Genomic DNA, 56,321 nt, shown 5'->3' on the forward strand with positions numbered 1-56,321 from the left:
TCCAGCTCCACGAACGAGTCCTCGTCCAGCAGCAGACCGATCCGCTCACGGGCCGTCAGCTTGCCCTTCGCGTGCTGCTTCCCGACCGCCCGCGCCGAACCGGCGTGGGTCGCCTCGTCGACGCGCCGCCGCAGATCGGCGATCTTCCCCGCCGTGGTGCGGACGTCGATCGCCGGACCGCCCGCGGCGGCCCCGGGCTCGGAGGTAGGGGACTCTTCCGGCTTGGACATCGGCGTGCGGCTCCCTGGATCACGTGGCGGACGGCTGGACGGGGACGGGGGGAACCGGCCGGCGGGGAAGCCGCTACGGGCGGCCTCGGCGCGGTGACCGGGGGCTACGTTTCGTAGCGTATCGGCGGCGATACCGTTCGGCAGTGCGGCGTTTGCCACACCTAGGGTGGCTTGCATGACGTCACCGGATGCTGCTGACAATCGCTGGTCCGACCTCGACCGACCGCCGCTGAACGCGACGGCGCTGCGGCGCGCCCTGGTCCGGCCCGGGTCCCTGTGGACCTCGCTGGACGTCGTCGCCGCGACCGGCTCCACCAATACCGACCTCGCCGCCCGCGCGGACACCCTGCCCGAGGGCGCGGTGCTCGTCGCGGAGGCCCAGGACACCGGCCGGGGCCGTCTCGACCGCCGCTGGAACGCGCCGGCCCGCTCGGGGATCTTCGTCTCCGTCCTCCTGAAGCCCGGCGACCCGGACCGCGGCCCCGTCCCCACCGAACGGTGGGGCTGGCTGCCGCTGCTCGCCGGGGTGGCCGTCGCCACCGCCCTGTCCCGGGCGGCCGGGGTCGACACGGCACTCAAGTGGCCCAACGACCTCCTGGTCACGGTCGACGGCGAGGAGCGCAAGGCGGGCGGCATCCTCGCCGAACGCGCGGGCGCGGACGCCGTCGTCCTCGGCATCGGCCTCAACGTCACCCTGCGCGCCGACGAGCTGCCCGTGCCCGGCGCGGGCTCCCTCGCGCTCGCGGGCGCCGTCACCACCGACCGCGACCCGCTGCTGCGGGCCGTGCTGCGCTCCCTGGAGCAGTGGTACGGCGACTGGCGCGCGAGCGGCGGCGACCCGATGGTCTCCCGGCTCCAGAGCACGTACGCCGCGGGCTGCTCGACCCTCGGCCGCACGGTGCGGGCGCTGCTGCCCGGGGACCGGGAGCTGGTGGGTGAGGCGGTCGCCGTGGACGGGGACGGGCGGCTGGTCATCGCCACCGCCGGCGGCACCCGGCAGGCCGTCGGCGCGGGTGACATCGTCCATCTGCGTCCGGCGGCGGACTGACCCCCCGTCGTTCGAGGTGGTTCCCGTCGCCGGACCGTCCGGTCGGGAGTGAGCCACGGCACACCTGCCGTACTGTGTCTCTTCGGGGGCCTCTTCGGAGGCGTCCCTGACCGCGTGGCAGATCGGAAGGCAGCAGGCGTGACCGTCGACGACACGGGCCCGGGAGCCGAGAGGGGCGGCGTCCCCGACGGCGACCCCGGCGGCACGGACGCGTCCGGCGGCCCGGGTGGTCCCGACGGGCCGGACCTGCCGGGCGGCGCGGGCGGACCGGACGAGGAGGAGGGGGACGACCCCCTCGCGCTCCGGCTCGAACAGCTGATCCTCGGCGCCGAGCGCCGCTACACCCCCTTCCAGGCGGCCCGCAGCGCGGGCGTCTCCATGGAGCTGGCGTCCCGCTTCTGGCGGGCGATGGGCTTCGCCGACATCGGCCAGGCACGCGCCCTCACCGAGGCGGACGTCCTCGCGCTGCGGCGGCTCGCCGGACTCGTCGAGGCCGGGCTGCTCAGCGAGGCCATGGCCGTGCAGGTCGCCCGGTCCACCGGGCAGACCACGGCGCGGCTCGCGGAGTGGCAGATCGACTCGTTCCTGGAAGGCCTCACCGAACCCCCGGAGCCGGGGATGACGCGGACCGAGGTCACCTATCCGCTGATGGAGCTGCTGCTGCCGGAGCTGGAGGAGTTCCTCGTCTACGTCTGGCGCCGCCAGCTCGCCGCGGCCACCGGCCGGGTCGTGCAGGCCGCGGACGACGAGGAGATGGTCGACCGCCGGCTCGCCGTCGGCTTCGCGGACCTCGTGGGCTTCACCCGGCTGACCCGCCGGATGGAGGAGGAGGAGCTGGGCGAGCTGGTGGAGGCGTTCGAGACCACCTCCGCGGACCTCGTCGCCGCGCACGGCGGGCGCCTCGTCAAGACCCTCGGGGACGAGGTGCTGTACGCGGCGGACGACGCGGGGGTCGCGGCGGAGATCGCGCTGCGGCTCATCGAGACGATGGCCGGTGACGAGACCATGCCCGAGCTGCGCGTCGGTATGGCCTTCGGCACGGTCACCACACGTATGGGCGATGTCTTCGGTACGACGGTGAACCTCGCCAGCAGGCTGACGTCGATAGCTCCGCGGGACGCCGTCCTGGTGGACGGGGCGTTCGCCGAGGAGCTGACGCGTACCGGGGACGCGCCGAAGGCCGGGTCGGAGGGCGACCCGAAGGACCCCGGCGACGGGGGTGCCCCGGCCCACCGTTTCGCCCTCCAGCCGATGTGGCAGCGCCCCGTGCGGGGACTGGGCGTGGTCGAGCCCTGGCTGCTGACACGCAACACCTAGACGGGGTCCGTGGGTTTCCCCCGCGGGTCGCCTTCGCTTGCGCTTCCCAGGTCTGTCCGGCGTGGCGTACTTCGTTCCTGTGCCGTCGCTCGGTGGTTTCGCGCAGTTCCCCGCGCCCCTTTGGGGCGCGTTCTGCTTGTTCTTCGGGTCGGTGCCGGTCGGGATTCTCCGTCCTCGATCCGACACGCTCGGTACGACGTCCCCCTTGCCGGACTGAAGAGCATCGGAGTCTGCGGGCAGAGATTCCCGCCCACCCCCTTCCGCAGCAGCGCGACTGCACGAGGAGGGGGGTGCCCCTTCAGGGGCGCGGGGAACTGCGCAAAAGACGAGAACCGGCCCGCACCCGAAGAACAAACCCGAAGGGGCAGCATCCAGGGGCGCGGGGAACTGCGCAACCACCGAGCGACGGCACAGGAACGAGGTGCGCCCCGCCGGACAGACCTGGGACGCGCAAGCGAAGGCGACCCGCGGGGAACTGCGCACCCCACGAACGGCCCGCACAGGGACAAGTGCGATCAGTACTGGGAACCCGGGGGCACTGGCGGGGGCGGACGGTGGAATGATTGGGTAACGGTCGTTAACGAGGAGGCGGGTGTGGACGAACTCCGGTTCGGGGACTTCGTGGTCGTACGGCGGCACGGCAGCGTCACAGAGCTGGTGCTGGACCGCCCGAAAGCGATGAACGCCGTCTCGACGGACATGGCCCGCGCGCTGACAGCGGCCTGCGCCGACCTCACCGCGGACCCCGCGACCCGCGTGGTGGTCCTGACCTCCACCCACCCGAAAGCCTTCTGCGTGGGCGCGGACCTCAAGGAACGCAACAGCTTCACCGACCAGGACCTCCTGCGTCAGCGCCCCGTGACCCGCGCCGCGTACACCGCGGTGCTCGACCTGCCCGTCCCCACCCTCGCCGCGGTCCACGGCTTCGCCCTCGGCGGCGGCTTCGAGATCGCGCTCTCCTGCGACCTGATCGTCGCGGACCCCACCGCGGTGGTGGGGCTGCCCGAGGTCTCCGTCGGGGTGATCCCGGGCGGCGGCGGCACCCAGCTGCTGCCCCGCAGGATCGGCGCCGCCCGCGCGGCCGAGCTGATCTTCACCGCCCGCCGGGTCCCCGCCGTGGAGGCCCACGCGCTGGGCCTCGTGGACGTCCTGGCGGAGGAGGGCGAGGACCGCGAGCAGGCCCTGGCCCTCGCCGCCCGTATCGCCGCGAACTCCCCGGTCGGCCTGCGCGCCGCCAAGCGGGCGCTGCGGCTGGGCCACGGTCTCGACCTGCGCGCCGGCCTGGAGGTCGAGGACGCGGCATGGCGGTCGGTCGCCTTCTCCGGTGACCGCGCCGAGGGTGTGGCCGCGTTCAACGAGAAGCGGACGCCCGACTGGCCCGGGGAGTGACGAGCGGCGGTACGGGCGGGACCCGTCCGTACCGCCTGCCCCATCAATGCGCCAAAACCAGCCAAACATCCCTAACCTGTCATGATGGGTGACGATGTGCGGCTGCGGGGTGTCGTGGAACTGGCGCAGGGCATGGCGGCGGCCCGCACCCCCCGGGAGTCCTGGCGTGCCGCCGCGGAAGGCGCCTGCCGCGCCCTCGCGGGGGACTTCGCCGCGCTGTCGGTGTGGGAGCGGGAACTGGGCCTGCTGAGGGTCCTCGTCAACGCGGGTGAGCGGGTCGCGGGCGAGGAGGAGTTCCCGGAGCGCGAGGTTTACCCCGTGCACGAGTTCCCCGAGATCACCGAGTTCCTGCACGAGCGCTGGGTGGGCGGCGGCGAGCCCGACGCCTGGGTCGAGACCGCCGAGGGCCCCGCCGGGGGCACCCCCGGCTACTGCCATCAGCGGGTCGCCGCGCTGCGCCGCCGCGGCCGGGGCTGCTGTGTCGTCGCGCCGATCGTGCTGCACGGCCGGGCGTGGGGCGAGCTCTACGTGGCGCGCGCCGCGGGGGCCCGGGTCTTCGGCCAGGTGGACGCCGACTTCGCCACCGTGCTCGCGTCCGTCGTCGCCGCCGGGCTGGCGCAGACCGAGCGGCTTGAGGAGGCCCGCAGGCTCGCGTTCACCGATTCGCTCACCGGGCTCGCCAACCGCCGTGCGGTCGACGCGAACCTGGACGACGCGGTCGACCGGCACCGCTCCGAGGGAGTCGTCGTGAGTCTGGTGGTGTGCGACCTCAACGGGCTCAAGCGGGTCAACGACACCCAGGGGCACGCCGTCGGCGATCAACTGCTGGAACGGTTCGGCTCGGTGCTGTCGCTGTGCGGGGCCATGCTGCCGGGCACCCTCGCCGCGCGGCTCGGTGGTGACGAGTTCTGCCTGCTCGCGGTCGGTCCCCCGGCGGACGAGGTGGTGCGGGTCGCGGAGGAGCTGTGCCGCCGGGCCGCCGCGCTGGGGCTCGGGGACGGTGTCGCGTGCGGGGTCGCCTCCACGGGCGACCCGATCGGCGCGGTGCGGTCCGCCCGGCGGCTGTTCCGGCTCGCGGACGCCGCCCAGTACCGGGCCAAGGCCGCGCGGTCGCCGCTGCCGGTGGTCGCGGGCCGGTCCGGGCCCGACGACCCGGTCGTCCGGCTCGCGGACGCCACCGCCCCGCCCGCCGGCGAGCCCGCCCCGCCCGTCGGGGAACGCCGCCGCTTCCGCCGCTGGCGGGACCGTCAGGGGTAGCGGCGGCGGGGGTGTGTGAAGCGTGTCGGATGTGGCGTGGATCACTTGCCGTGGTGGATGAGAACGTCCGTGCTGTGCTGTCTTCCCTGTGAAGAGCCCGTCGGCAGTCGTCGGCGGGTGTGCAGCGAAGGGACGCCATTGCCATGACGGACGCCGTGAAGGGCCCCGCGAGTTACTTCCCCGCGATCGAGAAGAAGCACGGACGCCCGATCGCGGAGTGGCTGGAACTCATCCATGCCTCGCCGCTCACCAAGCACATGGAACTGGTCGCCTGGCTCAAGTCCGCGCACGGACTGGGTCACGGCCACGCCAACGCGCTGGTCGCCCACGTCCGCGCGGGCGGCAAGTGACCCGTGAGAGGCCCCGTACGGGGCCCCTCCGGGTGTGAGGAGTCCCGTCCCGCCGGCGTCGTGACAAGCCGGAATTCACTGCGTACGCTCCTGAATATGGATATGCACACTGTGGTGGTGGGGACCTCCGGGACCACCGCGGCCGATGTCATCGCCGTGGCCCGGGACAACGCGCGGGTCGAGCTGTCCGGGGAAGCGGAGACGGCGCTCGCCGCCGCCCGCGCGGTCGTGGACGACCTCGCGGCCAGACCCGAGCCGGTGTACGGCGTCTCCACCGGGTTCGGCGCCCTCGCCACCCGGCACATCGGTCCCGCCCTGCGCGCACAGTTGCAGCGCAACATCGTCCGCTCGCACGCCGCCGGGATCGGCCCCCGGGTCGAACGCGAGGTCGTGCGCGCGCTGATGTTCCTGCGGCTGAAGACCCTGTGCTCGGGCCGCACCGGCGTCCGTCCCGAGGTCGCCCGCACCATGGCCGATGTGCTCAACGCGGGCATCACGCCTGTCGTCCACGAACACGGTTCGCTCGGCTGTTCCGGCGATCTCGCGCCGCTCAGCCACTGCGCGCTGACCCTGATCGGCGAGGGTGACGCCGAAGGGCCCGACGGGGTGCTGAGGCCCGCCGCCGAACTGCTCGCCGCGCACGGCATCGAGCCCGTCGAACTCCGGGAGAAGGAAGGGCTCGCCCTTCTCAACGGCACCGACGGGATGCTCGGCATGCTCGTCATGGCCCTCGCCGACCTCGACCGGCTGTACACCTCGGCCGACATCACCGCCGCGCTCAGCCTGGAGGCCCTGCTCGGCACCGACAAGGTCCTCGCCCCCGAACTCCACGCCATCCGGCCGCATCCCGGGCAGGCCGCCTCCGCCGCCAACATGCTCGCCGTGCTCCAGGGCTCGGAGCTGACGGGGCACCACCAGGACGACGCGCCGCGCGTCCAGGACGCGTACTCCGTGCGGTGCGCCCCGCAGGTCGCGGGCGCGGGGCGGGACACCCTCGCGCACGCGCGGCTCGTCGCCGAGCGGGAACTCGCCGCCGCCGTGGACAACCCCGTCGTGCTGCCCGACGGACGGGTCGAGTCCAACGGCAACTTCCACGGTGCGCCGGTCGGTTACGTCCTCGACTTCCTCGCGATCGCCGTCGCCGACCTGGCGTCCATCGCGGAACGCCGTACCGACCGGCTCCTCGACAAGAACCGTTCGCACGGGCTGCCGCCGTTCCTCGCGGACGACGCCGGGGTGGACTCCGGGCTGATGATCGCCCAGTACACCCAGGCCGCGCTGGTCAGCGAGCTGAAGCGGCTCGCGGTGCCCGCGTCGGCCGACTCGATCCCGTCCTCCGCGATGCAGGAGGACCATGTGTCGATGGGGTGGTCGGCGGCGCGGAAGCTGAGGACTGCCGTCGGGCATCTGACGCAGGTGCTCGCCATCGAGCTGTACGCGGCGACGCGGGGCGTCGAGCTGCGGGACGGGCTGGTGCCGGCGGGGGCTTCCCGTGCGGTGATCTCGGCGGTGCGGGGGGCGGGGGTCGGGGGGCCCGGTCCTGACCGGTACCTCGCGCCCGACCTCGCGGCGGCGGAGTCCTTCGTCCGGGACGGCCGCCTGGTCGCGGCGGCGGAATCAGTCACGGGCCCCCTGTCCTGAGGCCCGGTCCGCCCTGCGGCCCCTGCGGTTGCTTGTGCTGGGCGTACTCCGTTCCCGTGCCGTCGTTCGGTGGTTTCGCGCAGTTCCCCGCGGGTCGCCTTCGCTTGCGCTTCCCAGGTCCGTCCGGCTGAGCGGACTCCGTCCCCGTGCCGTCGTTCGTGGGGTGCGCAGTTCCCCGCGCCCCTGGATGCTGCCCCTTCGGGTTTGTTCGTCGGGTGAGGGTCGGCCCTCGTTTTCGCGCAGTTCCCCGCGCCCCTATCGGGGCGCATCCGGCTTGTTCTTCGGGTCGGTGCCGGTCGGGATTCTCCGTCCTCGCTCCAACGCGCTCGGTCGGACGTCCCCCGTGTCCGACTGAAGAGCATCGGAGTCTGCGGGCAGAGATTCCCGCCCACCCCCTCCCGCAGCAGCGCGAGTCCGCGCGGAGGGGGGTTCCGCAAGCATAAGGACCCGCACCCGAGGGGCATCCCCAGGTAGGCGCCCCTTCAGGGGCGCGGGGAACTGCGCGAAAACGAGGACCGGCCCGCACCCGAAGAGCGACCGTAAGAGGGCAGCATCCAGGGGCGCGGGGAACTGCGCACCCACCGAGCGACCTGTGCGGGGACAAGTGCGTCCACTCGGACAGACCTGGGAAGCGCAAGCGAAGGCGACCCGCAGGGAACTGCGCACCCCCGGACGACCTGTGCCGGGACAAGTGCGCCCAGCACAGGAAACCCGGGGGCGTGAGCGAAGGCGACCCGCCGGTCAGGTGAGGGTGCGGGCTCGGTGGACCGAGAAGGCGACGAAGCCCGCGCCTACGCAGAGGAACACCGTGCCCCCGAACACATAGGGCCCCGTGTTGAAGCTCCCGGTGTCGGCGAGCCGGGCCGGCGTGCCCCCCTCGGCCCGAACCTCTCCGTAAGAGGCGGAAGCCACCCGGCTCCCGTCATCCGTGCGGAGCTCCGTGACGGCCGGCGGCCGCCGCTCCGCGCCGGGCGGCTCCACGCCCGTCGCATTGGCGGAAGGAACGAACCACAGCGCACCCAGCAGGGTCCCCGCGGCGGTGGCGGTCAACAACGAACGGCGTGCGGCGGACACGGAATATCGATCCCCTTGTGACGCTGACGAATTGGCCGTGTGCACCGATGCTAGTGAAAGCCGCGGGTCGCGGGAAAGTCGCGGTCCCCGGGACCCGTACGCTCCAGCCCATGACCAATCCAGAAACATCCCGCTATGTACGTCTCCGAGTGGATCTCGTACTGGAAGTCCGGGACAGCGGCGCGCTGACCGGCGGCGCTCTGCGTCAGATCGCCGAGGACGCCCGGATCTCCCCCGTCGAAGCGGCGCAAGCGGAAGAAGCTGTGAAACAGGACACAGCGGAGGCGCTCGCGTATCTCGTCGACCCGTTCGACCTGGTCAGGAAGGTTCCGGGGATCGACCTGACCCAGGCGTCCTGGAGCAGCGAGGAAGTCGCGTACGACCCCGATTCGTCGGATTGGGACGACGACGAGGATGATGTGCCCGAGGGCGTCGGCAGCGCTCTCCGGTAGCACCTCGCCGGTACCTGACATCCACGACCGGGCCTCACGGCCGACCGGTCGGCACACGGCGCACCGGGCCCCGGACGGCATCCGCCGCCGGGGCCCCACCGGCTCCGGGGGGAGTGGTCCCGTACCCGGGGGGCACCCGGGGAGGAGCGCACCGTACGGTTCGTACCAGTGGACGTGGTGTGTCCCACACAGGTTCGCGACATGGAACCGAACGGTGTGGTCAGCGCGTTGTAACGGCGGCAGGGCAGCCGTGTGTGCGGGGTATCGGTGCGAGGGAGAGGCGTGTGATGACGGACAGTGTGCGGCGCAGGGGACTCAGGGCCGCGTCCGTACTGCTCGGTGGGGTGCTGGTGCTCTCAGCGTGCAGCGACGGGGGCGGGGCGAAGTCCGACGGCGGTGGCGGGGGGCAGTCGAAGCAGCCGCAGGCCGAGGTCGACGAGGCCGCGGCCGAGAAGGCGTCCGAGGCGCGGATCAGCATCCTCCCCAAGGACGGCTCCGGCAACGCGAGCATCAACAACGCCGCGAAGGTCTCCGTGACCGACGGCACGCTGACCAAGGTCACCATGACGACCGGTGAGGGCACCGCGGTCAGCGGTGCGATATCGGCCGACAAGAAGAGCTGGAAGCCCGCCGCGCAGCTGGAGCGGGCCACCCTCTACAAGGTCGTCGCCGCCGCCACGGACAAGGACGGCCGCAAGGCCCACGAGAACGCCTCGTTCACCACGGTCTCGAAGTCCAACAGCTTCATCGGCAACTTCACCCCGGAGGACGGCTCGACGGTCGGCGTGGGGATGCCGGTCTCGCTGAACTTCGACAAGGACATCGTCAACAAGGCCGAGGTCCAGAAGGCCGTGACGGTGGATACGTCCAGCGGGCAGGAGGTCGTCGGCCACTGGTTCAGCCCGAAGCGCCTCGACTTCCGCCCCGAGCAGTACTGGGCGGAGAACTCGAAGGTCACGCTGAAGCTCGCGCTCGACGGTGTGGAGGGTTCCGAGGGCGTCTTCGGTGTCCAGCAGAAGACGGTCACCTTCACCGTCGGCCGCAACCAGGTCTCCGTCGTCGACGCCAAGACGAAGCAGATGAAGATCACCCGCAACGGCAAGGTCGTCAAGACCATCCCGATCTCGGCGGGGGCTCCCGAGACCAAGACGTACGAGGGCCAGATGGTGATCTCCGAGAAGTTCGAGGAGACCCGGATGAACGGCGCGACGGTCGGGTTCACCGACGACGACGGCAAGGGCGAGTACGACATCTCGGATGTCCCGCACGCCATGCGGCTGTCCACCTCGGGCACGTTCATCCACGGCAACTACTGGGGCGCGAAGTCCATCTTCGGCAGCGCCAACACGAGCCATGGCTGCATCGGGCTGCCCGACACCAAGGGCGCCGCCGACGACGGCACCCCGGGTTCCTGGTTCTTCACCAACTCGCTGATCGGTGACGTGGTCGTCGTCAAGAACACCGGCGACACCACCATCAAGCCGGACAACGGTCTCAACGGCTGGAACATGAACTGGGCCCAGTGGAAGGCCGGTTCGCAGGTCTGACCGGCCCCGGGCCCTCACCCGATCATCGGACGGCCGCCCTCCCCGCCATGGGGAGGGCGGCCGTCCGTCCGTGTGCCGTCCGCGCACAGGTGTTTCCCCGCCACTTTCCTCCCTCCTGTTTCTTCCGGACGGTTGAGCCGCTGACGGCCCCTCGGCATACTGCGTCGACCGGGGGGCACGTCCATGTGTGCGAGACCACCCCCGTCCGGATGAACCGACGTTCGTCCGCTGCTCTTCATCTCCAGGGGGAGACTTGCGCAGAAAATGGAACAGAGCGCGCGTGACCACGCTCGCCACCGCGGTGGCGGTGGTTCTGACGGCGGGGCTGACCACCCCGGCGTCGGCGGGTCCGGGCGACACCGACCGGTCCGCGTCCCCGCGGCCCGCCCCGGACCCGGCCCACTCGCGGGCCGCCGGGTCCGCGCCTGACCAGCGCGTCACCCTCATCACCGGTGACCGGGTGTTCGTCGACGGCGAGGGCCGGGTCGTCCGGTTCGAGGCGGCCGAGGGGCGCGAGGGGATACCCGTGCGGCGCCGGACCATGGCGGGCCGGACCCATGTCATACCGCTCGACGCGGTCCGGCTGGTCGAATCGGGCCGTCTGGACCGCCGGTTGTTCGACATCACCGAACTCACCCGGGTCGCCACCCGCCGGGCCCAAGGACAGGGTCTCAAGGTGATCGTCGGCTACCGGGGCGCCGCCGCGCAGGCCCGCGCCGAGGTCCGTTCGGCCGGTGACACCCGGCTGCGGCGTTCGCTGAAGACGCTGAACGCCGAGGCGCTGACCACGCCGGAGCAGGACACCGCGCGGTTGTGGGAGGCCGTCACCAGCGGCCGGGACGGCAGCCGGGACACGGCCTCCGGGGTGAGCCGGATCTGGCTCGACGGGGTCCGTGAGGCCGTCCTCGACAAGAGCGTGCCGCAGATCGGCGCACCGAAGGCCTGGACCGCGGGCTGGACCGGCAAGGGCGTGCGGATCGCGGTGCTGGACACCGGCGTCGACACCACCCACGACGATCTGCGCACCCAGGTCGTCGCCGAGAAGAACTTCACCCCGTCCCCCGACACCAAGGACCGCTACGGCCACGGCACCCATGTCGCGTCCATCGCGGCCGGTACGGGTGCCAAGTCGGGCGGCAAGCACAAGGGGGTCGCCCCCGACGCGAAGCTGCTGAACGGCAAGGTCCTCGGCGACAACGGATTCGGTGACGACTCGGGGGTCGTCGCCGGTATGGAGTGGGCGGCCGAGCAGGGCGCCGACATCGTCAATCTCAGCCTCGGCGGCCCCGACAGCCCGGGTGTCGACCCGATGGAGGCGCAGATCAACAAGCTGTCGGCGGAGAAGGGCATCCTCTTCGCCGTCGCCGCGGGCAACGCGGGCCCGCGCAACATCGATTCACCGGGCAGCGCCGACCACGCACTCACCGTCGGCGCGGTCGACGGCGGCGACGCGCTCGCCGACTTCTCCGGCACCGGCCCGAGGACCGGCGACGGCGCCGTCAAGCCGGATCTGACCGCCCCGGGCGTGGGCATCACGGCCGCCGCGGCGGACGACAGCCTCCTCGACGGGAGCGTCGGGCAGGACCCGGCGGGCTATCTGACGATCGACGGCACCTCGATGGCCACCCCGCATGTGGCGGGCGCCGCCGCGCTGCTGAAGCAGAAGCACCCGGGCTGGTCGTACGCGGAGCTGAAGGCCGCGCTCACCTCGTCCGCGAAGGGCGGCGCGTACTCGCCGTTCGAGCAGGGCAGCGGGCGGGTGCGGGCCGACAAGGCGCTCGACCAGACGGTGGTCGCGGACCCGGTGTCCCTCGGCTTCGGGACGGCCCGCTGGCCGCACACCGACGACACCCCGCTCACCCGGCAGCTGACGTACCGCAACCTCGGCGGGCAGGACGTCACCCTCGATCTGGCGCTCACCGCCCGCGACCCCGCGGGGCGCCCGGCGCCCGCCGGGTTCTTCACCCTCGCCCAGCCCCAGGTCACCGTCCCGGCGGGCGGTACGGCGTCCGTCGCGCTGACCGCCGACACCCGGCTCGGCGGCACCGCCGACGGTATGTACAGCGCGTACGTGGTCGCCACGGGCGGCGGGCAGAGCGTCCGTACCGGCGCGGCGGTGGAGCGCGAGGTCGAGTCGTACGACCTGACGGTGCGGACCATCGGCCGGGACGGCAGGCCCGCGAAGACCTACGAGAGCGATCTCACGGGGATCTCCGGAGCGGCGAACGGGCTGTCCTACGACGTGTCCGATCCGTCCGGCACCGCGACGGTACGGGTGCCCAAGTCGGGGTACGTGCTCGACAGCACGGTGTCCGCCGACCCGGTCGACCACTCCAAGGGCACCGACTGGATCGTCCAGCCGAAGCTGCGGGTGGACAGGGACACCACGGTCACCGTCGACGCCCGCAAGGCGAAGCCGGTGACCCTCACGGTGCCGGACCGGGCCGCACGGGCCGAACTCTTCCTCGGCAGCTTCACCGTGGCGAACGCGGAGATGGACCTGACGATCGGCACGGGCTTCAGGAGTCTGCGCAACGTCCGCACCGCGCACCTCGGGCCGAAGGTCACCGACGGCTCGCTCAGCCAGCAGTGGGACGGTCACTGGAGCAAGGGCAACAGCCAGTACAGCACCCTCCTGCTCGGGTCGCCGCAGCAGTTCTCGACCGGGCTCACCAAGCACTACAAGGCCGGTGAGCTGTCCACGGTGAAGGTCGCCGTCGGCGCGTCCGCCCGCGGCGTGACCGCGGGACCGGTCGTGCGGGGTTTCGCGGCCGGCACGCAGTGGAGTATGTCGGAGGTCGTCATACCGAAGCCGGTGCCCGGCACCCGGACGCTGCATCTGTCGACCTCCAACCAGGTCCGCTGGACCGTCGACGTCCAGCAGTTCGGGGGGGCCGGCCCGGGCGGCATACCCGTCCTCGACACCGTGACGCTGCTCGGCGAGCCGCAGCTGTTCAAGGCGGGCCGTACGTACACCAAGACGTTCAACGTCGGTGTCTTCGGACCCCGTGTCGGCGGCGAGTACGGGGTCGGCCGGGACGGTGACACCCTGTTCGGCTACATACCGCTGTTCACCGACGGGCAGGGTCACGCGGGCTTCCCGGCCTCCGACCGCACGTCCGCCCGGACGACGCTGTACCGCGAGGGCAGGAAGCTCGCCGGGAACCGTGATCCGCTGACCGGCGAGGAGTTCACGCTTCCGGCGGGGGACGCGGCGTACCGGCTGACGTCGTCCGTCACCCGTGAGGCGGGGGTCGCGAGGATCTCCAGCCGGATCGACACCAGCTTCACGTTCCGGTCCAGGCGGACGGCGCGGCTCACCCACCTTCCCGTGTCCACGGCACGGTTCGGGGCGGTCGTACGGCCCGACGGTACGGTGCCCGCCGGGCGTACGCAGGTGGTGCCCGTGAAGGTGCAGGGTGCCGCGGCGGGCCGGGAGCTCAAGTCGCTGCTGGTGTATGTGTCGTACGACCAGGGACGCGTCTGGAAGAAGCTGACGGTCTCCGGCGGCAAGGTGTCCGTGAAGAACCCGGCGGCGGGGAAGGGGATCTCGCTCCGCGCGAAGATCACCGACCGGGCGGGGAACGGGTCGACGGTGTCGATCCACAACGCGTACTACGGGAAGTAGTTCCGTGAAGTGACCCGGGGTCCGCCGTGCACACCGTACGGCGGGCCCTTCCGCGTGCTCCGGCGCGGGTGCGGGGGCGCTCAGGTGCCGCCCCGGGACCGCGGCGGCGTCATATGCCCGCCAGCACCCGCAGGGCCTCCTCCGACGGGGAGCCCGGCTCCGGGTGGTACGTGATCAGCAGCAGCTGCGGATCGTCCACCGGGCGGAACACCTCGTACGCCAGCGACAGTTCGCCCACCCGCGGATGCCGGAACCTCTTCACCCCGTGCCCCTTCTCCTTCACGTCGTGGGCCGCCCACAGCCGCCGGAAGTCCGCGCTCTTCAGCGCCAGCTCACCCACCAGCGCCGCCATCAGCGGATCGTCCGGATAGCACCCCGAGTCCATCCGCAGCGAGCTCACCACGTCGGTCGCCTTGCCCTCCCACTCCACGAACACCTCGCGCGAACGCGGCTCCAGGAACACCCACCGCGCCCAGTTCCGCTCCCGCGGAGCCAGCGCGCCCCAGTCCGTGAACAGCGCCGCCGCCAGCGCGTTCCAGCCGAGCACATCGGAACGCCGCCCGGCGACATACGCGGGCACACCCTCCATCGAGTCGAGGAACCGTTGCAGCGCGGGCCGCATCTGCGGGTCGGGGCACGTACCACCACGCCGCTTCTTGTGGCTCCTCGGCTTCGCGAGACGCGTCAGATGCGAGTACTCCGCGTCGCTCAGCCGCAGCGCACGCGCGATCGAGTCCAGCACCTCCACCGACACATTGCGCCCGTTGCCCTGTTCGAGGCGGGTGTAGTACGCCACCGACACCCCCGCGAGCTGCGCCAGCTCCTCCCGCCGTAGCCCCGGCACCCGGCGGTGCCGCCCGAAATCCGGCAGCCCCACGTCGTCCGGCTTCAGCCGGGCGCGACGGTTGCGCAGGAACTCGCTCAGCTCGGCCCGCCGGTCCAGCGCGGGCTCGGCGGTGGCGTACGCGGGCGCGCGTTCGGGCAGGTGTTCCATGCTCCCAGTATCACGGACCTGCCGGGCCGGCCGGCCGCTGCCTGTCCCCGCCGGTGGTAGGACCACGGGACGTAGGTACAGCGGTGGTCTGGGTGCGCGGCCGAACACGGGGCAGGCTTGGCCATGACGTCACACACAGCAAGCACCGGAGTGCGCCGCCGACCGGCACCGCGTACCCCCACCACAGCAGGACCGGTGCACCCGAACCACCGAGGAGACCCCCGGCATGCCCACCATCCCCGTCTACGCCGCACCCTCCGCGAAGGCCCCGCTGGAGCGCACCACCGTCGAGCGCCGCGCGATCGGCGAGTCCGACGTCCTGATCGACATCCACTTCGCCGGAATCTGCCACTCCGACATCCATCAGGCCCGTGACGGCTGGGGCGAGGGCATCTACCCGATGGTGCCCGGCCACGAGATAGCCGGGACGGTCGCCGCGACCGGACCGGGCGTCACCCGCTTCGCCGTCGGGGACCGGGTCGGCGTCGGCTGCCTCGTCGACTCCTGCCGTGAGTGCGACAACTGCCGCGCCGGACTGGAGCAGCACTGCTCCGGCGGCGCGGTCCCCACGTACAACGGCCGCCACAAGGACGGCGAGCCCACCTACGGCGGCTACGCCAAGCAGATCGTCGTGGACGAGAACTACACCCTCCGTATCCCCGACGCCCTTCCGCTCGACGTGGCCGCGCCGCTGCTGTGCGCGGGCATCACCACCTACTCCCCGCTGCGCCACTGGAACGCCGGGCCCGGCAAGAAGGTCGCCGTCGTCGGTATGGGCGGTCTCGGGCACATGGCCGTGCGGATCGCGCACGCCCTGGGCGCCGAGGTCACCGTCCTCAGCCAGACCCTCGGCAAGCGCGAGGACGGGCTGCGGCTCGGTGCCACCCACTACCACGCCACCAGCGACCCGGCGACGTTCGAGGAACTGCGCGACCGCTTCGACCTGATCGTCTCCACGGTCTCCGCGCCGCTGGACTTCGACCGGTACCTGTCGCTGCTGCGCACCGACGGCGCGCTGGTGAACGTGGGCGCCCCCGAGGAGCCGGTCAGCCTCAACCTGTTCTCCCTGCTGATGGGCCGCAAGACCCTCGCCGGTTCCAACATCGGCGGTATCCGGGAGACCCAGGAGATGCTGGACTTCTGCGCGGAGCACGGCATCGGCTCGGAGATCGAACTGATCGAGGCGCACCAGATCAACGACGCGTACGAGCGGGTGCTCCGCTCGGACGTCCGCTACCGCTTCGTGATCGACACGGCCACCCTCTGACGGTGTCCGGACGGGCGGCGGCGGTGCATCCCCCGCCGCCCGTCCGTGCGGTGGGTGTTCTGCTGTTGCGCTCAGCGTTCCACCGGTGTCTGGACAAGGACGCTGTGTGTTCCGCCTGCCACCCCGGGCGCCAGCAGGGTGAGTTCGTACGACGCCGGTGGCGCCCCGGCCTCCGGCGCGGTGAGCCGTACGGTGCGGGGCGCGAAGCTGCCCATGGTCCGGCATCCCCACCAGTGCGCCAGATCGGGCCGGACGGTCCGCAGGCGTTCCCCCAGCTCCCGCACCCCGCGTCCGGCGGGTCCCGTGTCGGCGGTGCCCCGGAAGTGCCGGTGCAGATCGATCACCACGGGCTCCCAGTCGGGCAGCACGCGTTGATGCGCCGGGTCCCCGATCAGCAGGAGCAGCAGATTCCGGTCCGCCGCGGGGACCGCCCCCGGATCGGGCCAGACCTCCGTCCACGCGGTGTTCCACGCGGCGATCCCGAGGACGGTGTCCAGCACCAGCGCGGGTGAACGGGGCCAGGCGCCGATCATGCGGCGCAGTGCGCCGGGCACCTGGTCCGGGGCGTCCTCGCCGTCCGGCGGCGGTGCGGTGTATCCGGCGAGCCGCAGGACGTGCCCGCGTTCCTCGGTGCCGAGCCGCAACGTCCGGCTCACCGCCTCCAGTACGGCACGGGACGTCTCCACCCGCCCCTGTTCCAGCCAGGTGTACCAGGCGACCCCGACCCCCGAGAGCGCGGCGACCTCCTCGCGGCGCAGTCCCGGGGTGCGGCGCCGGGGCCCGCTGGGCAGTCCGACCTCTTGGGGTGCGAGCTGTTCGCGGTGGGCCCGCAGGAAGCCGCCCAGTTCGCGGCGGCGCAGGGCGGGGGTGCCGGCGGGACCCCGGTCCGGGGTCGGTGCGGTATCCCGGTCCGGGGTCGGCGCGGGGACTGGCGCGGGGGACGTCATACGCCGAGGGTAGGCCGCGCGGCGCCGTTGCCTATGACCTGTGGTCACCGTACGAGCGGACGACTGGTCGTCCGGCGCGGTGGCCGGGAACCTGGGGTCCATGACACAGCATCCCTCCGCCGGCGGCGTCATGCGGCGCCGCTCGAACGACTCCTCCGGCCTTGTCGAACCCCGGGTGTTCCTGCGGGTGTTCACCCCGCCGGGCACGCTGGAGCAGGTCACCGCGTCCTACGAACGGCTGCTCGGCGTCGCCCGCGACATGTGGTTCACCTACCCGGAGAAGGGGCTCGCGCTTGCGGCCGTCGGCGGCTTCCTGCTCATCGAGGGCGCGGACGATTTGGTGGCGCCGTTCCGGTCCACCTCGGGAACCCTCCTGGTCGATTCGGCGCGGGCGTTTCTGGAGCGGCTCGAAGCGGAGGGGGCGGAGATCGTCAGCCCGTTGCAGTCGGTCCCTACGGGGTCGGGGTTCACCGCGCGCCACCGGGACGGCCTGATAGTGGAGTACGTGGAGCACCGGCCTACGCCGGACGGCCGTTGACCGCGTTCGGCTTGCGCTTTTGAGGTCTGTCCGGCGGAACGCACTTGTCCGGTACGGGTCGCTCGGTGGGTGCGCAGTTCCCCGCGCCCCTGGGTGCTGCCCCTGTCCGTCGTTCTTCGGGTGCGGCCCGGTCCTCGTCCTGCGCAGTTCCCCGCGCCCCTGTGGGGGCGCTGCCTGTCTGGTGTTGTTCTTCGGGTGCGGCTCCGCCCTCGTCTTTTGCGCAGTTCCCCGCGCCCCTTTGGGGCGCGTTCTGTTTGTTCTTCGGGTCGGGGCCGGTCGGGATTCTCCGTCCTCGCTCCAACGCGCTCGGTCGGACGTGAAGTGGCTCTGCTGAAGAGCATCGGAGTCTGCGGGCAGAGATTCCCGCCCACCCCCTTGCGTGAGTCCGGCGACTGCGCGAGGAGAGGGGTTTGAACCCCGGCCCCGGTCGCTGACAGCCCGCAGAGGGAGGACAGCCCCAGTTGGGCGCCCCTTCAGGGGCGCGGGGAACTGCGCGAAAACGAGGGCAGGCCCGCACCCGAAGTACGACCGCAATGGGGCAGCACCTCAGGGGCGCGGGGAACTGCGCGAAAACGAGGGCAGGCCCGCACCTGAAGTACGACCGCAATGGGGCAGCATCCAGGGGCGCGGGGAACTGCGCACCCGACGAGCGACCTGTGCGGGGACAAGTACGCCCAGCCGGACAGACCTCAAAAGCGCAAGCGAAGGCGACCCGCTACTCCGCGGAGGCCACGCCGATCGGGCAGGAGACGCCGGTGCCGCCGATACCGCAGTAGCCGTTCGGGTTCTTCGCGAGGTACTGCTGGTGGGGTGCCTCGGCCGGATAGAAGACCCGGCCCTCCGCGGGCAGGATCTCCGTGGTGATGCCGCCGAGCCCCGAGGCCGTGAGGACCTCCTGGTAGCGGTCGCGGGAGCGGTCGGCCGCGGCGGCCTGCTCGGGCGTGTGGGGGTAGATCGCGGAGCGGTACTGGGTGCCCACGTCATTGCCCTGGCGGAAGCCCTGGGTGGGGTCGTGGGACTCCCAGAAGAGCTTGAGCAGGGACTCGTACGACACCACGGAGGGGTCGTACACCACGCGGACGGCCTCGGTGTGGCCGGTCATGCCCGAGCACACCTCGTCGTACGTCGGGTGCTCGGTGTAGCCGCCCTGGTAGCCGACGAGGGTCGTCCAGACACCCTCCGTCTGCCAGAACTTGCGCTCCGCGCCCCAGAAACAGCCCAGCCCGAAATCGGCGGTCGCCAGGCCGTCGGGGTAGGGGCCGAGCAGCGGGTTGCCGAGGACCGTGTGGCGCGCGGGCACCTGGAACACCGGCTCCGGGCGGCCGTTCAGGGCCTGCTCCGGGGTCGGCAGCTTCGGGTTACGGCTGTGCAGGAACATGGTTCTCCTCCGGAGGGCCACCTGATCTACCCGTCTCAACGTGCGGGCGCGGCGCGTGATTCCCCGGGCGCGGGTCCGGCGGTGCCGGGCCGCCCGGTCACGGCCCGGTGACGACCAGGGGGGTGCCCTTCCCCGGGCCTTGCCCGACCAGGTATCTTGCATCGCATGGAACCAGGTGATCCGACCATGCAGGCCCGTGCGGCCACCCAGCTGCGCAAGGGGGTCCTGGAGTACTGCGTGCTCGCCCTGATGCGGGAACGTCCGCGCTACGGCGTGGAACTCCTCCACGCGCTGGAGGACTCCGGCGCGCTGGCCACCAGCCAGGGCACGGTCTACCCCCTGCTCTCCCGGCTCCGCCGGGACGACCTGGTCACCACCACCTGGCAGGAGTCCGCCTCCGGACCGCCCCGCCGCTACTACGCGCTCACCGACAGCGGCCGGGCCGCGCTCGATGAGTTCACCCGTGTCTGGCCCGGCTTCCGCGACGCCGTCGACACCTTCCTGACCACCCCGCACCCCCCCACCGGAGACCCCGCATGAAGACTTCCGCCGACCCCGTACGCGACTACCTCTCCGCCGTCGGGCGCGAGGCCGGCGCGCTTCCCGCCGACCGCCGCCAGGAGCTCCTCGCCGACCTCGCCGAGCACATCGAGGTGACACGTGCCGAGCGTCCCGACGCCGTGATCGGCCAGATCCTCGCGGAGCTGGGGGACCCCCGTACGATCGCGGCGACGGCGCTGGCCGAGGCGGGGAACGGGGCGCCGGGCCGGGGCGGTGCCGAGCCCGGCGCGCCCGTCCGGCGCGGCAAGGTGCATCCTCTGGTCCCGCTGCTGATGCTCGCCCTCGCGCCGCCCCTCGCCATGCTCCTGTCCGGCACCCCCGGCGTGGTCCCCGTCTTCGCGTTCCGCCTCACCGGCGCGGTGCTGCTCTGCACCTCGGTGCACTGGACCGCCGTCCAGAAGACCACCGGCATACTGCTCACCCTTGTGGTGCCGATCGCCCTCGCCACGACCTGGAACCTGGTCTCGGGCCACGCGGTGGCGGAGATCCCGGCCCTCCTGGCCAACCTGGGCTCGCTCGCCCTGATAGCGGGCACGGCCGTATGGCTCTGGAAGGTCCGCCGCGCCTGAGACAACGCTCAGTGGGAGAGCGTCGCCGGGGTGCCTCCGTTGGCCTCGTAGCCCGCGACGGCCAGCGCGCGGTACACCGCGTACTCCGCCGCCGGTTCCCGGGACAGCGTCCACGGCAGGGCGCCCACATGGCCGTCCACCCGGACGAGCTGGTTCATGGCCTCGCCCCAGCGCTCGGAGCGGACCAGGAAGAACACCAGCAGATGCCGGACGTGCGCCAGCATCGGGTCACCGGGGCGGGCGGAGTGGGCCGCGAACAGGGCGCCCTCGATCGCCTTGCGGACGACCTCGGTGCCGTAGAAGTCGTTGACCAGGGCGATCTCCGGCAGATGCTCGTACACCGCGAAGAGCGGCAGCGACGACAGCAGGGAGCCCTGCGGGGCACGGGCGGCGGCGGCCTCCGCGAAGGAGTACGCCTGCGCGCGTGAACCGTGCCACTTCTCGCACCAGTAGTGCAGCGCGGACAGATGCGCCCCCATGTGCGCGGGCGCGCGGTCGAGGATCTTCAGCCAGACCTGCTCGAAGTCCGCCTGCGGGTAGCCGAGGCCCCGCGCGATGGACAGCTCGATGATGTACGGGACCGGGTCCCCCGGGGCCAGCAGCGCGGCCTGGCCGCACGCCTCGCGGGCCTCCTCCAGGATGATCCGGAACTCGTCCGTCCCGGCCGTCGCGGTGCGGAACGCCTGCTGCACCAGGAACTCGGCCTGCACGGCCGCGCCGCCCGCGTCCTTCGGCGCCTCCGCCCGCCAGGAGCGCAGCCACTGGCCGCCCGCCCCGGCCCCGGCCGTCCCGCCGGGACGCCGGCTCAGCTCCAGCGACGCGGCGCCCGCGAACGCCTGCACACGCTGCCACCGCCGCTCACCCCCGGCCTCCGTACCCGCGAGGAGCTGGGACGCGGCCCGCCACTCCTGGGTGCCCTGCACGACGTCCAGCACATCGATCAGGTCCTCGTCGGGGCCGGGCATCCGGATGTCCAGCAGCTCCTCGCGCATGAATCCGTAGTCCGCCGGGTCCGCGGCGTCGGGCGCGTCCGGGCTCACCAGTTGTATTCCCGAGCGTCGGCGCCGCAGGAACGGGGTGAGCACCGCCGCGAGCATGAGCGACGCCATCAGGAACCAGAGAATCTCCATGAGTACAAGCGAACCAGACGGGTCCGACAATTGGCGAACCTGTCACATGGCGGGGCACGGCCCGGTGCCCGTCCGCATTACGCTCGGTGTCCATGAGCGACTCGCACACCACGCATTCCTTCGAGACCGTCGCGATCCACGCGGGGAACACCGCCGATCCCCTCACCGGCGCGGTGGTCCCCCCGATCCACCAGGTCTCCACGTTCAAGCAGGACGGCGTCGGGGGGCTGCGCGGCGGCTACGAGTACAGCCGCAGCGCGAACCCGACCCGGACCGCCCTGGAGGAGAACCTCGCCGCGCTGGAGGGCGGGGTACGGGGGCTGGCGTTCGCCTCCGGGCTCGCCGCCGAGGACTGTCTGCTGCGGACGCTGCTCGCGCCCGGCGACCATGTCGTGATCCCCGACGACGCGTACGGCGGCACCTTCCGGCTCTTCGCGAAGGTCGCCGCGCGCTGGGGCGTGGAGTTCTCCGTCGCGCACACCTCCGAGCCCGACGCGGTCCGCGCGGCCGTCACCCCGCGCACCAAGGCGATCTGGGTGGAGACGCCCTCCAACCCGCTGCTCGGCATCACCGACATCCCCGTGCTGGCGCAGATCGCCCGGGAGACCGGGGTACGGCTCGTCGTCGACAACACGTTCGCGACGCCGTACCTCCAGCAGCCGCTCGCCCTCGGCGCCGATGTCGTCGTCCACTCGCTGACCAAGTACATGGGCGGCCACTCGGACGTCGTCGGCGGCGCGCTGATCGCCTCCGATCCCGCGCTCGCGGAGGAGCTGGCGTACCACCAGAACGCGATGGGCGCGGTCGCCGGGCCCTTCGACTCCTGGCTCGTGCTGCGCGGCATCAAGACGCTGGCCGTGCGGATGGACCGGCACAGCGAGAACGCGACCCGGGTCGCGGACATGCTGACGCGGCATCCGCGGGTGACGAAGGTGCTGTACCCGGGGCTGCCCGAGCACCCGGGGCACGAGATCGCCGCGAAGCAGATGAAGCGGTTCGGGGGGATGGTGTCCTTCCAGGTCGCCGGGGGCGAGGAGGCGGCGGTCGCGGTGTGCGACCGGGCCGAGCTGTTCACCCTCGGGGAGTCGCTGGGCGGGGTCGAGTCGCTGATCGAGCACCCGGGGCGGATGACGCACGCGTCGGTCGCGGGGTCCGCGCTGGAGGTGCCCGGGGATCTCGTCCGGCTCTCGGTCGGCATCGAGAACGCGGACGATCTTCTCGCCGACCTCCAGCGCGCACTGGGCTGACGGCGTCCCCGTCTTCGCCGGCGCCCCCGGAGTACCCGCAGCCGGACGTACCTGTCCCCGTACGGGTACGTCCGGGGGTGCGCAGTTCCCCACGGGTCGCCTTCGCTCGCGCTTCTGGGTTTCCTGTGCTGGGCGCACTTGTCCCGGTGCGGGTCGTTCGTGGGTGCGCAGTTCCCCGCGCCCCTGGATGCTGCCCTCTTGCGGTCGCTTTTCGGGTGCGGGCCGGTCCTCGTTTTTGCGCAGTTCCCCGCGCCCCTGGGGTTCCCCACCTGGGCGTACCTGTTCCCGTGCGGGTACGTTCGTGGGTGCGCAGTTCCCCGCGCCCCTGGATGCTGCCCTTTTGCGGTCGTTCGCCGGGTGAGGGTCGGCCCTCGTCTTTTGCGCAGTTCCCCGCGCCCCTTTGGGGGCGCCTCTTCAGGCTGTCGGTCAGGTGCGGGCCTTTGCTTGCGGAACCACCCTCCTCGCGGACTCGCCGGACTACGGGAGGGGGTGGGCGGGAATCTCTGCTCGCAGACTCCGATGCTCTTTAGTCGGGCAAGGTCACGTCGTACCGAGCGTGTCGGATCGAGGACGGAGAATCCCGACCGGCCCCGACCCGAAGAACAAGCAGATGGCGCCCCAAAGGGGCGCGGGGAACTGCGCAAACCCACCGAGCGACGGCACAGGAACGAAGTACGCCACGCCGGACAGACCTGGGGAGCGCAAGCGAAGGCGACCCGCGGGGAACTGCGCGAAACCCACGAACGACAGCACAGGAACGAAGTACGCCCAGCCGGACAGACCTCGGGGCCGCAGGCGAAGGCGACCCCCGAACCGGGTCACCAACCGGTGAGGGGCGGGGTCGTCACCGAGGGCGGGACCGACCAGGGGCGGACCAACGACGCCCACACCACGAACGCCACCGCGAAGCCGAGCACCAACAGCCACAGCACCCGCCGAACGACCCGCCGCCGCCCCCGCACCCGCCCCCCGCGCCGCACCGCGTCCCCGCACAGCCCGGTCGGCACCACCGGCGCCCCACCCGCCAGGAGCCGCCGCACGGCGTCCTCCTTGCGGTCGCCGCTCACCGAGGGCCGCCCGCACCGGCACCCGCACCGGCACCCGCACCCGCACCGGCCCCGGAACCCGCACCCGCCGTCCTGACGGCACCCCCCGGCACGCCCCGCCCGGCCCGAGGGCCCAGCACCGTGGCCACCGCCCGCGCGCAGAGCACCCGGACCCGCTCCGCGGACAGCCCGAGCAGCGCCGCGATCTGCTCCTCGGCGACCCCTTCGTGCAGCCGCAGCACGAGCACGAGCCGCTCGCGCGGGCCGAGCGCGGCGAGGACGCCGCCCGGGGCGGGCGGCGGGTGGTGGCGGGGTGCGCGGGGATGCCAGCTGTCACGGTCGTAGCGGGTGACGAGACGGCCGCGGGCGTGGTCGTACGGGTCGTCGCCGCGCAGCCCGTCCCAGTCGGCGTAGGTGTGGGCGAGGGCGTGCGTGAGCAGGGCCCGCGCGCGGGGGACCGGGGCGTCGGGGGGTTCGGCGGTGAGCAGGGCCGCGGTGTGCAGCAGCCGGGGGGCGGCGCCCGCGACGAACGCCGCGAACTCCCGTTCCCGGCGGGCGTCACGGCTCGTGTGCCGTGTGCGCATCGCGCCTCCCGACCCCGCGTGCGGCCCTCGGCGGGGCCATGTCGTACGGGGCACCGGTACGCGCCCCGCTCCCACTATCGGGGCAGGGACGGGGCCGGGGTCAAGAGTGCGTACGGCTCCGGGGGCGGGGCGGGGATCCGCGTGGCCCCCGGGGTTCGGGGCCCGGGTTCTGTTCGACGGATGTCCGGGTCCAGTCGGCGTCGGCTCCGGACGGTCGGGCGGCGAGAACCCGGGGCGGGTGGATGGGTGGACGGGGGTGACTCAGCCCGTACGGACGGGAGTTGCCCGGCGGTGCGTCACGCGCGCCGGTGGGCGCTGCCCGGTCCGGGGGCGGGGCGGTTCAGGATTCGGTCACGGGATCCGTGCCGGGTGCGGGCGCGGCCATCCGGGCGGACAGGGCGGTGTTGAAACGGGTGAGGAGGGCGCAGAACTGTTCGCGTTCGACCGGTTCCCACTCGTCGGTCAACTGGGCCATCAGCTCCCGGCGGGAGCAGCGCACCTCCTCCAACCGGCCCTGGCCGCGCGGGGAGAGCTGGAGGACGACCGCGCGGCCGTCCTCGGGGTGCGACGTGCGTTTCACCAGTCCGGTGTCGACGAGCGGCGCGACCTGGCGGGTCACGGTCGAGGAGTCGATACCCATACTGGCGGCCAGCGCTTTGACCCCCATCGGTCCTTCCTTGTCAAGGCGGTTGAGCAGCAGATAGGCGGCGCGGTCCATCGAGTTGCGCACCTGCCCCACCCCGCCGAGGCGGGTCTGTTCGGCACGGCGGGCGAAGAGCGCCACTTCGTGCTGGAGGGCGTCGAGAAGACCGGTGTCGCCGGAGGTCATCATGTCCATCGACATTTCTGGTGTTGTGGGCATGGCCGGAGGCTCACTTCATGCGTGGGGAAAGAATTGGGGGACAGAGTACGCGGGAGAACGGCCCCCCGTACGGGCGCTGGAGAAACCGGCGGCGCCCCGGGGCGCGGACGGTGTGAGCTGCGAGACTTGCGTCATGAGCTACCCCGCCGCTGACTCCTTTCTCCCCGTCGACCAGCCCGTCACGCTCGACGACGTGAGCGGTGCCCGGAAGATGCTCGCGGGGGTCGCCCGGATGACCCCGATAGAGGGAAGCCGTCATCTGTCGGCGCTGGTGGGCGCCCCGGTCCGGCTCAAGTGCGAGAACCTCCAGCGGACGGGTTCGTTCAAGGTGCGCGGCGCGTACGTGCGGATCGCGGGTCTGCTGCCGGAGGAGCGCGCGGCGGGGGTCGTCGCGGCCAGCGCGGGCAACCACGCGCAGGGGGTCGCGCACGCGTCGGCGCTCCTCGGGGTGCGTTCTACCGTGTTCATGCCGTTGGGGGCACCGCTCCCGAAGATCGCGGCGACCCGGGAGTACGGCGCGGAGGTGAGGCTCCATGGTCAGGTCGTCGACGAGGCGCTGGCCGCGGCGCAGGAGCACGCGGAGCGGACGGGCGCGGTGTTCATCCACCCGTTCGACCACCGGGACATCGTCGCGGGTCAGGGCACCGTCGGGCTGGAGATCCTGGAGCAGTGCCCCGAGGTGCGGACCATCGTGGTCGGGATGGGCGGTGGCGGGCTCGCCGCGGGGATCGCGGTGGCGGTGAAGGCGCTGCGCCCGGATGTGCGGATCGTGGGGGTGCAGGCCGCGGGCGCGGCGGCGTATCCGCCCTCGCTGGCGGCGGGACGGCCGGTGTCGATCCGGCACCAGGCGACGATGGCCGACGGGATCAAGGTGGGGCGGCCGGGCGGTGTCCCGTTCCGGATCGTCGCGGAGCTGGTGGACGAGGTGCGGACGGTCTCCGAGGACGAGCTGTCGAGCGCGCTGCTGCTGTGTCTGGAGCGGGCCAAGATGGTGGTGGAACCGGCGGGCGCGGCGCCGGTGGCCGCGCTGCTCGGTGACCCCGGGGCGTTCACTGGGCCGGTGGTGGCGGTGCTGTCCGGGGGGAACGTCGATCCGGTGCTGATGCAGCGCATCCTGCGGCACGGGATGGCCGCGGCGGGCCGTTATCTCGCGGTCCGGCTGCGGCTCACCGACCGGCCGGGGGCGCTCGCCACGCTGCTGGGCGTCCTGTCGGAGGCCGACGCCAATGTCCTGGACGTGAGCCATGTGCGTACCGATCCGCGGCTCGGGCTGACGGAGGCGGAGGTGGAGCTGCATCTGGAGACCAAGGGCCCCGACCACTGCGACGAGGTCCGTGACGCCCTGCGGACGGCCTCCTACACGATCATCGAGTGACCCCGGGGGGGTACGGGCGCGGGCGTCTCCCCGGAGCCCGCCCGCACCTGCCCGAGCCCATCCCCCGCACCTGCCCGAGCCCATCCCACGCGCCCGCCCCCGCCGGTCCCGGACGCCCGGCCCCACCCGTCCCGGACGCCCATCCCGTACCCCGTCCTCCCCCCGCCCCGAGGCCCCGTACCGACTTCGGTGAAATCCGTTGAGAGACGCGATACATCGCGTTATGGTGTGGCCTTCGGTCCGCCCGGCGCGGGCCCGAGCCGTCGCTGCCCGGATTCCGCACGGCTGTACATATAGCGACAAATCCGGCAAATTTGACTGTCTTGAACGAGTCGCCCGCCTGCCCGGGGGCGACCGGACCACTGGGAGAAACCACATGCCGGCCGCCATCCACGCGGAAGGTCTCGTGAAGACCTTCGGCGATGTCAGAGCGCTGGACGGGGTCGACCTCGACGTCCCCGAAGGCACCGTCCTCGGCCTGCTCGGCCCGAACGGCGCGGGGAAGACCACCGCGGTGCGCTGTCTGACCACCCTGCTCCGCCCGGACAGCGGCCGCGCGGTCGTCGCGGGCATCGACGTCCTCAAGAACCCCAACGACGTCCGGCGCTCGATCGGCCTCTCCGGCCAGTTCGCCGCCGTCGACGAGTATCTGACCGGCCGCGAGAACCTCCGTATGGTCGGCCAGCTCTACCAGCTGAAGTCGAAGGCCGCCAAGGTCCGCGCCGATGAACTCCTGGAGCGCTTCGGGCTCGCGGACGCCGCCGACCGCACCGCCAAGACGTACTCCGGCGGTATGCGCCGCCGGCTCGACCTCGCCGCCGCGCTCGTCGTCTCGCCGCCCGTGATGTTCATGGACGAGCCGACCACCGGACTCGACCCCCGTAACCGGCTGGCCCTGTGGGAGGTCATCCAGGAACTCGTCGCGGGCGGTACGACGCTGCTGCTCACCACCCAGTACCTGGAGGAGGCCGACCACCTCGCGCACGACATCTGCGTGGTCGACCACGGCAAGGTCATCGCCCGCGGTACCTCCGACCAGCTCAAGGCCCGCACCGGCGGGGAACGCGTCGAGGTCGTCGTCCACGAGCGCGAGCACATGACCACCGCGTCCGGGGTGCTCGCCGCGCTCGGCAAGGGCGAGGTGAGCACCGAGCAGCACACCCGCAAGCTCACCGTCCCGGTCGACGGCGGTGCCAAGCTGCTCGCCGAGGTCATCCGCGAACTCGACTCCCGCGGCATCGAGATCGACGACATCGGACTGCGCCGCCCCACCCTGGACGACGTGTTCCTCTCCCTCACCGGACACGCGGCCGAGGCCGGTGAGAGCGGCGGCCCCGACTCCCCGCCGAGGCCGGGCGAGGGGCAGCGGCCCCGGCTGCCCATGGAACCGGTGACCCCGACCGCCACGACCGACGAGGAGACGGGCCGATGAGCGCAGCGACCGAAACGGTGCGGCCCGCCGCGCCGAAGGGCTCCGGGGGCGTCGTCCAGTCCGTCCGGGACTCCCTGGTGATCGCCCGCAGAAACCTGATCCGGATGACCCGGATCCCCGAGATCGTGCTGTTCGGCCTGATCCAGCCGGTGATGTTCGTCGTGCTGTTCAGCTATGTCTTCGGCGGCTCGGTGAGCGTCGCGGGCGACACCAGCCCGCAGGTGTACCGCGAGTTCCTGATGGCGGGCATCTTCGCGCAGACCGTCACCTTCGCGACGGCCGGCGCGGGCGCCGGGATCGCGGACGACATGCACAAGGGCCTCGTCGACCGCTTCCGCTCGCTGCCCATGTCACGCGGCGCGGTCCTCACCGGCCGCACCCTCGCGGACCTGGTCCAGACGGCGCTCACCGTCGTCGTCCTGGTGGTCGTCGCCCTCCTGGTGGGCTGGCGCGCCCACGAGGGCATCCTGAAGACGCTGGCGGCGTTCGCGCTGCTGCTTCTGCTCGGCTACGCCTTCTCCTGGATCGGCGCCCTGATCGGCCTCTCGGTCCGCACCCCCGAGGCGGCGACCTCGGGCGGGCTGATCTGGCTCTTCCCGGTCACGTTCATCTCGAACGCGTTCGTGGACTCCAGCCAGATGACCCCGTGGCTCCAGCATGTCGCGGACTGGAACCCGTTCAGCGCGACCGTCCAGGCCTGCCGCGAACTCTTCGGCAACCCGGGCGTGGTCGACTCCCCGGCCTGGCCCATGCAGCACCCCGTCTGGGCGTCCCTGATCTGGTCCGTCCTGATCATCGTCGTCTTCCGCACCCTGGCCGTCCGCAAGTACCGCGACGCGGCTTCCTGACCGGAGGGTTCCTCGTCCCTGTGCCCGTCGCTCGGCTCATCGCCGCGCGGCGGGCACACCCGTGTGCAGCTCCACCACGGTCACCTCCGCCAGCCGGACGATGAGCTGCGCGGCCCGTGTCCAGCGGATGCGTTCGTCGCCGTAGAGCACACCGCCGTCCGTCTCCGCGACCGGGAAGGGGAACCCTGGCCGGTAGACCATGCCGTGCACGCCGATCGGTGTGCGGCTCCGGGCGCGCACGGCGGTGCACCCGCCGCGCAGGTACGGGCAGGATCTCGCCGCCTGCGCGGCGCACGGGACGCAGAGCGGTGGATGGCTGGTCGTGAGCTCGGCGGCGTCGTGTTCCCCGAGCAGCCACAGCACACCGTCGCCGTCGCGGTCCGCGGCCCGGCCGCAGACCTGGCACAGCAGCCTGCGCATCGCCCGGCGCTGCCGCATCAGATGGACCCGCCCGAACTCCGGCCTGCCCCGGCCGGGACTGACGGACTCCCGCATCCACAGGACGCCGTCACCGTCCCGGTCGTAGGGGGACTCGTCCGCGTAGCCGATGCCCGCGCCCCGGACGATCACGGGCGGCCGTTGCGTCCGCTCGGAACTCCAGGCCGTGATGTACGGGACCAGGCTTGGGCGGCACCGCGCTTCCTCTGACGGCATGACGGCTCCTTGGTCTACGTGAGCTAGTACGCAAGAACTATGCGTGTGCTAGCTTACGCCCGTCAAGTGGGGCTCAGGAGTAGCCTTCTCTGCGGACTAGCAAACGAATACGGGAGGCGACATGGCACCGCAGGTGCGGCGTGAGCTGCCGCCGTTCATACAGATCGCGAACCACTTCCGGCAGCGGATCGTCGATGGGGAGATCGCCCAGGGGGAGAAGCTGCCGTCCATCGCGGAGATCTCCACCGAGTGGGGTGTCGCGACCGCCACGGCAGCCAAGGGCGTCAAGCAGCTCCAGGCGGAGGGGTACGTCCGTTCCTCGACCCAGGGCACGTTCGTGGACCTCGGGCACAAACAGACGACCGGGCCCGACCGGCTGCGGTTGCTGCGGGCCGGCGGGAGTGCGGTGCGGCCCGGGGAGCGGGTCGAGGTTCTGGGCGCCGGGCTCGAACCCGCACCCGCCGATGTCGCCGAGGCGCTCGGGCTGGCGGTGGGCGAGCCGGTCGTCAGGCGGCAGCGCAGATATGTGGACGACGAGGGCGTCATCGCCCTGTCGACCTCGTGGCTGCCCGGGGAGTTCGCCGCGGGCGCCCCGGAACTCCTCGTCCCCGAACCGCTGCCGACGATGACGTTCGGACTGATCGAGGAACGCACCGGACGCCGCGCGGTCCGCAGGCGCGACGCCGTCGCGGTGCGGCGGGTCCCGGACGAGGCGGCGCCGTTCCTGGACGTCCCGCCCGGCACCCCGGTCCTCGCCTGGACCAACCACTACTGGGACCAGCACGGCACGGTCACCGAGTACGCGACGGACCTCCTCGGCCCCGACCGCGACCTCACGGCCGAGTACGACATGCCGTGACCGGGAGGAGTTGGCTGATGGGACCTGAACTGCGACGACGCGGGATCACCCGGCTCGCGCGGGACGGGTGGGGGGCCGGGCGGTCCGTGTGGGACGGGGATGTCGGGGAGCGGGAGCTCGTCGTCGAGCAGCTCGTCGTGCGGGTGGAGCGCGCTCCCGTGCACGTGGCGCGGGTACTGGGGCTGGAGGCCGGGGCGGACGTGCTCGCGCGCGGGCGGCGGTTCGTCCTCGACGGGAAACCCGTCCTCCTCGCCAGCTCGTACTTTCCGGCCGATCTCGTGGCCGGTTCCGCGATCACCCGGGACGACACCGGACCCGGTGGCAGCTACGCCCGGCTCGCCGAGCTGGGGCACGGGCCTGTCCGGTTCCGGGAGGAGATCCGTTCCCGGATGCCGACCCAGGACGAGGCCGCACGGCTCGGGCTCGGCTCCGGCACACCCGTGGTGCTGATCTGCCGGACCGCCTTCGGCGCGGACGGGCGGGCCGTCGAGGTGAACGAGATGACGCTCGACTCCGCCGCGTACGTCCTGGAGTACGACTTCGAGGCGTGAGGCGGTGGCCGGGCAGCGCGAGGGCCCCGGGAAACGTCGCCCGGGGCCCTCGTACCGTGTGTGGGGTCAGCCCGTGTACGGCTTCGCCGCCAGGACCGTCACCGACGCGAGGTTGCCGTTCGGCAGTTCGTAGCTCGCCACCTCGCCGACCTTCTTGCCGTTGACGCCCTTGCCCAGCGGGGACTGCGGAGAGTACGTCTCGATGTCGGACGTGGCGTACTCACGCGAGGCCATCAGGAAGGTGAGCGTGTCGTCCTTGTCGCCGTCGAAGGCGATCGTGACGACCATGCCGGGCTCGACGATGCCGTCGTCCGGCGGGGTCTCGCCGATCTTCGCGTTCTCCAGGAGCTGGGTGAGCTGGCGCACCCGGAGCTCCTGCTTCCCCTGCTCCTCCTTGGCCGCGTGGTACCCGCCGTTCTCCCGCAGGTCCCCCTCCTCACGAGCCGCCTCGATCTTCTTGGCGATCTCGGTGCGCGCGGGACCAGACAGGTACTCCAGCTCGGCCTTGAGCTGGTTGTACGCCTCCTGCGTAAGCCAGGTGACGCTCTCACTGGTCTGGGTCACAAGGTGCTCCTCGTCGGTACTGGGAATACAAAGCATCGCCCTACCGGGGACAGTGAGCGTCCACGGTCGGGCGAAACCACGAGCCTAACAATTCAGGCGTGGAAGGGGGAGGACATATCGCATCAGACATACGTCAACGCAGGCCGGCGCCGGTATGCGAGCGCAAAGACCCTGAGAAAAGCATGCGCATGCCGAAGCGATGACAAACATGTGCACGTGGGACGGACCCACGGAGCCGGGGGCTCGTGGACGGACCGGTCGCGATCAGCGCGGGGCCGGTACGCCCACCTACGTGTCCGACTCGCAGCCCACCAGTTCGACCGCGGTGGCACGCGCGGTGGTCCGCAAGGTGACCACCTCGTCCACCCGGTCGCTGCGCTGGTCGAACCGGAAGTCCGCGCGGCCCACCTCGGCGCCGTCCTCGGACTGGGCACGGACGGTGCAGAACCCGCGCGCCTCGGAGTCCTTGCGGACCTCCAGATGCGTCTCGATCGCACGGTCCGAGACCACCTTGAACCGGATCATCTCGCCGCTGAGCGTCTGGCTGGAGATGTATCCGTAACCGATCCAGGTGACCAGCCCGAGCAGACCGGCACCCAGTACGGCGCCGGTGATCCTGAGCCGCCGATCGGTGCGCTCCTCCGCGGAACGGCCGTAGCGGCCCTCCGGCGGTTGCTCACGGACCGCGCTCATGATCGTCCTCCAGGGAGGGGTGACGGGGACAGGGTCCCGGAATTATTCGTCCCCCGTTTCGGTCACTATAGAAGCCGCCCAACGCGCCCCCACATCCGGGCGCCGAATTCGATGAGGTTTCGAGTCTTGACTGAGCAGCTGCGACTCATGGCCGTGCACGCCCACCCGGACGACGAGTCGTCCAAGGGCGCGGCCACCATGGCGAAGTACGTGTCCGAAGGGGTCGACGTGCTGGTGGTGACCTGCACGGGCGGCGAGCGGGGCTCCGTCCTCAACCCCAAGCTCCAGGGTGACCCCTACATCGAGGAGAACATCCACGAGGTCCGCAAGAAGGAGATGGACGAGGCGCGCGAGATCCTCGGCGTCGATCAGGAGTGGCTCGGCTACATCGACTCGGGGCTGCCCGAGGGCGACCCGCTGCCGCCGCTGCCGGAGGGCTGCTTCGCGCTGGAGGACGAGGACGGGGCGGCCGGGCGGCTGGTCCGCAAGATCCGCGCGTTCCGTCCGCAGGTGATCACCACGTACGACGAGAACGGGGGCTACCCGCACCCCGACCACATCATGACCCACAAGATCTCGATGATCGCCTTCGACGGCGCGGGGGACGCGGAGAAGTACCCCGAGGACGACTTCGGGCCCGTGTACCAGCCGCGCAAGCTCTATTACAACCAGGGCTTCAACCGGCCCCGGACCGAGGCGCTGCACCAGGCCCTGCTGGACCGCGGGCTGGAGTCGCCCTACGGGGACTGGCTCAAGCGGTGGGACGAGTTCGAGCGGGTCGAGCGGACGCTGACCACGCATGTCCCGTGCGCGGAGTTCTACGAGATCCGTGACAAGGCGCTGATCGCGCACGCCACACAGATCGACCCCGACGGCGGCTGGTTCCGGGTCCCGATGGACATCCAGAAGGAGGTCTGGCCGACCGAGGAGTACGAGCTCGCGCGGTCGCTGGTCGACACCTCCCTCCCCGAGGACGACCTCTTCGCGGGCATCCGGGACAATGCTTGACATGAGCGTGAGCGTGAGTGTGACCCAGGCCGTCTCGAACCTCGTGCCGCTGGCGGCGGATCTCGACAAGAACAAGGTCACCCCCGGGGTGCTGGGGTTCGTCGTCTTCGCGGTGATGGCCGTCGCCGTGTGGGGGCTGATGAAGTCCATGACCCGGCACATGGGCAAGGTGGACTTCAAGGAGGCCCCCGTGGCGGGGGTGGACGAGGCAGGCCGGGCGTCCGACCCGAAGGCCTGACACCGGGTCCGGTACGGGTGCGGCTGCCGGTGCCGGTGCCGGTGCGGGATGCGCGGTCGCCCCTCGGGGGCGCGGGGAACCGCGCCCCCCTTCGGTACCCGCGCGGGGACAAGTGCGCCCACCGGGGAAGCCCTGGGGCCGCGAGCCGGGGCGACCCGCGCAGGTGTCAGGGCAGGGGTACGCCCATCACCTCGCGGGCGTGCCTGCCCGGGACCATCCCGAGGCGCCACGCCTGCCAGCCCTGCTCCAGCGTGACCCCGCGCTCCAGCAGCAGCCCGTACGTGTCCACGTACTGATCCAGCTTCCCGTCCCGCGCCGGATGTCCGTCACGCGCGAGCTGTGTCAGTTCCTCCTGGGCGACCGCCGTCCCGATCTCCACCCCGCCGGGTGACGCGTACGGCAGCAGCGTGCAGCGCAGGAACCGCGCCCAGTCCTCCCCGCGGAGGTCCCCGTACCCGGCGAACAGGGCCGCCGCCTCGTCGCACAGGGCCAGCGCCTGCGCCGCGCGGGCGTTGCCCGCGTCGACGACCGCCAGCTCCAGACACGTCCACGCCTCGCCGTGCGCGACCCCGATCCGCTGGAAGTCGGCCCGCGCGTCGACCAGCAGCTGCCGGGCGAAGCCGCTGTTGCGCAGGGAACCGGTCTGCGCGGCCCGCTGGTCGCGGGTGACCCGCGCGCTGTGGTGGCGCGCGCACGCGAGCCCGTACACGTCCCGCATCCGGGAGAACATCGTGCGGGAGCGCTCCAGCTCCCGTACCGCCTGGTCGAGGTCGCCGGTCTCCTCCAGCGCCTGCCCGAGGTAGTACAGCGTCCACGCCTCGCCGCGGGCGTCCTCGTTGTCCCGGTGGCGGGCCCCGGCCTGCCGCAGCCCCTCGGCGGCCTGCGCGGCGTCCCCGGCCACGATCCGGGCGCGCGCCAGCTGGGTCAGCGCCCATGCCTCGCCGCGGGCGTCCCGGGTCCGCCGGTACAGCTCCAGCGCCGCCTTCAGCTCCGTCTCCGCGCGCGGTACGTCCCCCATCCGCAGCCCGCACTGGCCGAGCTGGAAGTGCGCCCACGCCTCGCCGTGCACGGACTCGCCCTCGCGGTGCAGCTCCAGTGCCGTGCCGAGCAGTTCGAGGGCCTCGGCGAGCCGGGCCCGGTCGCGCTCGACGGCGGCCAGCGCGTGCAGGGTCCACGCCCGGTCGGCGGCGAGCGCGTCGGACGCCTGGAGCGCCAGCGCCTCGCGCAGCTTCGCCGCGGCCTCGGTGAGGTTGCCCTGGTGGTGCAGGGTGATCCCCAGCGAGCACAGCGCGCGGGCCACCCCCGCCTCGTGCCGGGCCTCGCGGTACAGGTCGACCACCGAGGTCAGGGTGGTGCGGGCCTTGTCCAGCTCGCCGAGCTGCCGCGCGGCGATACCCGTACGCCACTGCACCGACCGCATCAGCAGCCCCTGGTCGATGGCCTGCGTCAGCTCGTTGATCTCGCCCAGCCGGTAGAGGTCGCCGCGCAGCAGGCAGTAGTCGCACAGCGCGCCCAGCAGGTTCAGCACCGCGCCCTGGTCGACGCCCTCGGCGTGCCGCAGGGTCGCGGTGATGAAGCTGGACTCGTCGTCGAGCCAGCGCAGCGCGTGGTCCAGCGAGGTGAAGCCGTGCGGGCCGAACCGGTCGGCGCGGGTCGACATCTTCCCGTCGACCAGCCGGATCACCGAGTCCGCCAGCTCGGCGTAGTTGACGATGAGACGTTCCTGCGCGGCGCCCCGCTCCCCGGGCTCCTCCTCGTCGTGCAGCCGGGCCTGCGCGAAGGCGCGGACCAGGTCGTGGAGGCGGTAGCGGCTGCCGCGCACATGGTCGATGAGTCCGGCGCGGCTCAGCGCCGACAGATACTTGGCGGCCTCCGTGTCGTCGGTGGCGAGGAGGGCCGCCGCGGCGGCGGTGCCGAGCGAGGCGCGGCCGGCCAGGGTGAGCCGCCGCAGCAGCCTGCGGGCCTGGTCGGACTGGTCGGTGTAGCGCAGCCACAGGGCCCGCTCCACGGGGCCGACCGGCCCGTACGCGGCGAGGTCCCCGGCGAGCCGGGGCCGGGTGCGCGGGCCGAGCGCGGAGCCCGCGATCCGCAGCGCCAGCGGGAGCCCGCCGCACAGCCGGGTGATCCGCTCGGTGGCCTCCGCGTCGTACGGCCCCGAGCTGTCCTGCGCGGCGGCGGCGAGCAGTTCCTCGGCGGCGGCCTCGTCGAGCGCCTCCACGGGAAGGTGGTGCACATGGGCGGGCAGGTCGTCGGGCAGGCGCAGCGGGTCCCGGGAGGTGACCAGGACGAGGCTGTCGGAGCGTTCCGGTATCAGGGTGCGGACCTGCTCGGCGTCGCTCGCGTCGTCCAGCACGATGGTGACGGGCAGGCCCGTCAGATGCTGGTGGTACAGCTCGCCGAGCCGCTTCAACTGGCTGTCCTGGGTGGCGCGTTCGCGGAACAGGAGCTGTTCGCGGGGTGCGCCGAGACGGTTGAGCAGATGCAGCAGGGCGTCCCGGGTGGGCAGCGGCGACTCCTCGGGGTTGTCGCCGCGCAGGTCCACGACGCAGGCGCCGCGGAACTGGTCCTTGAGGTGATGCGCGGCGCGGATCGCGAGGGTGGTGCGGCCGGAGCCGGGGGCGCCGTGCAGGACGACGACCGTCGGCCGGGTCTCGGTGCCCGCGCGGGCCGCGTGCACCCACTGGGCGATCCGGCTCATCGCGGCACGGCGGCCGGTGAACGGGCCCTCCACCGCGGGGAGTTGCGCGAACGACTGCTCCATCACGGTACGGCGGCGGGCCGCGGCGCTCTTGTCGGTGCCGCGCAGCCGCGGGGGCTGCGCCCGGTCACCGCTGCCGCCGGTCGCGGACGCGAGGACGCGCTGCTGGTCGAGGAACGGGCGGATGCCGCGGACCTCCAGGGCGGTCAGCCACTGGAGGCGGAGCTGCTGCGGGCCGCCGGGCTGGCTCAGGGCGCCCTTGCGGCGGCTGGCGGCGGGGAGGTGGGCGGCGGTGACCCTGGCGACGACGGCCGTGGCGGAGGCCACCGCGACGGTCGCCCCCGCGACGGTCGCCACGGAGGCGCTGGTGCCGAGCGCGAGGTCCGCCGCGACCGTCGCGGCGGTGGCCACGGCGGTGACGAGCAGGCCGGTGGCGCCGCCCTCGGCGCGGAAGCGGCCGCCGAAGGTGAGGGTGCCGGCGCCCGCCTCGTCCAGGGACTGGGTGTACGCGGTGTACTCCTGGTCGGCGGTGGCCGCGAGGGTGTCCAGGGCGGTCTTCGCCCGGGTCAGCAGGACCGTGCCGTCGACGCGGCCGCCGGTGCGGCGGACCTCCTCCTCGACGGCTCGGGTCAACAGGTGTTCGGCTTCGGTCCGATGGGTGGGTCGCATGTCATGTCCCCCTTCATGTCTCATGCGTGGTGGTCGCGGATCAAGTGTCCTGCGGGACGCTGCGCCGGGCCATGGGGTGACGGGGGATTCTCCCGCCCACCCGCCCCTTCCGCCTCCGGCGCGGACTCCCGGGACGCCCGACGGGGGCCTCGGTGCGCCGCGGGTCGCCTTCGCCCGCGCCGCCGGGTTCGCCCACCTGAGCCCACTTGGTCCGGTGGGGGCGGTCCGGGGGTGCGCGGTTCCTCGCGCCCCTGGGGTTCCCCACCTGGACGTACTTGTTCCCGTGCGGGTACTTCGTGGGTGCGCAGTTCCCCGCGCCCCTGGATGCTGCCCCCTTGCGGTCGTCCCCGGGTGCGGGCCGCCCTCGTCTTCGCGCAGTTCCCCGCGCCCCTTCGGGGCGCCTCTTGCTGTGGCTGCTTCGGTGCGGGGCGGCCGTGTCGCGTTGGAGGCGCTGGATGTTGAGGAAGTGATGGTCTGGCAGAGGAAGGGACGGTCATGGGCGGCTACAAGCGGTGGCGGGACATTCGTGCCGTGCACGTTGCACGGGCCGGTGGGGAGGAAGCCGTCCGGGAGGGCAGGGAAGAGTTGCTCGCGGAGGTGACCGGGCGGCGGCCGGCGGAGCTCCGTCGGGCGAGGGGGCTCACCCAGCAGGACGTGGCGGACCGTATGACCCGCTCCGCCGACCGTCGCACGGCCGGTTCCCCGCGACTGCCCGCACGGGAACAGGCACGGCCAGGGGCGATGCCCCAGGGGTGCGGGGAACTGCGCACCCACGAAGTACCCGCACGGGAACAGGTGCGCCCAGGTGGGGAACCCTGAGGGGTGCGGGGAACTGCGCGCGCGGCCAAGGGTATTGCGCAGCCGAACGGGGAACCGCAAGGGGCGCGGCCTCAGGGGCGCGGGGAACTGCGCACCCACGTCCGTACCTGCACGGGAACAGGTGCGCCCAGGTGGGGAACCCTGAGGGGTGCGGGGAACTGCGCGCGCGGCCAAGGGTATTGCGCAGCCGAACGGGGAACCGCAAGGGGCGCGGCCTCAGGGGCGCGGGGAACTGCGCACCCACGTCCGTACCTGCACGGGAACAGGTACGTCCAGGTGGGGAACCCTAGGGGCGCGGGGAACTGCGCGAGCAACCAAGGGTATTGCGCAGCCGAACGGGGAACCGCAAGGGGCGCGACCCCAGGGGCGCGGGGAACTGCGCACCATGAACCACCCGCACGGACGGGAAACGTTCAGGTACGCGTACCCGACGGGAGTGGTGGACGTGCCGTACGCGACGCGACCGCCGGTCCAAGCGCCCCGGTGCGGGGCTGTGGACCGGCGGTCGCGGCGGGTGGCGGGGTCAGGCGTCGCGGCGCTTCAGGAGGTAGGCCGCGAGGGCGAAGAGGACCGCTGTCCACAGGCACAGGACGCCGAAGCCCTGCCAGGGCGAGAGCAGGTCGTCCGCGCCCTGCTGGGCCTGTCCGATCAGCGGGCCGGCCTCCGTGGGGAGGTAGGCGTTGACGTACTCGCCGACCTTCCCGGGGAGCAGCTGCGCCAGCGGCGCCAGCACGAACACGAACGCGATCACCCCGGTGATCCCGGCCGCCGGGTGCCGGAAGATCGCGCCGATGGTGAGCGCGAACAGGCCGAGCACCGACAGATAGAGCCCACTGCCCACGACGGCGCGGAACACGCCCTCGTCGCCCAGCGAGACCGGGACCTTGCCGTTCAGCATCGCGGCGCCGATGAAGAACGAGAGGAACGCGGCGACGAGGCTGACGCCCAGCACCAGCAGGGAGAACACCGCGGCCTTCGCGGTGAGCATCGGCACCCGCTTCGGCACGGCCAGCAGACTGGCCCGGATCATGCCGGTGGAGTACTCCGACGCGATCACCAGCACACCGAGCACACAGATCGCGAGCTGGCCCACCAGGAAACCGCTGGTGAGGATGACCGCGGCCGGGTCGGCCACGATCAGCGCGCGGTCCGCGGCGCTGGTGTCGTCCCATCCGGCGACCACCAGGCTGACGAGCAGCGCGGTGAAGCCGGGGAAGAGGACGAGAAGCAGGGCGAGGGACCAGATGGTGGACCGGACCGACCGGATCTTGGTCCACTCCGACTGCATCAGCTGGAAGAAGCCGGCGCGCCGGGTGTCCGGCGCCGCGACGGTTCCGGCGGTGACGGCGCTCATTCGGCACCTCCCTGCTTCTTGGCGGCGCCACCGGTACCACCGGTGGCCTCGTACTCCACGCTGTCCCGGGTCAGTTCCATGAACGCCTCCTCCAGCGAACCGCGCTGGCGGACGACCTCGTGCAGGACATGTCCGCCCGCGGCGGCGATCTCGCCGATCCGGCCCGGCTCCATGTCCTCCACGCTGAGCTCACCGGAGTCGAGCAGGGTCACCTTGCCGCCCTCGCGGAGGATCGCCGCCCGCAGCTGCTCGGCGTCGGGGCTGCTCACCAGCACCGACTGCTGGACCTGGTTGCGGTCGATGAACTCCTGCATGGAGCAGTCGGCCACCAGGCGGCCCCGGCCGATGACGATGAGGTGTTCGGCGGTCACCGCCATCTCGTTCATCAGATGGCTGGACACGAAGACGGTCCGGCCCTCGGCGGCCAGGTCCTTCATGAGGTTGCGGATCCAGAGGATGCCCTCCGGGTCGAGTCCGTTGACCGGCTCGTCCAGGATGAGCACCTGCGGGTCGCCGAGCAGCGCGGCGGCGATACCGAGCCGCTGTCCCATACCGAGGGAGAAGCCGCCGGCGCGCTTGCGCGCGACATCCTTCAGTCCGACCAGTTCGAGCACCTGCTCGACGCGCTTGCTGCCGATGCCCTGCGTCTGGGCCAGGCACAGCAGGTGGTTGTAGGCGCTGCGGCCGGTGTGCACGGCCTTGGCCTCCAGCAGCGCGCCGGCCACCCGGAGCGGCTGCGGCAGGTCCTGGTAGTGCCGGCCGCCGATGGTGGCGTCGCCGCCGTCGGGGCGGTCGAGCCCCAGCAGCAGGCGCATGGTGGTCGACTTCCCGGCGCCGTTGGGGCCCAGGAACCCGGTCACCCTGCCCGGCTCGACCGAGAAGGAAAGTTCGGCCACGGCGGTCTTCCCGCCGTACCGTTTGGTCAGGTTCTTGGCTTCAATCATCTGTTTCATCCTGGCTGGTGCCCCTAGAGGTCGAGGGGAAGATGCGCACGGCCGCCCATCGCGCCCGCCGCTGCCGGACTTCGCTGCCCAGGACTTTCACGCTACGGGCGAAGTGCCGTACTTGGCTTCTCCGTTCCTGACCGGCTGTCATGACTCGGGCAAAGCAGCCCTGAAGGTCCACCGGTGCTCGACCGGACCTGCTGGCGGCCCCGTCACCCTGCGGGAGAACCGTTTCCATAAAGGAGCATGCAGAATGGCGGACAAGGGACGGCACGTTGCGCGGATGTATCCGATGCCGGGCGGTTCCCGGCGCTCGCGGAGCCGGACGGCCTCCCGGGGGCGGTCATGACCACCTACGCCGCTCCGCCCGCCCAGGCAGGACGTCCGCCGTACGTCAGGAGCCGGGACGACTGGTTCGAGCGCGTCGAGCTGATCACCCCCGCGATGTGCGGACCGAACTCGCTGTTCATCGGTCAGCTCGGGGACTGGACCTGGGACGCGGTGGGCGCCTCCTGCGGGATCAACCCGTACACGGCGGCCGACCCCGAGGGCAATCCCGTCTACCTGTCCTTCGCCTACTTCCGCGTCCGGGCCGACAGCGGGCTGAGCGCCGAGGAACTGACCTTCGGCGACCGGCTGCGGGTCCGCTCGAAGGTGGTCTCCTCCGGCGGCGACTCACTGCTGACGATGCATCAGGTCACCCGGGACGGCGACCAGGCCGCCCGCGGTCCCGCCCCCGGCGTGGACGGCTTCTTCCGCTACGACACCCCCGGCTGCATCCATGTGGAGAACTTCAACCGCTGGATTCAGCGCTCCGGCCATGACACCAACCACGGGCTGCGACGGGCGACCCCCGCAAACTTTCGCTCCGACCATCTGGAGCGGGTCCCCGACGCGCACTCGCCCCGGCGGGTATGGGCCGACGCGCGCAAGGCGTCCGGCTTCCGGACCCCCGCCGAACCGGCCCCGCAGGCGGGACTCGTGCTGAACTACCAGGTGAGCGCGAGCCGCGACCTGAACGGGGTCGGCCTGCTGTACTTCGCGTCGTACTTCTCGATCGTCGACTGGGCCGTGCTCTCCCTGTGGCGCAGCCTCGGCCGGCCGGCCCGCAGCTTCCTGGGCCGCCGGGTGCTGGACAGACAGCTGTGCTTCCTCGCGAACGCCAACGCCGACGACGTCCTCGACATCGAGGTCACGTCCCACTGGGACACCGCCGGGACGGACGTGGTGGATGTGACGCTGCGCCGCCAGGACGGCGGTCTGCTCGCGGTGTCGCGCCAGCGCATCGCCCACGACCCGCACGCGTAGGCCGGGCCCCGGCAGGCGGAAGGCCCGCCGCTCCGTCAGATGGCGCGGCGGACCTCCGGGGTCACCGGGTCCTGAAGCGGCGGAAGAGGTTCCGGGCCACGTACACCCCGGGGCCGCCGAAGCCGACGAGGTCGAGGCGTCCGTCGCCGGTGATGTCGGCGAGGAAGCGCGGGTGGCGGCCGACCCGCCAGCTGCCCGCGTCCTCGCCGTACCCGAATCCGCGGCACACCAGCCGGGCCTGGTCGAACAGGCCGCCGCCGAGGCCGTGCGACACCCAGACGCCCTCGTCACCGAAGCCGACGATGTCCGGGACGCCGTCGCCGGTGAGGTCCGCGAGGAGCCGCAGATGCTTTTCGCCGCTCCACCCCTGGGCGGTCCCGAAGTCGTTCAGGACGAGCTGCGCGGGCCCGAACGTACCGTCGCCGAGTCCGCGTGACACGACGACGCCCTGCGGTCCGAACCCGACGAGGTCCGGCGCTCCGCCGGCGGTGGCCCCGACCAGGAACCGGGGGTGCTCCCGGGCCGAGCTCCATCCCTGGTCGACGCCGAAGTCGTCGAGGGCGTACAGCGGTTCCGTGAACGTCCCTTCCTCGTCCTGGAGGGAGATCCAGACGCCGTCGTCGTGGCAGCCGACGAGGTCGAGCCTGCCGTCACCGGTGGTGTCCGCGAGGAACCGGGGATGCTTGTCGGCGAGCCAGCCACCCGCCTTCTCGTGGTGGCCGAACGCCCGCAGAACGGGTTCCTCGGGGAGCGGCGCGAACTTTCCCTCCTCGTCCTGGAGGGAGATCCAGACGCCGTCGTCGTGGCAGCCGACGAGGTCGAGCCTGCCGTCACCGGTGGTGTCCGCGAGGAACCGGGGATGCTTCTCGGCCAGCCAGCCGCCCGCCTGCTGACCATGACCGAACGCCTTGAGGGCCGGTGCGCCGCCCGGGGCCGCGAACGCCCCGCCCTCGTCCCGGGGGGACACCCGGACACCGTCGGCGGCGAGCACGACGACATCGGGGCTGCCGTCGCCCGTCGTGTCCACGAGGGTCCACAGGTCCGCGGGATCGCGGGCGGGCGGGGGCTGGTGCAGGACGCGTTCGTCGTCGAACGTCCCGTCGCCCCTGGAACCGGAAACCACCGCCCCCTTCGCGGGTTTGAGTCCGACGATGTCCGCCCGGCCCGCTCCCGTGTCGGCGAGGAACCGTGTGTCGGCCCCGCCCCACCAGCCCGGCTGCCCGCCGGGGGAGTGGCCGGCCGCCTCGCTCTTCCAGCCGCCGGCGTCCTGGTCGCTCCCGAACCCCTCCAGGACCAGCAGCAGGTCGCTGAAGGAGGGCGTCGCGTCGGGGGCCGGGCGCAGCGCGGCCGAGCGGGCCAGCCGCCAGGAGCGGCGGCCGTTCCAGTGGCTCAGCTGGGCCCAGCGCAGCACGGGGTCGCTGACGCGTTCGGGCGCGGCCGGGACGAACCGCCACCACTGGCTCTCCGCGCTGTCGTCGTGCTCGCGCAGGACGATCCGGGTGTCGTCCTTGCCGGGCTCGGCGAGGTCGAGAACGGCGCCGTCGACCGCGCCCTCGATGAAGTAGAGGCCCGCTTCGCCCTCGACGGGGACGATGTGCCACTGCTGGCCCTTCCGGCCCGCGGTGGCCTGCCACTGGCGGACGCCCCGGTCGGCGGCGGCCGGGTTGTCGAGCACCTTGCCGCTGTCCGCGTTGCGGATCACGTACACCTGGTCGTCCTGCGCGGGGGCGAGCCGCCACTGATCCGGGCGCGGGCCGTCGTCGGGGAAGTCGCGGACGACGAGCGCGCCGTCCGCGCCCGGCGTGGCCCTGGCGCCGAGGGGCTTCCCCGTGGCGGCGTTGACGATCTCCAGCTTCAGTTCTTCCGTGGGCACGGGCATCGTGGTGCCTCTTCCAGGCGGTACGGGCGTGGGCTCGGGACGGGTGCGGCGCCGCGGGGGCCGCGGATCACGTGAAGACGTGGTGGTACGGGACGTTCCACTCGCTGGGCAGCCTCGGGTAGAACGTGTTGATGACCGTCCCGGTGAAGTCCCCGCCCCAGTTGTAGGTGAGACGCGCCTCGCTCTCGGCCGTCACCGCGTGGTCCTTGAACCCGAGGATGGCGTCGGGGTGGGTGATCGGCACGAAGGTGATCCCGCCCCACGGCGTCACCGTGACGACCCAGAGCTGGGTGTCCTCGGGTGCGCCGTTCTTCCCGCGCCACTTCTCGCCGACCTTGCCGGGGAGGCCGACCTGGACGGTGTCGGCCGTGCTCTTGGGCGCGTCCTGGTGGACGCTGACGCGCCGGCGCTGCGGCTTCGGGGCGCCGTCGTCGCCGCGCCCGGCCTCGGCCTCGCCCGCGACGGCGGGCTTGGGTGACACCTGGCCCGCGGCGCTCTCGATGTAGTAGAGCGGGCGCTGCCCGAAGAAGCCGCCGGGGGTGATGTACCAGAGGTGGCCCTGCGCCTCCTTGGTGGCCGGGTCGAGCGCGGTGGCCAGCTTGACCCCCTTGTCGTGGCTCTCCTCCTTCAGCTCGGCGGGCCGCAGATAGCCGCCGTTGAAGGCATGGACGAGCATGACCGGCCGGCTTTCGACCAGCGCCGCCACGATGGCGTTGTCGTAGCTGTTCACCGCCACCGGTCCGCCGACCACCAAATTCGCCATCGCCGTGCGTTCCTGGGTGTACATCGCGGAAACCTCACCTGATTCTTGATATGGAGAACAACGCGCCGGGCGCTCGGGGCTGCATTGTCCTCAAGGGTCACCGCAAGCCCGAGCGCGCTCGTTCGAAAAGGCGCCGGGAAGCGAATGGATGACCGGATCGAATACCTTCGTCCACGGCGACGGCCGAGGTCGCGACACTTGCGGACGCGACTGTCGGAAGATCCTCGACCGGGTGATCGCCGACGGTTCAAAGTACCCGTAGCCAAGGGTAGTTGGGGTGCCTCCGAGTCTCTGTCACCCGATTGAGCGTCATGCCCGCAGGCGCTCGTCCGGGCAATGCGCACCGTGCTAGCTTCGGATTTCGGAACGTGCGCAGATTTCTGTTTCCGCTTCACCGAGCGCGGTTCGACCGGAATTAGTCGAGGACGGGGAAATGCCTTCCAACGCGTACAACCTGGAACGGTCCAAGCGTCAGCCGCTGACGAAGAGGAACCTGCGGGAACTCAACATCGAGCAGACCTGGCAGTCGGTCCTGGACCACCCTGACCTGGTCTATGTCGACGACTACGGTGTGCGGCACAAACCCGTCGGGTTCTCTGTGAACAAGTCGAGCTTCGGCGCTTTCCCCGGGACCGCGTCCAAACTCGGCTGGCTCGCCTATATGAACCTCGGGGAGCCGCTGATCGAGGAGCGGCGCAACATCAGCCAGCCTCCGCCCGACACCTTCTCGTCGCGCACCTACGTCAACCGCAGCCAGGTGTCCCCGATGACCTTCACCGACTCGGTCGAGTTCACCGTGTCGAACGAGGTCACCTGGTCGCTCCAGGGGCAGGCCCAGCTCACCTTCGGCGGCAGCGTCAGCGCGGAGCTCCAGCTCCAGTTGCAGAGCCAGCTCCAGATGGCCCTCCAGACGCAGCTCGGGGCGCAGCTCCAGAACGACATGGAGAACAAGAACACGACCACGGTGACCAACCTGAACAGCAAGGACAACATGGGGGTGAACAACGAGAACGCCACCGAGACGGGCGTGAAGAACTCGGCGACGAACTCCGTGGCGAACTCGATCGCGAACTCGGTGGCGTTCACGACCCAGGGCAGCGCCACCGGCACCGCACAGGTCAACGCCCAGCTGGCGCTGGGCATCACGGCCTCCGTCGGCGGCACCCTGACCACCAGCTGGGCCTCGAACTCGCAGATCTCCGGCGAGGTCCCGCCGGGCTCCCGGGTGGAGACCATCGTCACCCAGCGGCGTACCCGCAAGCAGTACTCGTACGAGATCCCGGTGAGCTTCTCCGGGTTGCTCGCGGTGATGTACGACGTGCCGGTGGCGGTCCTGTCCCCTCCGCAGCCCGGCCACCATCCCGGTCTCGACCGGCTGGTCGCCCGCGACATCGGCGATGTCGGACTGGCGGGCGGCGGCTTCCGGATGAAGGGGCTGGCCGAGGTCGTGTCCGCCCTGGAGGTCCACCACACGATGTTCGACGGCGAGAGCCTGACGGACAGCCCACGAGCGCCGCACAAGCAGCCCTGACCGGGCGGGCGGACACGCGGCGCCGCCGCGACGACGACAAGGGATGACGACCATGGTGTTCGACAACATCTTCGGCTTCGCGGGCAAGGGCGCGGGGCTCTTCTCGGTGACCACCGACGCCGCCAGGCCGCAGCCGGGGGCGGGCATCGACTTCGAGGACGCCGAGGACGACACGTACGACGACACGAGCACGAGCCTGTTCAACAGCGCGATCCACGGTGCCTCCGCCCGGGCGAAGATCGTGCGGGAGGAGTCGCCCGAGGCACGGGCGGTCCTCGGCTTCCTCGGCTCCTTCATCCGGACCACCCAGGCGTCCGCCGGTGAGCAGGCCCAGTACGCCCAGGATCCCGGCTCGGTGTCCGCGGCGGCGTCCGCCGGGATGCGGGAGTCCAGCGCGACGGTGACGGAGCACAGCGGCCTCCAGAAGAACGAGGACCTGGAGAGCGAGCCGAAGAAGAGCGACTACACCAAGCCTCCCAAGGCCCCGGAGGCACCCAAGGCGGCCAAACCGGCCGCCGAGGAGCCGTCCGGTTCCGAATAGCGGCCGGTTCCGCGGAGTTCGCGGGTTCCGAGGGGTCAGGGGCTTCCGCGCCCCTGACCCCTCGTGCGTCACACAGGGAGCAGCTGCCACTGCCTGTCCCGGTGGTCGCCCTCCGCCCCGTGCTGCTTGATCACCGTGCGGGCCGTGGTGTCGGCGCGCAGGAGCAGACCGCTGTTCCGGTTGGCGATCTCGTACACCCGCTGGGTGCCGGTCGCGGGGCCGACCGGGATCAGCCGCCAGTGCTGGTGGCGCGCGTCCCCGCCCTCGTAGGCGCGTTGCGCGACCACCGCCCCGGCGGCCTCCTGCGCTCCGACGACCTCCAGGACCTTGCCGCTGCGCACGTTCTCGATCGTGTACAGGACGTCGCCGTTGTCCTGGCCCGCCACGACTAGCCGCCACCGCTGGTGGGCCCTGGGAGCGGGGAGGGACTGGTGGATCTCGGCCCCGTCCTTGACGGACTCGCGCTGGACCGCCATCCGCAGTTTGCTCCGGACGTTGGCCCACGAGACCACCGTGCCCGAGCCGGGCAGCCCGGCCATCTTCGGCGACGCGATCTTCCGGACCCGGTGGTTGACGTGGTCGGCGATGTAGACGGCGTCGACGCAGTCCACCGCGATGCCGAACGGGCTGTTCAGCCGACCCGAGGCGGCCGGGCCGCCGTCGCCGTCGAAGCCCGCGGTGCCGTTGCCCACCACCGTGTCGATGTTCCCGTCGGCCGTGACCTTCCGGACGCGGTGATTGCCGTATTCGGAGATGTAGAGGGTGCCGCTACTGTCCACCGCGATCCCGTACGGCTTGTTCAGCTGGGCCGAGGCCGCCGGGCCGCCGTCCCCCCCGGAGCCCGCGGTGCCGTTGCCCGCGACGGTGCTGATCGTCCCGTCGGCCGTGACCTTGCGGACCCGGTGATTGCCCCCGTCGGAGATGTAGAGGGTGCCGGTACTGTCCACCGCCACCGCGTACATGCCCTTCAGCTGGGCCGAGGTGGCGAGGCCGCCGTCACCGCCGGAGCCCGCGACGCCGGTCCCGGCGACCGTGCTGATGTTCCCGTCGGCCGTGACCTTCCGGACCCGGTGGTTGCCGAACTCGGCGATGTAGAGGGTGCCGGAGCTGTCCACCGCCAACCCGTGCGGTTTGTTCAGCTGGGCCGAGGTGGCGGGGCCGCCGTCACCGCCGGAGCCCGCGACGCCGGTCCCGGCGACCGTGCTGATGTTCCCGTCGGCCGTGACCTTCCGGACCCGGTGGTTGCTGGCGTCGGTGATGTAGAGGGTGCCGGCGCTGTCCACCGTCACCTCGCGCGGGCAGTTCAGCTGGGCGGAGACGGCGGGACCGTTGTCGCCCCGGTAGCCCGCGACCCCGGTCCCGGCCACCGTGCTGATCTTTCCGTCGGTGGTGACCTTCCGGACCCGGTGGTTGCTGTAGTCGGAGAAGTAGAGCGTGCCGGAGCTGTCCACCGCGATCCCGTACGGGTGCTTCAACTGAGCGGCGACGGCGGACTCGTTGTCCCCTGTGAACCCCGCGACCCCGGTCCCCGCGATCGTGCTGATCGGAGGGACGGGGGGTTCGCCGTCCGTGGCTGCCGTCTGGGTAGTGCTCATCGTCATCCTTGCGTCGGTAACTGACCGCTCGCTACGGGCGGTTGTCGGTTGACTTCAGCAAGTCATAGGAGCTGTCCGGGGGACAAGGTCACTTACGGGTGCTTCCCTTGGACCGTGATTGACGGCACCCGCGGTGCATGGCCTCTGCCGGGCGTCTGACCAGGCCGTACGTCATTCGCCCAGGGTCGGTACCGGTCCGGCGGTGACGCCACGGGACACCAGTCCGAACCCGTGACGCGAACTGCCGTCGGCCCGGTTCAGGCCGCCGGGAGCCGGGCGTTGACGAAGTCGACCAGCTCCCTCGGGGTCCTGACCCGGCCCAGGTCGTCCTCCGCGATCTCGACGCCGTAGTCGCGCTTGATGCGGCTGTGTGTCTCCAGCAGCGCGAGCGAGTCGTACCCGTGCTCGTCGAAGAGCCGGTCGGGCGCCTGCTCGAACGACAGCCAGTCGCCCTCCCAGACATGCTGACGCATGATGTCCTCCAGCTCCCGCAAGGTGATCGGCTGCACGGCTTGTCCCTCTCTCCTGGCCGGTCGGGTCGTCCTGAGCGTGCGGTTCGCGGCTGGAGGGCCGCTCGAAGCCGGACGGAAGGTCCCGGGGACGGGTCCGGACTACGGTGCGGTCAGGCCCAGTCGGGCGAGCGCGGTGGTGAAGTGTTCGGCCTCGCGGTCCGGCCCCGACGCGGGCGGGCCGAGCAGCGACAGCACCTCGCAGCGGCCGGTGCGGACGTCCCGCAGCTGCCGGGCGAGGGTCGTCAGCCCCTGGCCCGGACCGCACTCGACCAGCAGCCGGGGCCCGTCCGCGACCAGCGTTTCGAGCGCGGGCCAGAACAGCACCGGGTCCACCGGATGCCGGGCCCAGTACGAGGGGTCGACGGCCTCGGCGTCGGTCAGGCGTTCCGCGGTGTACCCCGACACCATCGTGATCCGCGGAGCCCGCGCGGGCAGGGCCGCCAGCAGCGGGCGGGCCGCGTCGACCACCGGCTGGAGCACCGTGCTGTGGAAGGGCGCCACGGACTGGACCCGCGCCCAGCGGAACCCGGCCTCGCGCAAGGCGTCCAGCGTTTCTCCCAGCGGTTCGTCCGCACCGGCGATCACCGTCTGCCGGGGGGCGTTGACCGCGCCGATGTCCACCCCGGGCCGTAGATACGGCTCGATCTCCGCCCGGGTGGCCGCGACCGCCGCCATACCGCCCGCCGGCGCGCTGTCGAGCCTTCCGATCCGGTGGCAGACGATCCGCGCGGCGTCGCCCAGGTCGAAGACCCCGGCCAGGGCGGCGGCGGCCATCTCGCCGACGCTGTGCCCGAGCATGACCGCCGGTTCCAGCCCCCGGTCCATCAGCAGTCTGCCGAGCGCGTGATCGAGGGCGAAGAGCAGCGGCTGGGAGCGGCGGAAGTGGTGGATGGGGAGGCGGGGTCCGGCGGCGAGCCAGTCGGAGCGCAGCTCGTCCCCGGCCGTCCCCATGGCCCGGAACACCTCGTCGACGGCCGCCGTGAACGCGGGCAGGTCCCGGTACAGTCCGGTGCCCATGCCCTGGTACTGGGCACCCTGTCCGGGCATCAGCAGGGCGGGCGGCAGTGCCCCGGGGGCGTCGTCCGGGGCTCGCGGCTCCTCCCGGGGCAGCTGCTCCACCGGGGATACCGGCTCGTCCCCGGGCTGTCGCCCGCCGGTGGGGACCGACTCGCGGTCGGCGGTCCGGGTGTCCGGCGTCGGCATGCTGCGGCCTTTCTGCGTGGCGGCCCATGGGCCGACGGACGGGACTGCGTCCCACGGGCCGGGGTTGGCCGCGAGGCCACCGGGCGTCAGGCGTCGAAGCGCTCGCCCGGTGGGCCGGGCGTCGTGGCGGACGGGCGCGGGAAGCGCGGTGGCCGGGACGCGCGGGTGCGCCCCGGGAGCCCCGCGGGTCCCGGCCCGAACCGGCGGACGGCTACGGGCGCAGCACCATCGCGGAGTTGAAGCCGCCCCGGCCACGGGCGATCACCAGTGCCGGGCCCGGCTGCCAGGGCCGGGGCTCGTCCAGGACCAGATCGAGCCGGGAACCGGCGGCGACCGTGCGCACATTGACCGTCGGCGGGATCAGCCCGTCGCGCATCGCCAGCAGGGCGCACGCCAGGTCGGCCGGGGCGCCGCCGGAGCTCATCCGGCCGGTCATCGTCTTGGGCGCGGTGACCGGCACCCCGCCCGGACCGAACACGGCCTCGATGGCCTCGGCCTCGACCTGGTCGGCCTCCGGGGTGCCCGAGCCGTCGGCGAAGACGACACCGATGTCGCAGGCGCCGATCCCGGCGTCCGCGAGCGCCGTCTCGACGGCGCGCCGCACCCCCGGTTCACCGCCGTGCCGGGCGGCGGCGTCGAACGTCGCGCCGTATCCCGCGATCTCGCCGTAGACCCGGGCGCCGCGGGCGCGGGCGGCCCCCGCGTCCTCCGTGACGAGGATGGCGCCGCCCTCACCGGGGACGTGTCCCTGGGCGCGTACGTCGAAGGGGAGGTAGGCGGTCCGCGGGTCGTCTCCGGTGCTCAGGCCCCCGCCGCTCATGCGCGACACCCAGCCGTACGGGCAGAACGAGCTGTCGACGCCCCCGGAGACGACGAGCCGGGCGCCCTTGCGGATGTTGCGCCGGGCCTGGGCCACGGAGTCGAGCCCGCCCGCCTGGTCGCTGACGACGACACCGGCGGGGCCGCGCAGCGAGTGCCTGATGGAGATCTGGCCGGTGTTGACGGCGTAGAACCAGGCGAAGGACATATACACGCTGACGTGCTCGGGGCCCTCGGTCCAGAGTTTGTCGAGCTCCCGCTGGCCGTACTCGAAACCGCCGAACGCCCCGGCCGTCGTCACGCCCATGTCGGTGCTGTCGTAGGTGCCGGGTTCCAGCCGGGCGTCCGCGAACGCCCAGTCGGAGGCGGCGAGGGCGATCTGGGTCATCCGGTCGGTCTGCGGGATGAGGCGGCTGGGGAGGTGGTCGGCGGGGTCGAAGCCGGTGAGCTCGCCGCCCAGCCGGGTCGGGTAGCCGCTCACGTCGAAGCGCTGGACGGCGCCGATGCCCGACTCACCGCGCAGCGTCGCCGACCAGAACTCCTCCGTGCCGAGGCCGTTCGGCGCCACGACACCGATTCCCGTGATGGCGGTCGTCGTCATTTCGAGCTCCTGCCGGGACGGGCGAGGACCATGGCGCTCTGGAAGCCGCCGAAGCCGCTGCCGACGTTGAGGACGGCGTCCACGCGCAGTTCGCGGGCGTGGAGCGGCACATAGTCGAGGTCGAGTTCCGGGTCCGGCTCGTGGAGGTTTGCCGTGGGCGGGATGAGGCCCTGGTCGATTGCGAGCGCGCACGCGGCGATCTCGATGGAGCCGATGGCGCCGAGCGAGTGCCCGATCATGGACTTGATGGAGCTGACCGGGGTGGCGTAGGCGTGCGGGCCGAGTGCCCGCTTCAGCGCGGCGGTCTCGTGCCGGTCGTTCTGCTTGGTGGCCGTGCCGTGCGCGCTGACGTAGTCGATGGCCTCGGCGGGCAGCCCGCTCTCGGCGAGTGCCGCGCTGATGGCGGCGGCCATCTCGGCGCCGTCGGGCTTCAGTCCGGTCATGTGGTAGGCGTTGGTGCGTGAGGCGTACCCGGTGATCTCCGCGTAGATCCGGGCGTCCCGGGCGCGGGCGTGCTCCTCGGATTCGAGGACCAGCACCGCGGCGCCCTCGCCGAGGACGAAGCCGTTGCGGGTGCGGTCGAAGGGGCGCAGCGCGGTGGCCGCCTCCCCGTTGTTCGGCGAGGTCGCCTTGATCGCGTCGAAGCACGCCACGGTGATGGGGGAGATGGGGGCGTCGGTGCCGCCGGCCAGCATCACATCGGCGGAACCCTCCCTGATCAGGTCGGCCGCGTGGCCCACGGCGTCGAGGCCCGAGGTGCACCCGGCCGAGACCACGGTGACCGGGCCCTGGGCGTTGACCTCCCGGGCCAGCTCGGCGGCCATGGAACCCGGCATGTAGTGGTCGTACAGATGCGGGTCGGCGTAGGTGTGGTCGAGGGACCACCGCCGGCCGCTGTCGCTGAGGACCAGGTACTCCGACTCCAGCTTGCAGGTGGCACCGGTCGCGGTGCCGAGACTGACGCCCACCCGGGTGGGGTCGAACCGGCCCGGCTCCAGGCCGCTGTCGGTGACCGACTCCCGGGCGCCGACCAGGGCGAACTGGGCGGCCCGGTCCAGCCGCCGTATCTCGCGGTGCGACAGCCCGGACTGCACCGGGTCGAAGTCGACCTCGGCGGCGATCCGCGACCGGAAGGCCGCCGCGTCGAACGCGGTGATCCGCCGGGTCGCCGTGCGCCCCGAGGTGATCGTCTGCCAGAACGCCTTGGTACCCGTCCCACCGGGCGCCACGACCCCGAGCCCGGTGATCACAACCCTCCGGCCGCTCATCGCGACACCGCCACTCTGGACCTCGCAACCCGCATGCTTCTCGACTCCTGCCTTCGTGTTCGGCACAGACCTCCCTGGTCCGCGGCCCGGCCACGTTCCACTTCGAGCCTGCGGTCGTCCTCTGGAGGGCCACTCGACACCGGACGGAGCTCAGCCCGCCTTGCCGCTCATCCCGCGGATCACCTTGAGCATCGACTCGGTGTCGTTGACGTGCGGGAAGTCCTCGCCCGGCGGCGGCGCCACCCCCAGGAAGTCGCAGAGCGGCTCCCAGCCCTGTTTCACGTCCCAGACCAGCAGGTTGTCGCGCCCGACGGTGTCGATGACCCGCTGGTTGTGCCGGTGGTAGACCTCGATGGCGAACTCCTTGTCGGAGAAGCGGCCTTCGAAGAGCCCGTTCCAGACCAGGGCGTTGGTCAGCCGTCCCATCCGGGCCTGCCGCGAACCGGCCTCCGGGGGGTTCGCCGCGCCCCGCACCGCGAACTGGTACAGCGTGTCGTGCGTGCTGCGGTACCAGCCCTCCGCGTCGCGGACGGTGAGCATGACCTTCGCGTCGGGGAAGGTCTCCCGCATCTGCGGGTAGTAGAGGGCGCAGGGACCGTCCACGGCGGACGTGTAGCCGTCGAACACCGCTTTCCAGTCGGCGGGCTTCCCGTCGCAGACGATCCGCTCCCACTGCGCCAGCCGCTCTTCGCTGCCGACGATGTCGAACATATGGAAGCATTCCCCGAACCCGAGGCGTTCCAGGGCCACTTGGAGTGATGTCGTACCGGTCCGGCCCAGGCCGGCGTTGATGAGCTTCAGCAAGGCGAACTCTCTTTCGGTCGCACGGGATGTCGGTCGCACGGGATGTCGGTCGCACGGTGGGTGGACAGGGCGCGCGGGGCTCAGCTGTAGTCCGCCGGGACCTGCCGGGTGGTGACGTTGACGCAGTTCCAGAGGTTGACCAGGCCGATCTGCATCATCAGTACGCCGAGTCCGCGCTCGTCGTAGTGCCGGGCGGCCTCCTCCCAGACGTCGTCCGGCACCGGGTCCCCCTCCTCGCTGAGCCTGCTGGCGCCCCCGGCCAGCGCCAGCGCGGCGCGCTCGGCGTCGCTGTAGCAGGGCGCGTGGCGCCACTCGGCGACCCTCAGCAGCCGCTCGTCCGTCGGCTTCCTCGCGTCACCCTCGCCGAGGTGCGCGGGGACGTGGATGGGGCGGCCGTTGACCTGGCTGACCCGCAGCCGGATGAGGTCGAGCGTCAGCTGCGGCACACCGTTGGTGCTGAGGACCTTCGTCAGGTCGAGCAGGGGTTGCAGGGCGCCGGGAACGACCAGCGAGGGGTTGGTCATCCGTGCTGACATCGCTTCGTCTCCTGGGGTCGGGGGTGGTCCTTTTCGCAGCGGCCCGCGAGCGGTCCCCGGGCGCTTCCTGGGCGCTTCCCGGGAGTGCACGGCCGGGAGGGGGGCCGGGCTCACCGCGCGAGGGCGGTCCGGGGGGACGTGCTCCTGGCCGCTTCGGCGAGTGCCCGGTGCAGTCGCTCGTCCGCGATCTGCCCGGCCTCCCACTGCACACCGACCACGAACGGCCGGTCGGTCGCCTCCACCGCCTCGACCACGCCGTCCGGCGCCCAGGCGGTGGCGGTCAGACCCGTGCCGAGCCGGTCGACGGCCTGGTGGTGATGGCAGGCGGCGTCGGGCGGATCACCGTCGTAGACCTCCGCGATCCGGCTGCCGGGCCGTACCTCAAGACGCTGCCGGCCGAAGGTGTGCGTGCCGGTGGCCGGGCAGTGGCCGTCGTCGCCGGTGACCTCCGGCAGATGCTGGTGCAGCGTGCCGCCGCGGTGCACATTGAGCAGTTGCATACCCCGGCAGACGGCGAGGACCGGCAGTCCGGCCCGGTACGCCCCGTCCAGCAGGGCCAGTTCGGCGGTGTCCATCGCCGGGCCGACGGCCCGGGTCATGGGGTGCGCGCTCTGCCCGTACAGCGAGGGGTCCACATCCGGGCCACCGGGTACGAGCAGTCCGTCGAGCCGGTCCACGAGGTGCTCCGCACCGGGTACCAGCGGGACCACCACGGGTGTGCAGCCCGCCGCGGCGAGCAGGTCCACATGCGGCTGGATGACGAGACTGACGGTGAGATCGAGCCCTTGCAGGACGACCGGCGCCCGTCGTGCGCATATTCCGATCACGGGCCGTCCGGAGGACTTCCGCGCGCTTTGCGAACCGTTCGACGCCGAGTTCATGGCCACCCTCGTCATTCCCGTGTGAATTCCTCGGAACACGCCGTCCGCGGCGATCCGCGTGAAAGGGAAATTCGTCCGCGCTGCTGAATTCCCGGCTACGGGCCGAGAGTAGAACGGCGCTCCGACGGCCCGCAACGTAGGAAATGAACCGCCGCCACCGGTGTTCAACCGGGGATCGCGCGCAGACGGAACAGGGCGGTGCGGGGGCCTTCGTACCCCGGCCGTACCCCGGCCGTACCCCGGCCGTACCCCGGCCGTACCCCGGTCACGGAGGTGTGGAAGGGGTGTCGGCCGGGGCGGCGACGGGACGGGGTCCGGGCGGGACCTGGGCACCCGGATATACCGCGGGTGCGGAGGTGCGCGCGGGTACGGACCGGTTTTCCCGGGGTCCTCCGGCCTGCCGCGGCGGGCCGGTCGGATACCGGGTCGACTCCCGCTCGACCGAGAATATCGGCGCGCCGACCACACTGCTGCGACACCGTATCGACGAAGGAGCGGGTGGAATGGCGGACAGCGGACGTGATGGGGCAGGCGAGGCGCCGCATGTGGTCGTCGTCGGGGGCGGGATCGCGGGGCTGGCGGCGGCGTTCTTCCTCCGGGACGAGCCGGTGCGGGTGACGGTCCTGGAGGGGTCGTCCACGCTCGGCGGCAAGCTGGCCGTCTCGGAGGTGGCGGGCGCCGCCGTCGACGAGGGCGCGGAAGGGCTGTACATCTACCGCCCCAAGACCACCGGGCTGATCGCGGACGCGGGGCTCGGCGAACAGGTCGTGACGGCCAGTGCCGTCACGACCTCCATCTGGACCAGGGGCGGGCTGCGGCCGCTGCCCGTCGGCCAGTTCATGGGGGTGCCCTCCGACCTGGACGAGCTGGCCGCCTCCGGCCTGCTGTCCGACGCCGGGGTGGCCCGCGCCCGGGAGGACGTGAAGCGGCCCGCGTCGCCACGGGACGGGGACGTGTCCGTCGCGTCGTTCGTCGCGGAGCGGTTCGGCCAGGAGGTCGTGGACCGCCTTGTCGACCCGTTCCTCAGCGAGGTGTGCTCCGGCCGCTCGGAGGACCTGTCGTTCGAGGCGATGCTGGCCCCGCTGGCCAACGCGTCCCGTACCCACGACTCGTTCGCCGCCGCGGCCGGTTCGCTGATCCCGCCGCCGCCCCCGCCGGGGGAGGAGCGCCCGCCCGGTATCGCCACCATCGCGGGCGGGCTCGGCACGCTGCCCCCGGTGCTCGCGGACGCCGTACGCGACTCGGGACCGGGATCGTCGGTGCGGACCGGGGCGGCGGTGAGCGAACTGGCGCGCACCGAACGCGGCTGGCGGCTGACCGTGGGGTCCTCGGCCGATCCGGAGTACATCGACGCGGACGCCGTCATCGTCGCGGTGCCGGCCGGTCCCGCCGGCAAGCTGCTGGCCGGGACCCCGGGGGCCGCGGCGGCGGTCGCCGGTCTCGCGGAGATCCCGTACACCAGCAGGACGGTCATCACGCTCGCCTATCCGCGCGGCTCGCTGCCCGCCGCCATCGCCGCCCAGGGCTGCTGCGGCTACCGGGTGCCCGCGGTGGACGGGAAACTGGTCAAGGCGGTCACCTTCTCGACGGTGAAGTGGCCGCACATGTCGGACGAGGTGGACCTGGTGCGCTGCACGCTCGGCCGGGTCGGCGAGGACGACGTACTGATGCGTGACGACGCCGACCTCGTCGCGGTGGCGGTCGCGGAGTTCGCCGAGGCCACCGGGACGGCCGCGGCACCGGTGGCGACCCGGGTGAACCGCTGGGTCGACGGGCTGCCGCAGTACACCGTCGGACATCTCGCCCGGGTGGCCCGTATCCAGGCTTCCGTGGCGGAGCTGCCCGGTCTCGCGGTGTGCGGCGCCGCGTACGAGGGGGTGGGCGTCGGCAACTGCGTCGCCAGCGCCCGCAAGGCCGCCCGCCAGGTGGCCGCGGTACTGCGCAAGCGGGCCGCCGCCGGTTCGTAGGGCACGCGAGCGAGGGCCCGTCCGACCCCTGGAACTCCGGGGGACGGACGGGCCCTCGCGGTATGGGCACGGTTCGTGGGTGCGGGTGGCGGGTGCGGGTGCGGTGGCGGGGGGTCCGGGGTCCGGGGTCCGGGGTTCGCCGTGCGGGGTGGCGGTTCGGGGTTCGGGGTTCGCGAGGCACGGGCACGCGCGGCAGACGGTGTCCGACGCGTATCGCCCGACGCGTGACGCCCGACCCCCGGCGACCGACGCGTGACGCCCGACGTCCGGCGACCGGCCCCCACCGCCCAACGACCCCCGCTCCCCCGCCCGACGCGCGGCGGCGCCCGTCCGGGGCCGGTTGTCGCCGGA

50 protein-coding genes (1 of these 50 cut by a window edge) are annotated in these 56,321 nt (G+C 72.2%); 25 read left to right on the forward strand and 25 right to left on the reverse strand.

All coding sequences use genetic code 11. The features are described from left to right. On the reverse strand, nt 1–230 hold the 5' end (the start) of the coding sequence (locus AB852_RS05740) for an acyl-CoA carboxylase subunit beta (protein WP_073784185.1). The gene continues 1,402 nt to the left of window position 1, outside the view; only the first 230 of its 1,632 coding nucleotides appear in the window; the start codon lies at nt 228–230; the stop codon falls past the left edge of the window. Between the two features lie 175 nt (nt 231–405). Between AB852_RS05740 and AB852_RS05745 the strand changes: the two genes are divergently transcribed. The 6 genes from AB852_RS05745 to hutH all read left to right on the forward strand — a co-directional run bounded on the left by AB852_RS05745 (nt 406) and on the right by hutH (nt 7,232). Beyond that, entirely contained in the window at nt 406–1,278 is an 873-nt protein-coding gene (locus AB852_RS05745; protein ID WP_073784187.1) for a biotin--[acetyl-CoA-carboxylase] ligase, read from the forward strand. 138 nt (nt 1,279–1,416) lie between these two features. Continuing rightward, nucleotides 1,417–2,595, forward strand: a complete 1,179-nt coding sequence (locus AB852_RS05750) for an adenylate/guanylate cyclase domain-containing protein (protein WP_073784189.1) — start codon at nt 1,417–1,419, stop codon at nt 2,593–2,595. A gap of 594 nt (nt 2,596–3,189) precedes the next feature. Then, the gene (locus tag AB852_RS05755) at nt 3,190–3,984 is read left to right on the forward strand and encodes an enoyl-CoA hydratase/isomerase family protein (protein ID WP_073784191.1); all 795 of its coding nucleotides are present in this window, start codon (nt 3,190–3,192) and stop codon (nt 3,982–3,984) included. An 84-nt stretch (nt 3,985–4,068) separates the two neighbouring features. Then, nucleotides 4,069–5,241, forward strand: a complete 1,173-nt coding sequence (locus AB852_RS05760) for a GGDEF domain-containing protein (protein WP_073785496.1) — start codon at nt 4,069–4,071, stop codon at nt 5,239–5,241. A gap of 143 nt (nt 5,242–5,384) precedes the next feature. Then, nucleotides 5,385–5,591 (forward strand): DUF4287 domain-containing protein, encoded by a 207-nt coding sequence (locus tag AB852_RS05765; protein WP_073784193.1) that lies wholly within the window; start codon nt 5,385–5,387, stop codon nt 5,589–5,591. 102 nt (nt 5,592–5,693) lie between these two features. After that, nucleotides 5,694–7,232: a histidine ammonia-lyase gene (hutH, locus tag AB852_RS05770; protein ID WP_073784195.1), complete on the forward strand. Its 1,539-nt coding sequence runs from the start codon at nt 5,694–5,696 to the stop codon at nt 7,230–7,232. 741 nt (nt 7,233–7,973) lie between these two features. On the opposite strand, the gene AB852_RS05775 is transcribed toward hutH, so the two are convergent. Continuing rightward, entirely contained in the window at nt 7,974–8,306 is a 333-nt protein-coding gene (locus tag AB852_RS05775) for a hypothetical protein (RefSeq protein ID WP_073784197.1), read from the reverse strand. A 110-nt stretch (nt 8,307–8,416) separates the two neighbouring features. Between AB852_RS05775 and AB852_RS05780 the strand changes: the two genes are divergently transcribed. The 3 genes from AB852_RS05780 (at nt 8,417) to AB852_RS05790 (ending at nt 13,933) form a co-directional block, all read left to right on the forward strand. Next, nucleotides 8,417–8,758, forward strand: a complete 342-nt coding sequence (locus tag AB852_RS05780; protein WP_073784199.1) for a hypothetical protein — start codon at nt 8,417–8,419, stop codon at nt 8,756–8,758. 287 nt (nt 8,759–9,045) lie between these two features. Further along, the gene (locus AB852_RS05785) at nt 9,046–10,305 is read left to right on the forward strand and encodes a L,D-transpeptidase (protein WP_073784201.1); all 1,260 of its coding nucleotides are present in this window, start codon (nt 9,046–9,048) and stop codon (nt 10,303–10,305) included. Between the two features lie 280 nt (nt 10,306–10,585). After that, on the forward strand, nt 10,586–13,933 hold the full coding sequence (locus tag AB852_RS05790; RefSeq protein ID WP_245876615.1) for a S8 family peptidase: 3,348 nt from the start codon (nt 10,586–10,588) through the stop codon (nt 13,931–13,933). A 109-nt stretch (nt 13,934–14,042) separates the two neighbouring features. Here AB852_RS05790 and AB852_RS05795 read toward each other — a convergent pair whose 3' ends face one another. Continuing rightward, nucleotides 14,043–14,927, reverse strand: a complete 885-nt coding sequence (locus AB852_RS05795; RefSeq protein WP_073784205.1) for a helix-turn-helix domain-containing protein — start codon at nt 14,925–14,927, stop codon at nt 14,043–14,045. Between the two features lie 226 nt (nt 14,928–15,153). Here AB852_RS05795 and AB852_RS05800 point away from each other — a divergent pair, with 226 nt between their 5' ends. Further along, nucleotides 15,154–16,194 (forward strand): NAD(P)-dependent alcohol dehydrogenase, encoded by a 1,041-nt coding sequence (locus AB852_RS05800; protein ID WP_073784207.1) that lies wholly within the window; start codon nt 15,154–15,156, stop codon nt 16,192–16,194. A gap of 71 nt (nt 16,195–16,265) precedes the next feature. Here AB852_RS05800 and AB852_RS05805 read toward each other — a convergent pair whose 3' ends face one another. Further along, nucleotides 16,266–17,141, reverse strand: coding sequence for a helix-turn-helix transcriptional regulator (locus AB852_RS05805; RefSeq protein ID WP_079184317.1), 876 nt, complete (start codon nt 17,139–17,141; stop codon nt 16,266–16,268). A 100-nt stretch (nt 17,142–17,241) separates the two neighbouring features. Here AB852_RS05805 and AB852_RS05810 point away from each other — a divergent pair, with 100 nt between their 5' ends. Further along, nucleotides 17,242–17,679, forward strand: a complete 438-nt coding sequence (locus AB852_RS05810) for a hypothetical protein (protein ID WP_073785499.1) — start codon at nt 17,242–17,244, stop codon at nt 17,677–17,679. Between the two features lie 715 nt (nt 17,680–18,394). Here the strand turns inward: AB852_RS05810 and msrA are convergent. After that, the gene (msrA, locus tag AB852_RS05815) at nt 18,395–19,057 is read right to left on the reverse strand and encodes a peptide-methionine (S)-S-oxide reductase MsrA (protein WP_073784209.1); all 663 of its coding nucleotides are present in this window, start codon (nt 19,055–19,057) and stop codon (nt 18,395–18,397) included. Nucleotides 19,058–19,222: 165 nt separating this feature from the next. On the opposite strand from msrA, the gene AB852_RS05820 reads away from it, so the two are divergent. Next, the gene (locus tag AB852_RS05820; protein ID WP_073784211.1) at nt 19,223–19,597 is read left to right on the forward strand and encodes a PadR family transcriptional regulator; all 375 of its coding nucleotides are present in this window, start codon (nt 19,223–19,225) and stop codon (nt 19,595–19,597) included. Next, nucleotides 19,594–20,187, forward strand: coding sequence for an HAAS signaling domain-containing protein (locus AB852_RS05825; protein WP_073784214.1), 594 nt, complete (start codon nt 19,594–19,596; stop codon nt 20,185–20,187). Before AB852_RS05820 ends, AB852_RS05825 begins: the two co-directional genes overlap by 4 nt. 8 nt (nt 20,188–20,195) lie before the next feature. Here the strand turns inward: AB852_RS05825 and AB852_RS05830 are convergent, their stop codons facing one another. Further along, nucleotides 20,196–21,317, reverse strand: a complete 1,122-nt coding sequence (locus AB852_RS05830) for a hypothetical protein (protein WP_073784216.1) — start codon at nt 21,315–21,317, stop codon at nt 20,196–20,198. Between the two features lie 92 nt (nt 21,318–21,409). Between AB852_RS05830 and AB852_RS05835 the strand changes: the two genes are divergently transcribed. Further along, nucleotides 21,410–22,564, forward strand: coding sequence for a cystathionine gamma-synthase (locus AB852_RS05835; RefSeq protein WP_073784218.1), 1,155 nt, complete (start codon nt 21,410–21,412; stop codon nt 22,562–22,564). Between the two features lie 818 nt (nt 22,565–23,382). On the opposite strand, the gene AB852_RS39535 is transcribed toward AB852_RS05835, so the two are convergent. The 3 genes from AB852_RS39535 to AB852_RS05850 form a co-directional block, all read right to left on the reverse strand. Beyond that, the gene (locus AB852_RS39535; RefSeq protein WP_342748463.1) at nt 23,383–23,604 is read right to left on the reverse strand and encodes a hypothetical protein; all 222 of its coding nucleotides are present in this window, start codon (nt 23,602–23,604) and stop codon (nt 23,383–23,385) included. A 23-nt stretch (nt 23,605–23,627) separates the two neighbouring features. Next, nucleotides 23,628–24,194 carry a sigma factor-like helix-turn-helix DNA-binding protein gene (locus tag AB852_RS39540; RefSeq protein ID WP_073784223.1) on the reverse strand — a complete coding sequence of 189 codons (567 nt, stop codon included), beginning with the start codon at nt 24,192–24,194 and terminating at the stop codon, nt 23,628–23,630. Nucleotides 24,195–24,534: 340 nt separating this feature from the next. Next, complete coding sequence (locus AB852_RS05850) at nt 24,535–25,038, reverse strand: MarR family winged helix-turn-helix transcriptional regulator (RefSeq protein ID WP_178390958.1); 504 nt, start codon at nt 25,036–25,038, stop codon at nt 24,535–24,537. A gap of 151 nt (nt 25,039–25,189) precedes the next feature. Here AB852_RS05850 and ilvA point away from each other — a divergent pair, with 151 nt between their 5' ends. The 3 genes from ilvA (at nt 25,190) to AB852_RS05865 (ending at nt 28,711) form a co-directional block, all read left to right on the forward strand. Beyond that, on the forward strand, nt 25,190–26,431 hold the full coding sequence (gene ilvA / locus AB852_RS05855) for a threonine ammonia-lyase (protein ID WP_073784237.1): 1,242 nt from the start codon (nt 25,190–25,192) through the stop codon (nt 26,429–26,431). Between the two features lie 376 nt (nt 26,432–26,807). Continuing rightward, a complete protein-coding gene (locus AB852_RS05860; RefSeq protein WP_073784239.1) occupies nt 26,808–27,863 on the forward strand; it encodes an ATP-binding cassette domain-containing protein in 1,056 nt (351 codons plus the stop codon). After that, complete coding sequence (locus AB852_RS05865; protein WP_073784241.1) at nt 27,860–28,711, forward strand: ABC transporter permease; 852 nt, start codon at nt 27,860–27,862, stop codon at nt 28,709–28,711. The genes AB852_RS05860 and AB852_RS05865 overlap by 4 nt, the downstream gene beginning before the upstream one ends. 36 nt (nt 28,712–28,747) lie before the next feature. On the opposite strand, the gene AB852_RS05870 is transcribed toward AB852_RS05865, so the two are convergent. Then, nucleotides 28,748–29,365: a hypothetical protein gene (locus AB852_RS05870; RefSeq protein ID WP_073784244.1), complete on the reverse strand. Its 618-nt coding sequence runs from the start codon at nt 29,363–29,365 to the stop codon at nt 28,748–28,750. A 121-nt stretch (nt 29,366–29,486) separates the two neighbouring features. Between AB852_RS05870 and AB852_RS05875 the strand changes: the two genes are divergently transcribed. Then, nucleotides 29,487–30,224, forward strand: a complete 738-nt coding sequence (locus AB852_RS05875; RefSeq protein ID WP_073784246.1) for a GntR family transcriptional regulator — start codon at nt 29,487–29,489, stop codon at nt 30,222–30,224. Then, nucleotides 30,122–30,775, forward strand: coding sequence for a GntR family transcriptional regulator (locus AB852_RS05880; protein WP_073785503.1), 654 nt, complete (start codon nt 30,122–30,124; stop codon nt 30,773–30,775). The genes AB852_RS05875 and AB852_RS05880 overlap by 103 nt, the downstream gene beginning before the upstream one ends. A 66-nt stretch (nt 30,776–30,841) precedes the next feature. Here the strand turns inward: AB852_RS05880 and greA are convergent, their stop codons facing one another. Together greA and AB852_RS05890 are read right to left on the reverse strand one after the other, a co-directional pair. Next, the gene (gene greA, locus AB852_RS05885; protein ID WP_073784249.1) at nt 30,842–31,339 is read right to left on the reverse strand and encodes a transcription elongation factor GreA; all 498 of its coding nucleotides are present in this window, start codon (nt 31,337–31,339) and stop codon (nt 30,842–30,844) included. A 288-nt stretch (nt 31,340–31,627) separates the two neighbouring features. Further along, entirely contained in the window at nt 31,628–32,032 is a 405-nt protein-coding gene (locus AB852_RS05890) for a DUF4307 domain-containing protein (protein ID WP_073784251.1), read from the reverse strand. A 126-nt stretch (nt 32,033–32,158) separates the two neighbouring features. On the opposite strand from AB852_RS05890, the gene mca reads away from it, so the two are divergent. Then, the gene (mca, locus tag AB852_RS05895) at nt 32,159–33,040 is read left to right on the forward strand and encodes a mycothiol conjugate amidase Mca (RefSeq protein WP_073784253.1); all 882 of its coding nucleotides are present in this window, start codon (nt 32,159–32,161) and stop codon (nt 33,038–33,040) included. A 1-nt stretch (nt 33,041) separates the two neighbouring features. Continuing rightward, nucleotides 33,042–33,278, forward strand: coding sequence for a hypothetical protein (locus AB852_RS05900; RefSeq protein ID WP_073784255.1), 237 nt, complete (start codon nt 33,042–33,044; stop codon nt 33,276–33,278). Between the two features lie 166 nt (nt 33,279–33,444). Here the strand turns inward: AB852_RS05900 and AB852_RS05905 are convergent, their stop codons facing one another. The 3 genes from AB852_RS05905 to AB852_RS05920 all read right to left on the reverse strand — a co-directional run bounded on the left by AB852_RS05905 (nt 33,445) and on the right by AB852_RS05920 (nt 39,762). Next, nucleotides 33,445–36,645, reverse strand: coding sequence for a tetratricopeptide repeat protein (locus tag AB852_RS05905; protein WP_073784257.1), 3,201 nt, complete (start codon nt 36,643–36,645; stop codon nt 33,445–33,447). Nucleotides 36,646–37,987: 1,342 nt separating this feature from the next. Next, a complete protein-coding gene (locus AB852_RS05915; RefSeq protein WP_073784259.1) occupies nt 37,988–38,818 on the reverse strand; it encodes an ABC transporter permease in 831 nt (276 codons plus the stop codon). Next, on the reverse strand, nt 38,815–39,762 hold the full coding sequence (locus AB852_RS05920) for an ABC transporter ATP-binding protein (protein ID WP_073784261.1): 948 nt from the start codon (nt 39,760–39,762) through the stop codon (nt 38,815–38,817). The genes AB852_RS05915 and AB852_RS05920 overlap by 4 nt, the downstream gene beginning before the upstream one ends. Before the next feature lie 345 nt (nt 39,763–40,107). Here AB852_RS05920 and AB852_RS05925 point away from each other — a divergent pair, with 345 nt between their 5' ends. Further along, on the forward strand, nt 40,108–41,070 hold the full coding sequence (locus AB852_RS05925) for an LnmK family bifunctional acyltransferase/decarboxylase (protein ID WP_073784263.1): 963 nt from the start codon (nt 40,108–40,110) through the stop codon (nt 41,068–41,070). A 61-nt stretch (nt 41,071–41,131) separates the two neighbouring features. On the opposite strand, the gene AB852_RS05930 is transcribed toward AB852_RS05925, so the two are convergent. Together AB852_RS05930 and AB852_RS05935 are read right to left on the reverse strand one after the other, a co-directional pair. Beyond that, nucleotides 41,132–42,949 (reverse strand): RICIN domain-containing protein, encoded by a 1,818-nt coding sequence (locus tag AB852_RS05930; RefSeq protein ID WP_073784266.1) that lies wholly within the window; start codon nt 42,947–42,949, stop codon nt 41,132–41,134. A gap of 67 nt (nt 42,950–43,016) precedes the next feature. Next, nucleotides 43,017–43,736, reverse strand: a complete 720-nt coding sequence (locus AB852_RS05935; protein ID WP_073784268.1) for a hypothetical protein — start codon at nt 43,734–43,736, stop codon at nt 43,017–43,019. A gap of 409 nt (nt 43,737–44,145) precedes the next feature. On the opposite strand from AB852_RS05935, the gene AB852_RS05940 reads away from it, so the two are divergent. Both AB852_RS05940 and AB852_RS05945 read left to right on the forward strand, forming a co-directional pair. Next, on the forward strand, nt 44,146–45,243 hold the full coding sequence (locus AB852_RS05940) for a hypothetical protein (RefSeq protein WP_073784271.1): 1,098 nt from the start codon (nt 44,146–44,148) through the stop codon (nt 45,241–45,243). A 52-nt stretch (nt 45,244–45,295) separates the two neighbouring features. Then, entirely contained in the window at nt 45,296–45,784 is a 489-nt protein-coding gene (locus AB852_RS05945; protein ID WP_073785505.1) for a hypothetical protein, read from the forward strand. Nucleotides 45,785–45,852: 68 nt separating this feature from the next. Here AB852_RS05945 and AB852_RS05950 read toward each other — a convergent pair whose 3' ends face one another. The 8 genes from AB852_RS05950 to AB852_RS05985 all read right to left on the reverse strand — a co-directional run bounded on the left by AB852_RS05950 (nt 45,853) and on the right by AB852_RS05985 (nt 53,949). Next, nucleotides 45,853–47,379 (reverse strand): NHL domain-containing protein, encoded by a 1,527-nt coding sequence (locus AB852_RS05950; protein ID WP_073784273.1) that lies wholly within the window; start codon nt 47,377–47,379, stop codon nt 45,853–45,855. 257 nt (nt 47,380–47,636) lie between these two features. Next, nucleotides 47,637–47,888, reverse strand: a complete 252-nt coding sequence (locus AB852_RS05955; RefSeq protein WP_218623230.1) for an acyl carrier protein — start codon at nt 47,886–47,888, stop codon at nt 47,637–47,639. A gap of 102 nt (nt 47,889–47,990) precedes the next feature. Beyond that, nucleotides 47,991–49,094: an acyltransferase domain-containing protein gene (locus AB852_RS05960; protein ID WP_218623231.1), complete on the reverse strand. Its 1,104-nt coding sequence runs from the start codon at nt 49,092–49,094 to the stop codon at nt 47,991–47,993. Nucleotides 49,095–49,305: 211 nt separating this feature from the next. Continuing rightward, the gene (locus AB852_RS05965) at nt 49,306–50,514 is read right to left on the reverse strand and encodes a ketosynthase chain-length factor (RefSeq protein WP_073784275.1); all 1,209 of its coding nucleotides are present in this window, start codon (nt 50,512–50,514) and stop codon (nt 49,306–49,308) included. Continuing rightward, the gene (locus AB852_RS05970; RefSeq protein ID WP_073784277.1) at nt 50,511–51,782 is read right to left on the reverse strand and encodes a beta-ketoacyl-[acyl-carrier-protein] synthase family protein; all 1,272 of its coding nucleotides are present in this window, start codon (nt 51,780–51,782) and stop codon (nt 50,511–50,513) included. The genes AB852_RS05965 and AB852_RS05970 overlap by 4 nt, the downstream gene beginning before the upstream one ends. A gap of 150 nt (nt 51,783–51,932) precedes the next feature. Next, a complete protein-coding gene (locus AB852_RS05975) occupies nt 51,933–52,586 on the reverse strand; it encodes a sulfotransferase family protein (protein WP_073784279.1) in 654 nt (217 codons plus the stop codon). Nucleotides 52,587–52,666: 80 nt separating this feature from the next. Further along, nucleotides 52,667–53,122, reverse strand: a complete 456-nt coding sequence (locus AB852_RS05980; RefSeq protein ID WP_073784281.1) for a carboxymuconolactone decarboxylase family protein — start codon at nt 53,120–53,122, stop codon at nt 52,667–52,669. 110 nt (nt 53,123–53,232) lie between these two features. Beyond that, entirely contained in the window at nt 53,233–53,949 is a 717-nt protein-coding gene (locus AB852_RS05985) for a gamma-glutamyl-gamma-aminobutyrate hydrolase family protein (RefSeq protein WP_245876616.1), read from the reverse strand. A 557-nt stretch (nt 53,950–54,506) separates the two neighbouring features. Here AB852_RS05985 and hemG point away from each other — a divergent pair. Continuing rightward, entirely contained in the window at nt 54,507–55,970 is a 1,464-nt protein-coding gene (gene hemG, locus AB852_RS05990) for a protoporphyrinogen oxidase (RefSeq protein ID WP_073784285.1), read from the forward strand. Nucleotides 55,971–56,321: the final 351 nt, after the last annotated feature.

This window comes from Streptomyces uncialis (assembly GCF_001905345.1).
Lineage (GTDB): Bacteria > Actinomycetota > Actinomycetes > Streptomycetales > Streptomycetaceae > Streptomyces > Streptomyces uncialis.

Excerpts from the sequence above, each read along its gene's own strand:
- AB852_RS05745 (WP_073784187.1), top strand. The coding sequence starts at position 406 with ATGACGTCACCGGATGCTGCTGACAATCGCTGGTCCGACCTCGACCGA.
- AB852_RS05760 (WP_073785496.1), top strand. The coding sequence starts at position 4,069 with ATGGGTGACGATGTGCGGCTGCGGGGTGTCGTGGAACTGGCGCAGGGC.
- AB852_RS05765 (WP_073784193.1), top strand. The coding sequence starts at position 5,385 with ATGACGGACGCCGTGAAGGGCCCCGCGAGTTACTTCCCCGCGATCGAG.
- hutH (WP_073784195.1), top strand. The coding sequence starts at position 5,694 with ATGCACACTGTGGTGGTGGGGACCTCCGGGACCACCGCGGCCGATGTC.
- AB852_RS05780 (WP_073784199.1), top strand. The coding sequence starts at position 8,417 with ATGACCAATCCAGAAACATCCCGCTATGTACGTCTCCGAGTGGATCTC.
- AB852_RS05785 (WP_073784201.1), top strand. The coding sequence starts at position 9,046 with ATGACGGACAGTGTGCGGCGCAGGGGACTCAGGGCCGCGTCCGTACTG.
- AB852_RS05795 (WP_073784205.1), bottom strand. The coding sequence starts at position 14,927 with ATGGAACACCTGCCCGAACGCGCGCCCGCGTACGCCACCGCCGAGCCC.
- AB852_RS05800 (WP_073784207.1), top strand. The coding sequence starts at position 15,154 with ATGCCCACCATCCCCGTCTACGCCGCACCCTCCGCGAAGGCCCCGCTG.
- AB852_RS05805 (WP_079184317.1), bottom strand. The coding sequence starts at position 17,141 with ATGACGTCCCCCGCGCCAGTCCCCGCGCCGACCCCGGACCGGGATACC.
- AB852_RS05810 (WP_073785499.1), top strand. The coding sequence starts at position 17,242 with ATGACACAGCATCCCTCCGCCGGCGGCGTCATGCGGCGCCGCTCGAAC.
- msrA (WP_073784209.1), bottom strand. The coding sequence starts at position 19,057 with ATGTTCCTGCACAGCCGTAACCCGAAGCTGCCGACCCCGGAGCAGGCC.
- AB852_RS05820 (WP_073784211.1), top strand. The coding sequence starts at position 19,223 with ATGGAACCAGGTGATCCGACCATGCAGGCCCGTGCGGCCACCCAGCTG.
- AB852_RS05825 (WP_073784214.1), top strand. The coding sequence starts at position 19,594 with ATGAAGACTTCCGCCGACCCCGTACGCGACTACCTCTCCGCCGTCGGG.
- AB852_RS05830 (WP_073784216.1), bottom strand. The coding sequence starts at position 21,317 with ATGGAGATTCTCTGGTTCCTGATGGCGTCGCTCATGCTCGCGGCGGTG.
- AB852_RS05835 (WP_073784218.1), top strand. The coding sequence starts at position 21,410 with ATGAGCGACTCGCACACCACGCATTCCTTCGAGACCGTCGCGATCCAC.
- AB852_RS39540 (WP_073784223.1), bottom strand. The coding sequence starts at position 24,194 with ATGCGCACACGGCACACGAGCCGTGACGCCCGCCGGGAACGGGAGTTC.
- AB852_RS05850 (WP_178390958.1), bottom strand. The coding sequence starts at position 25,038 with ATGTCGATGGACATGATGACCTCCGGCGACACCGGTCTTCTCGACGCC.
- ilvA (WP_073784237.1), top strand. The coding sequence starts at position 25,190 with ATGAGCTACCCCGCCGCTGACTCCTTTCTCCCCGTCGACCAGCCCGTC.
- AB852_RS05860 (WP_073784239.1), top strand. The coding sequence starts at position 26,808 with ATGCCGGCCGCCATCCACGCGGAAGGTCTCGTGAAGACCTTCGGCGAT.
- AB852_RS05865 (WP_073784241.1), top strand. The coding sequence starts at position 27,860 with ATGAGCGCAGCGACCGAAACGGTGCGGCCCGCCGCGCCGAAGGGCTCC.
- AB852_RS05870 (WP_073784244.1), bottom strand. The coding sequence starts at position 29,365 with ATGCCGTCAGAGGAAGCGCGGTGCCGCCCAAGCCTGGTCCCGTACATC.
- AB852_RS05875 (WP_073784246.1), top strand. The coding sequence starts at position 29,487 with ATGGCACCGCAGGTGCGGCGTGAGCTGCCGCCGTTCATACAGATCGCG.
- AB852_RS05890 (WP_073784251.1), bottom strand. The coding sequence starts at position 32,032 with ATGAGCGCGGTCCGTGAGCAACCGCCGGAGGGCCGCTACGGCCGTTCC.
- AB852_RS05900 (WP_073784255.1), top strand. The coding sequence starts at position 33,042 with ATGAGCGTGAGCGTGAGTGTGACCCAGGCCGTCTCGAACCTCGTGCCG.
- AB852_RS05905 (WP_073784257.1), bottom strand. The coding sequence starts at position 36,645 with ATGCGACCCACCCATCGGACCGAAGCCGAACACCTGTTGACCCGAGCC.
- AB852_RS05915 (WP_073784259.1), bottom strand. The coding sequence starts at position 38,818 with ATGAGCGCCGTCACCGCCGGAACCGTCGCGGCGCCGGACACCCGGCGC.
- AB852_RS05920 (WP_073784261.1), bottom strand. The coding sequence starts at position 39,762 with ATGATTGAAGCCAAGAACCTGACCAAACGGTACGGCGGGAAGACCGCC.
- AB852_RS05925 (WP_073784263.1), top strand. The coding sequence starts at position 40,108 with ATGACCACCTACGCCGCTCCGCCCGCCCAGGCAGGACGTCCGCCGTAC.
- AB852_RS05930 (WP_073784266.1), bottom strand. The coding sequence starts at position 42,949 with ATGCCCGTGCCCACGGAAGAACTGAAGCTGGAGATCGTCAACGCCGCC.
- AB852_RS05935 (WP_073784268.1), bottom strand. The coding sequence starts at position 43,736 with ATGTACACCCAGGAACGCACGGCGATGGCGAATTTGGTGGTCGGCGGA.
- AB852_RS05940 (WP_073784271.1), top strand. The coding sequence starts at position 44,146 with ATGCCTTCCAACGCGTACAACCTGGAACGGTCCAAGCGTCAGCCGCTG.
- AB852_RS05945 (WP_073785505.1), top strand. The coding sequence starts at position 45,296 with ATGGTGTTCGACAACATCTTCGGCTTCGCGGGCAAGGGCGCGGGGCTC.
- AB852_RS05950 (WP_073784273.1), bottom strand. The coding sequence starts at position 47,379 with ATGAGCACTACCCAGACGGCAGCCACGGACGGCGAACCCCCCGTCCCT.
- AB852_RS05960 (WP_218623231.1), bottom strand. The coding sequence starts at position 49,094 with ATGCCGACGCCGGACACCCGGACCGCCGACCGCGAGTCGGTCCCCACC.
- AB852_RS05965 (WP_073784275.1), bottom strand. The coding sequence starts at position 50,514 with ATGACGACGACCGCCATCACGGGAATCGGTGTCGTGGCGCCGAACGGC.
- AB852_RS05970 (WP_073784277.1), bottom strand. The coding sequence starts at position 51,782 with ATGAGCGGCCGGAGGGTTGTGATCACCGGGCTCGGGGTCGTGGCGCCC.
- AB852_RS05980 (WP_073784281.1), bottom strand. The coding sequence starts at position 53,122 with ATGTCAGCACGGATGACCAACCCCTCGCTGGTCGTTCCCGGCGCCCTG.
- hemG (WP_073784285.1), top strand. The coding sequence starts at position 54,507 with ATGGCGGACAGCGGACGTGATGGGGCAGGCGAGGCGCCGCATGTGGTC.